Genomic DNA, 56,055 nt, shown 5'->3' with positions numbered 1-56,055 from the left:
TTTTGCGGTCAGGTATTCCTGAGTGCCGCGCGGGAAGCGGTGTTGGTAGAAGTCGATGATCATCTCGTTTTCCTCTTCGGTGAACACCTGATCGGAGCTAAGCGCCTCCATGATTTCGCTGCTGCGGGATTAGGACATCTTGGCGTAGTGCTTTTCCGCTGGTCTTGCCCTCGTTTCGCCGGACACTCAGGCCGTTGCGGTTTGAGCTTGGATGAACTCGCGAGGCGAGCGAAATCGGTCCGAAGCGGCCCACCCTTCCTGTTTTTCTGCCCGTAAAGACAACCCGCCTGATCCACCGCCGCGCCCCGGAAGGATCGACAACCGGGTGAAGCTCGTTGCCGTCGCCATGACGCCCGGACCCGAGATTCTCGACCAGCTTCTTCGTGAGTTTGCCTGACAGAGCCATGCGGCATCGCACCACGATCCATACCACACAGCGAGCGTAAATTGGCGCGATTGAGAATAACTGAAATCAGGGCTCCGCCACGATTTATTCAGCCAAATCAATTCAATACGGCAACCACGATCGATGGGTGGAGCTGAATGAGATCGCGAGGTGGCGGAGGAGGTGGGATTCGAACCCACGGTGCGCTTTCACGCACGCCGGTTTTCAAGACCGGAGCATTCGACCGCTCTGCCACTCCCCCGCGGCCGGAGTCCGATAGCCGGGTCCGCCTGATTCTGGAAGGCGGTCCGCATGGCGGATCGCTGCGCCCGCGTGCGGGCGGTCTTTCCTTGGTGGAACGGCCCCGCTAGACTAAGCGCGACGCGCGGAGGCCCCGGACGAAGGCCCCGACGACGGCGAGCAAAACGGACCGGAAACAACCGGACCGGCAACGAGACGCGCGGGGACGACCGCGCCGGCATGGGGGCGAGACGATGGCACGGTATCCGGCACGAGTGACGTTGATCGCCATCGGTGCGCTCGTTGCCCTATCCGCCTGCGGCGGGGCCGATCTGCCGGGCTTTCTCGGCGGCGGTAAGAGCGAGGGGGGCGGATCGGCCGACGAGGTGACGCGCTCGACTCGCCTCGTCGAGCGTGATGTCGAGGCGCCCGACGCGTTCCAGGTGACCGAGCCGGCCCTGTGGGACGGGCGCCCGTCGCTCGGCGGTGTCTGGGTCGCCCATCCTGATGTCACCGATCCCGAACGCGTCATCATCCGCAACGAGACCAACGACCAGTTCGTCATCGGCGCCCTCTTCAAGCGCGAGCGCGAGACGCCGGGACCGCGGCTCCAGCTGTCGTCCGACGCCGCCGAGGCGCTCGGCGTGCTGGCCGGCCAGCCCGTGCAGGTCAACGTGACCGCCCTGCGTCGCGAGGAGAGCGGCGAAGAGACGGCCGAGGCCGCGACTGGCGCGGAGGGGCCGTCGCTGCCGGCGCCCGAGGCTGTCGAAACCGCGGCCCTGGACGCGCCGGAGGCCGCGCAGGCACCTGACCCCGCGCCCGCGGCAGCCGAACCGGCGGCGCCAGCCCCGGAGGCGACCCCGGCGCCGAGCGCCGCCGGGAGCCCGCTCGACCGGCCCTACATCCAGATCGGCATCTTCAGCGTCGAGCAGAATGCCGACAACACGGCCACATCGCTGCGCCGGACCGGGATCGTGCCTACGATCAAGAAGCAGACGAGCCAGGGCCGGACATTCTGGCGCGTCACCGTGGGTCCGACCGCGAGCGAAAGCGAACGGGCCGACATTCTCGACAAAGTGAAAGAGCTGGGCTTTTCAGATGCGTACTACGTGTCAAGCTGACCGCCCAGACCGAATACCGGAGACGCAATGACCCACCGCATCACGGCCGCCCTCGCCGCCATCGCGATGGCCGCGCTCACCGCGCTGCCGGCCCAGGCCTTCGAGACGACGGCGCGCGCCGCGTATGTCTACGACATGACGACGGGCACCGAGCTTCTGGCCAAGAACGCGAACGAACCCCTGCCTCCGGCCTCGATGTCGAAGCTGATGACGCTGAACATGCTGTTCGAAGCACTGCATGACGGCCGCGTGACGATGGACACCCGGTTCGGCGTCTCCAGCCACGCGGCCTCGATGGGCGGGTCGACCATGTATCTCGACGAGCGGGACCGCCCCACGGTCGAGCAGTTGATCCAGGGCATCATCGTGCAGTCCGGCAACGACGCTTGCGTGGTGGTGGCCGAGGGCCTTGCCGGAACCGAGGACGCCTTCGCCGACCTGATGAACGAACGGGCCGAGGATATCGGGCTCGACGATTCCCACTTCGCCAACGCGAGCGGCTGGCCCGACCCCGAGCATCGGATGAGCATGGAGGATCTCGCGACGGTCGCCGCCCGACTGGTCACCGAATTCCCCGAGCTCTATGGCTACTTCGCGCAGAAGGAGTTCGGCTTCGATGGCCGGGCGCCGCAGAACCGGTTCAACCGCAATCCGCTGCTGGGCCTCGGCATCGGCGCCGACGGGCTCAAGACCGGGCACACGCAGGAGGCCGGCTACGGCCTCGTCGGATCGGCCGCGCAGGGGGACCGCCGCGTGGTGTTCGTGCTCTCCGGGCTCGACAGCGCCGGCGCGCGGGCGCAGGAATCCGAGCGCATCGTCAACTGGGCCTTCCGCCAGTTCGTCGAAAAGACCGTTGCCGAGGAAGGGCAGCGTGTCGCGACCGCCGATGTCTGGCTCGGCAACACCAACGAGGTCGAACTGGTCGTCTCCGAGAATGTCTCGATGCTGGTCCCCGCGACGAAGCAGGACGACATCACCGCGCGCGCCGTGTTCGACAGCCCGATCGAGGCGCCGCTCGCCGCGGGGCAGAAGATCGGCGAACTTGTGATCACGCTCGAAGGGCTCCCCGAGACACGCGTGCCGCTGACCACGGCCGAGGCGGTCCCACGCGGCGGCTTCGTGCCGCGACTCAAGACGGCGGCGGGTGTCCTGATGCGGCGGTGGGGCGTCGAGGCGCAGCCGCTGCAGTGACGGCGCGCGGCCTCTTCGTCAGTTTCGAGGGGATCGACGGCTCGGGCAAGTCCACCCAAGCGCGGCGGCTGGCAGAAACGCTTCGGGCCGAGGGGCGCAACGTGGTGCTGACGCGCGAGCCGGGCGGAAGCCCGGGCGCCGAGGAGATCCGGGCGCTGCTGCTGCAGGGCGACCCGGACCGCTGGTCGCCCGAGACCGAGATCCTGCTTTTCACCGCAGCGCGCCGCGACCATCTCGAGCGTGTGATCCGCCCTGCGCTGGCCGAGGGCAAGATCGTTATCTGCGACCGCTTCGCCGACAGCACGCGTCTCTACCAGGGTCTGCGCGGCAGCGACCTACGCGCCAAGGTCGATGCCCTGCACGACCTGATGATCGGCGTCGAGCCCGACCTGACCCTGCTGATCGACATGGAGCCGGCGGAAGGGCTGAAGCGGGCGCTGGCCCGTCACGGCCCCGAAGCGCGGTTCGAGGGATTCGGCGAGGCGTTGCAGACCCAGATGCGCCAGGGCTTCCTGGACCTCGCCGCGGCGGCGCCCCAACGGTTCCGCCTGATCGACGGCGCCCGGAGCGAGGACGCCGTGGCAAGCGACTGCGCCACGGCGCTGGCCGAGGTGATGGCATGAGCGAGGACGACGACCGCCCGGAACCCGACCGCGCCCCGGACGCCCCGCATCCCCGAGAAACACGCGACCTTATCGGGCAGGAACCGGCCGAGAGGGCGTTCCTCGACGCGTTCGGCGCGGACCGCCTGCATCACGCCTGGCTGATCACCGGCCCGCGCGGGGTGGGCAAGGCGACGCTTGCCTGGAAGATCGCCCGGTTCCTCCTGTCGCAGCCGGCCCCCGGTGCCGGGTCCGGTCTTTTCGGGGCGCCCGAGACACCCGACACCCTGGACCTGCCCGACGATCACCCCGCGGCCCGGCAGACCCGTGCCCTGTCAGCGCCGGGCCTGTTCCTGTTGCGCCGCGCCTGGGACGACAAGGCCAAGCGGCTGCGAACTCAGATCACCGTGGACGAGGCGCGGCGGCTCAAGGGGTTCCTGTCGATGTCGTCGGCCGAGGGCGGGCGGCGCGTCGTCATCGTCGATGCCGCCGACGAAATGAACGTCAGCGCCGCGAACGCGATCCTCAAGCTGCTCGAGGAACCGCCCGCGCGGACGACGCTGCTTCTGGTGGCCCACGCGCCCGCGCGGCTTCTGCCGACGATCCGCTCGCGCTGTCGCGAACTGCGCTGCACGCCGCTCACGCCGCCGGACATGGCGCGGGCGCTGGAGCAGGCCGGCGAGACGCCCGAGGACCCGGCCGCGCTGGCCGAGCTCAGCGGCGGATCGGTGGGCGAGGCGCTGCGGCTTCTGCACCTGGGCGGGCCCGACATCTACGCCGGTCTCGTGGGGCTGTTGCAGGATGCGCCGCGGATGGACCGCGCGGCGGCGATCCGGCTGGCCGACAGCATGGCAGGCCGGGGCAAGGAAGAGCGGTTCAACGTCTATCTCCGCCTCGCCGACCGCCTGCTGGCGCGGCTGGCGCGGGCGGGCGCCGGCCTGCCCCCCACGGCCGAGGCCGTTCCGGGCGAGGCGGCGCTGCTGGCGCGGCTGTCTCCGGACCATGTCAGCGCCCGGCACTGGGCCGACCTGCAGCAATCGCTCAGCGCGCGAGCGCAGCACGGGCGGGCGGTCAACCTTGACCCTTCGGCGCTGGTCTTAGATATGGTGCTCAAGATGAACGACACGGCGGGCAGGCTCGCCGCGCACGCTTAGGCAGGCTCCATGACGCACCCGCAGATCACCGACAGCCATTGCCACCTCGATTTTCCGGACTTCGATGACGAGCGTCAGGCCGTCATCGACCGCGCGCGCGAGGCGGGCGTCGCCCGGATGGTCACCATCTGCACCAAGCTGCGCAACGCGCCGCAGGTGCAGGCCCTGGCCGAGGCGCACGCGCCGGTATTCTGGGCCGCCGGCACCCACCCGATGAGCGCCGCGGACGAGCCGATGGCGACCGTCGACGAACTGGTCGCCCTCGCCCGGCACCCGAAATTCGTCGGCATCGGCGAAAGCGGGCTGGACTATCACTACACCGCCGAAAGCGCCGAGGTGCAGCGCGAAAGCCTCCGCCTGCACATCGAGGCCGCGCGCCGGACCGGGCTGCCGCTGATCATCCATGCCCGCGACGCCGACGAGGACATGGCCCGCATCCTCAGCGAGGAATACCGCGCCGGCGCCTATTCCTGCGTGATGCACTGCTTTTCGTCGGGGGCCGCGCTGGCGGAAACCGCGCTGGACCTCGGCTTCTACCTGTCGATGTCGGGCATCTCGGCCTTCCCCAAGTCGAAGGACCTGCGCGCGATCTTCGCCGCCGCGCCGCTCGAACGCATCCTCGTGGAGACGGACAGCCCCTATCTCGCGCCGCCGCCGCACCGGGGCAAGCGGAACGAGCCGGCCTATACCGCCCATACCGCGCGGGTCGGGGCCGAGGTCTTCGGGCTGGACTATGCCGATTTCGCCAAGGCGACCGAGGCCAATTTCGAGCGTCTCTTCTGGAAGGCCGCCGCCTGGGCCAAGGCGGCCTGATGGCAGAATTGCGATTCACGATCCTGGGCTGCGGCTCGTCCGGCGGCGTGCCCAGGCTTGGCAACAACTGGGGCGACTGCGACCCCGACGATCCGCGCAACTCCCGCCGGCGCTGCTCGATGCTGGTCGAGCGCGAGGGCGACGAGGGCACGACGCGGGTGCTGATCGACACCTCGCCCGACCTGCGCAGCCAGCTGCTGGATGTCGGGGTCGGCACGCTCGACGCGGTTGTCTACACCCATTCGCACGCCGACCATGTCCACGGGCTCGACGATCTGCGGATGATCGTCTTCAACACCAAGGAGCGCCTGCACGTCTGGGCCGACGGGGATACGCAGAACGACCTCTATTCGCGCTTCGGCTACGCCTTCATGCAGCCCGAGGGCTCCCCCTATCCGCCCATCCTCGAGATGCACACGATCGAGGGCGACGTCACGATCAGCGGCGCCGGTGGGTCGATCACGCTGGAGCCGTTCAAGGTGAACCACGGCGCCATCGATGCGCTCGGCTTCCGGATCGGCGATCTTGCCTACCTGCCCGACGTGGCCGAAATCCCCGAGCATGTCTGGCCGCAGCTGCAGGACCTCGACTGCTGGGTGCTGGACGCGCTGCGGCGGACGCCCCACCCGACCCACGCACATCTCGACCAGGCGCTCGAATGGATCGAGCGCGCCGCCCCGCGCCGCGCCGTCCTGACTAACATGCACATCGACCTCGACTACGCGACGGTGGCGGACGAGACGCCCGAATACGTGACCCCCGCCCACGACGGCATGGTCATCACCTATAGTGAGTAACCCGATGCCGCGCGCCGTCCCATGCAGGCCCTGATCGAAGTCATCCTGCCGGTCTTCCTGGTGATCGGCTTCGGCTACGTGGCGGTCTGGCGCGGCCTGTTCACGGATGCGCATACCGACGGGCTGATGAAGTTCACCCAGAACTTCGCCATCCCCTGCCTGTTGTTCCGCGCCATCGCCGAGATCGACCTGGGCCAGGAATTCGACCTGTCGCTCCTTGCTGCCTTCTATGTCGGCGCGACCTCCGGCTTCCTCTTCGGGCTGTTGGGTGGGCGCTATGTCTTCGGACGCGCATGGAAGGATGCCGTCGCCTTCGGCTTCTGCGGGCTGTTCTCGAACTCGGTCCTGCTGGGCCTGCCGATCGCGGAGCGCGCCTTCGGCACCGAGGCGCTGCGCTTCAACTATGCCATCGTCGCGATCCATGCGCCGTTCTGCTACGGGCTGGGGATGACGGTGATGGAGGTCGTCCGCAATCGCGGCGGCCGTCCGCGGGACACGGCGCTGCGCGTGCTGAACGCGATGTTCCACAACGCGCTGGTCATCGGCATTGCCCTGGGCTTTGTCGTGAACCTCTCGGGCATCGCGATCCCCGGCGTGATCAACTCGGCGCTCGACCTGATGATCCGGGCCGCCCTGCCCGCCGCGCTGTTCGGGCTGGGCGGGGTTCTCGTGCGCTACCGTCCCGAGGGCGACCTGCGCGCAATCGCCTGGGTCTGCGCCGCCTCGCTGCTGCTGCATCCCGGCGTCACCTACCTTCTGGGGCTCAGCTTCGGGCTCGGCACCGATGCGCTGCGCGCGGCGGTCATCACCGCGGCCATGGCGCCGGGGGTGAACACGTACATCTTCGCCAACATGTACGGCGCCGCCCGGCGGGTGGCGGCCTCCGGCGTGCTCGTGGGGACAGGCGCATCGATCCTCACCGTCTGGCTCTGGCTGTCGATCCTGCCCTGATCAGGAAAAAGGGGCGCCGCCCGACGGCAGCGCCCCAAGTTTTCCGGTCGGCAAGGCCAGTGGTCAGCCGGGCGACATGCCGCGCAACTTCTCGGACCGGCGCCGCAGCAGCTCGACCGTGGTCAGAAGCAGGATCGAGATCGTCACGAGGATCGTCGCGACTGCCAGGATCGTCGGCGAAATCTGCTCGCGCAGGCCGGTGAACATCTGCCACGGCAGCGTCTGCTGCCCCGCCGAGCCGACGAACAGGACGACGACCACCTCGTCGAAGGACGTGATGAAGGCGAAGAGACCGCCCGAGATAACGCCGGGCAGGATCAGCGGCATCTGGATCTTGAAGAAGGTCCGCACCGGCCCCGCCCCCAGGTTGGCCGACGCCCGGACAAGGGACTGATCGAAACCCACCAGCGTCGCCGTCACCGTGATGATGACGAACGGGATCCCCAAGGCCGCGTGTGCCAGGACGACTCCGACATACGTCCCCTGCAGACCGATCCGGCTGTAGAAGAAGTACATCCCCGCGGCCGAGATGATCAGCGGCACGATCATCGGCGAGATCAGGATCGCCATGATCGCGCGCCGCGCCGGCACATGCGGCTGGCTCAGCCCGACGGCCGCCAGCGTGCCCAGCCCCACCGCCAGCAGCGTCGCCACCGGCGCGATCTGGAGCGAGTTCCGAAGCGCCTGCTGCCAGTCGTCCGAGGTGAAGAAGTCGCGGTAGTGCTTGAGCGAGTAGGCCTCGGGATCGAGCGCGATCATCCCCGGCGTGAACGTGAAGAAGTTCTCGGCGTTGAAGCTCAGCGGGATGATCGTGATGATCGGCGCGATCAGGAAGAAGAAGATCAGACCGCAGATCACCAGATAGGCATAGTGCCAGATCTTCTGACCGGTGGAGGCATAGGGCGGAAGTTCGATGGCCATGTCGATGTCTCCTTAACCGAGGCTCACGTTGTCGATCCCGACGATCCGGTCATAGAGCCAGTATAGCACCACGACGACGACCAGCAGGATCGACCCCAGGGCGGCCGCGAGGCCCCAGTTGAGCGAGGTCGAGATGTGATAGGCGATCCGGTTCGAGATGAACGTGCCCGTCGTGCCGCCCACCAGTTCCGGCGTGATGTAGTAGCCGATGGACAGGATGAAGACGAGGATGCAGCCCGCCCCGATGCCGGGGATGCTCTGCGGGAAGTAGACCCGGCGGAACGCGGTGAAGTTCGTCGCCCCGAGGGATTTCGCGGCCCGCATGTAGCTTGGCGGGATCGTCTTCATCACCGAGTAGAGCGGCAGGATCATGAATGGCAGCAGGATGTGGGTCATCGCCACGATGGTGCCGAACTGGTTGTTGATCATCTGAAGGCGCGCATCGTCGCCGACGATGCCGATCCACACGAGGACGTCGTTGATTACGCCCTGTTGCTGCAGCAGCACCTTCCAGGCGCTCGTCCGCACCAGCAGCGACGTCCAGAACGGCAGCAGCACCAGGATCAGCAGCAGGTTCGACGTGCGCATCGGCAGGTTCGACAGCAGGTAGGCGATCGGATAGCCGAGCGCGATGCACGAGAACATGATGACCATCGACATGAACAGCGTCCGCTTGAACAGCAGGCCGTAGATGCGCTGGTCCTCGGGTTGGCGCTCGACGCCGTCGGGCGTCAGTTGCAGGTCTGCCGCCGCCAGGAAGTAGCCCGAGGTATAGGGCGAAGAGAATGCCTCGATCGTGCCCCAGGTCTCGGCGCTGCCCCAGTCTTCGTCGATGTCGAGGAAGGTCTGGCGCATGTCGGTCGTCTCGAACCCATCGACCGCCTGCGCGGCCTGCTCGATCAACTCGGCGCTCTGGCCCGAGAACCGGTCGGCGGCGTCGGTATAGGTGGACAGGTCCTCGTAAAGCGTGAGGTACGTTATGTTCCAGGGTTCCTCGCCCGTGGGCGCTTCGCCATTCTGTTCGCGCATAACGCGGGCGAACTGCTGGAACATCTCCGAGGTCTGCGGCAGCACGTCCGACACGCCATCGCGAAGCTCGAAGCTCGGCGGCATCTCGTCGAAGAACATGCCGCCCTCGTCGGCCCGCGCCTGCCACTCGCGCGCCTCCGAGAGATAATCCTCCGAACCCATCAGCGTGGCCCAGGTCATCGGCTCTTCCCAGGCCTCGTCCAGCTCGATGAACTGGTCGGCATAGAGCTCGCCCACGTCGTCAACGTCGCGCCCGGTCTGGCGGAAGAGCGAGGAAATACCCGTGGTCTCGTAATTCAGGCGGCTGCCGAGGCGAGTGTGGGTCTTTTCCTCGACGGCGACGATCATGTCGCGGGCGAGCGCATCGAAGACGCGCTCGTCCGGCACCTCCTGCCCGTCCCAGTCGTCCAGCGCGGCCACGGTCCGCGGCAGCGTCTCGGTGACGATCTGGTTCTCGACCGACCGGAACAGCATGTCCGCGATCGGCGCGATGAACGTCACCAGCACGAAGATCAGAAGCGGCGCGATCAGGCCCAGGGCGCGCAGCTTTTCGCGGCGCAGGGCGCGGTGCAGCGAGGCCTTGAGCGGCTTGCCGTCGGCGGCCAGGACCGGCCCGTCTTCGGCCCGGTCGGCATTGCGGATCGCGTTGTCGGGCGTCGCGCCCGTGACTTGGTCCGGCCCGGTGGTTGAATCGGTCATGATCTGGCCTCCTCTGCGCGTGCATTGGCCACGATCCGGGCCGCGGTCGTTGTCATGTGTCGGTCGGGGCGGCGGGCGGCACGGCTCATTCGGCGCCCTCCACGAGGATGATGTCGCTTTCCGATGTGCGCCGCCGGATCTCGGCGACTTCCTGGTACTCTGGCGAGTGGAAAGCGGCCCGCGCAGCCTCGAAGCTCGGGAACTCGATGACGACGTGGCGGTCCTTCACCGGACCTTCCGGGGCTTCGCTGGCCCCGCCGCGGACGATGAAGCGCCCGCCGTAGCTTTCGAGGATCGGCGTGTCGCGCCGCACGTACTCGGCATAGGCGTCGGGATCGGTCACCGAGATATGTCCGATGATGTAGCCTTTTGGCATCTCGCCCGCGCCCCCTTCTGCGAACTGGTCGAATGGCCGGGCGGCCGGTGCCGCCCGGCGGTGCGGCGCGCCCAGACGGGGCGCGCCGGTCATAGGCTTACTGCGACAGCCAGGCCTGGAACTTCGCGTCGAGATCGTCGCGATAGTCGGCCCACCACTCGTAGTTGTAGACGAACACGTTCTCGGCGTTGTCCGGCGCGGTCGGCATGTGCGGCGCCATGTCGACGCCCAGCTCGGCATGCTCGCCGACCAGCGGGGCCGAGCTTTCGCGCGCGGGGCCGTAGCTGATGTAGGCGGCCTGGTCGGCCAGACGCTGCGTGTCGGTCGCGAAGTAGAGGAAATCCAGCACCCGGGCCAGACGCTCGTCCGGGAGACCCTCGGGGATGATCCAGCCGTCGATGTCGAACACCTGGGCGTCCCACAGCATGCCGATCGGCTGGTCCTGCTCGACGATCGCCGAGAACCAGCGGCCGTTGTAGGACGAGCCGATCACGGCCTCACCGTCGGCCAGAAGCTGCGGCGGCTCGGCGGCGGCGCTCCACCAGATCGTCTGGTCCTTGATCGCGTCGAGCTTGGCGAAGGCGCGGTCCTGACCTTCCTCGGTCTCGAGGACCTCGTAGATCTCGTCCTTCGGCACGCCGTCGCAGAGCAGCGCCCATTCCATGTTGTTGATCGGGCGACGCTCGAGCGTGCGGGTGCCCGGGAACGTCTCGGTGTCGAACAGCGCGCAGATATCCGACGGCGTCTCGCCGCCCCATTCCTCGACGTCGGTGCGGTAGGCCGCCGTGGTCGAGTAGACGATCTGCGGGATGAAGCAGTCGCTGACGATCAGGTCGCCGAAGTCCTCGGACGCCGACATGCCGTTCTCGCCCTCGGCGAGGATCTCGTCATGGTCGACCTCCATCGCGAGGCCTTCGTCGCACAGGCGGATGGCGTCCGACGCGACGACGTCGACGAGATCCCAAGTGATGTTCCCGGCCTCGTTCATCGCGCGCAGCTTGGCCACCGCCTCGGGCGAGCTCTCGTCCCAGACGATCTCGACGTCGGAGTTGGCCTCCATGTAGGGCTCGGCATAAGCGTTCTGCTGGCTGCTCTGGTAGGCGCCGCCCCAGCTGACGAGCGTCATGTCGTCGGCCATCTCCATGTCCTGCGCGATGGCACCGCAGGCCATGGCCGACACGGCGCCCGTGCTCAGAAGAAGTGTCTTAAGTTTCATTTCGAATCTCTCTCCTTGTGGTTCGCCCGTTCTTGGTGGTCGTCCCCTGCCCCCGGGCAGGCACAGGGGGTGGCGCGTCGGGACGTCCTCAGACGTCGAGCGCGCGGCAATCGTCCGGCAGCCATCCGATCTCGATGGTCTCGCCTGGCTTCAGACGCGGCTGGTCGGGGGCGTTGCGCGTCTTGACGATGAAGTCGTCGCGCCCGGCCACCCGAAGCCGCGTGCGGTAGATGTCGCCCATGTAGATGAACTCGAGCACCTCGGCCTTGAGCGTATGGGCTCCCTCGCCCAGGCGGGCGAGATTGGTCTCGACCCGCTCGGGACGGATAGAGACGACCGTCTTCTGGCCGGGGCGGTCGACGTTGACGGGCACCGCGTCGATCGTCTCGCCGTTCGCCAGCTTCACGGTGCAGCGCGAGCCGCTCATCTCCTCGACGGTGCCCTGCAGCGTGTTGTTCTCGCCGATGAACTGCGCGACGAAGCTGTTCTCCGGCTGCTCGTACAGCACGTCCGGCGAGGCCAGCTGCTGAATCCGGCCGTCGTCGAACACCGCCACGCGATCCGACATCGTCAGGGCCTCGGTCTGGTCGTGGGTGACGTAGACGACGGTGATGCCCAGGTCGTGCGCGAGGCGGCTGATCTCGAACTGGAGCGTCTCGCGCAGCTGCTTGTCGAGCGCGCCCAAGGGCTCGTCCATCAGCACCAGCTCGGGCTCGAACACCAGCGCCCGCGCCAGGGCGATCCGCTGTTGCTGGCCCCCGGACAGCTGGGTGGGCCGGCGTCCGCCGAAATCGCCCATCTGCACCATGTCGAGCGCGCGCTTGATCTTCTCCTCGCGCTCGGACTTGCCGATCTTGCGCACCTCGAGCGGGAAGGCGAGGTTTTCCTGCACCGTCATGTGCGGAAACAGCGCGTAGTTCTGAAAGACCATCCCGATGCCGCGCTTATGCGGGGGGATGTTGTTGATCTCGCCCCCGTCGAGGCGGATTTCGCCGTGCGTCGCCGTCTCGAAGCCTGCGAGCATCATCAGGCAGGTGGTCTTGCCCGACCCCGAGGGCCCCAACATCGTCAGGAATTCGCCCTTGCCGATCGAGAGGTTGAGATCCTTCACGACCAACGTCTCGCCATCATAGCTCTTCTGGACGCGATCGAACTCGACGAATGCGTCTGCGGTGTCCGTGGCTGGCACCCCGATCTCCCTGTTGTTCTCGGCAGTTTTCTGCCGTTCTGTATTTGAATCAACTAAACCCAATGCTTCGCCGCATTGCAACATTGCCGTCGGGAAATTCGCGGAACCGGCCGGAGTCCGGGACAATCGCCGGGTAGAGACGCCTTTTCGGTCGATTCGACCGCGATTTGCGCCGATACCCCCATGGGAAACGAGACCACTGGACACGCCCTCCTGCCCCTCTAGCGTGCGACAAACCGACCCGACCGAAGGAGCCCCGAGACATGCCGCAGACAGGTGACCCAGAGGCAACCGGGGTGATCTTCGATCTCGACGGGACGCTGATCGACAGCGCGCCCGACATCCACGCCGCGGGGAACGCCGTGCTCGCGGACGAGGGCCTTCCCGGCGTGACGCTGGCCCAGGCGACGGCGATGATCGGTGCCGGCACGCCCACCTTCGTCGCGCGGCTGGCCAACGCGGCAGGCGTCGGAAACGATACCGAACGGCGCGACCGGATGTACCGGAACTTCATGGAGCGCTATCTTGGCGCGCATGAATTGACGCGCCTCTATCCCGGCGTCGCGGCGGCCCTCTCCGCGCTTCGCGAGGCGGGGCACCGGCTGGCGATCTGCACAAACAAGCCCGAAGCCCCCGCCCGGACGGTGGTGGAGGCCCTGGGGCTGTCCGAGCATGTCGGTGCGCTGATCGGCGGGGACAGCCTGTCGGTCAAGAAGCCCGACCCGGCCCCCCTGCACGCCGCGGCCCGTGCGATCGGGGTGCAGCGGGCTATCTTCGTCGGCGACAGCGAGATCGATGCGGAAACGGCCCAGGCCGCCGGCGTCACCTTCGCGCTGTTCACCCGAGGCTATCGCAAGACACCAGTCGATCGGATCGCACACGACGTCGCCTTCGACGATCACGGCGATCTGGCGGGGCTGCTCGCCCGCATCGGCTGACGCTGACTGGGAAGAAATTTGGTGCGGTCGAGAAGACTCGAACTTCCACGGGTTTTACCCCACAGCGACCTCAACGCTGCGCGTCTACCAATTCCGCCACGACCGCACTTGTCTTGGCCCGCGCTTCCTAGCGAAGTCGCGGGCGCTTGTGAAGGGCGATTTTTGCACCTTTCGCCACGTCGGCTCACGGACGCGCCGGGGCGCGTCCGTGCCGGTGCTATTGCGCCGCGCTGAAGGTCGGCAGGGCGGCGTTCTGCGGCGTCATCTCGGGCAACGCCGCCTCGTCCGGGGCGCCCAGTTGCCGGGTCGCGGCACGGATCAGCTCGACACGGTCCGGTTGACCGGGGGCGAAGACGGCGGTGCCGCCGTCGGCCGCGCTCAGCCCGTCCTCGTACCAGTCCATCGCCAGGTCCATGCGCCGGCTCGAGCCGAATCCCTGGCTCAGGTGATGGCCGACGAGTTCGCCGTATCCCTTCTCGCCCAGCGTCACGAGAATCAGCGCGGCGCCGAGCGCCACGTCCATGTCGTCGGTCCGATAGCCTTCGGACAGGCACACCTTGGCGGTGGCGGCGAGGTCGTTCGTCGGCACGCCGGTGGACAGGACGAAGGCCGACACGCCACGCACGACATCGTCACGCTCCTGCACCGACAGGGCGGCCACGTGCGGCGCCATCTCGTTGCCGTAGGCGGTGCAATGCTCGGAGATCTGCGCCGGTGCCGCCTGCAGGCCCTTCGCCATCTCTTCGCCGGTAGCGATGGCATAGGTGCGGGCAAGGCAGAACTGCTCGTTCAGCGCCACGTTGGGATCGGTCAGGGTCGAGACGGTCGTGAACCCGCCGTTCGTGTTGGTCAGAAGGCTGACGGTGTTGCAGTGCGACGCGAGCGAGGCCTGCATGGTCGCGCCGCCGAACAGGTTCGGCAGGCCGGCCGGCGCCTCGGCCTCTTCGATTTCGGCCTCGGGCGTGGCGGCCTCGCCCGCGCCGGCAATCATGGTGGTGGTCGTCGTCGTCACCGCGCCGGTGGCGGCGGTCATCGGGGCGGCCGGGATTGCCGGGGCGACGACCGCGGTGGTCATCTGCTGCTGAGGCGCCAGGGGGACGCCGGCCATCTCGGCGCGGTAGGCCTTGAGCAGGCCACGGGTGCCGTCAGCCGTTATCGCGATCCGCTGCGCGGTGGCCGGTCCGCCGGCCTGCGCGCGGTTGTACGAATCGACCAGGAGCGATTGCTCGAACGGCGTCAGCTGCCCGGTCGCCGGATAGCCCATATACGCCTGGTAGCGCGAGATCGCGGCACGGGACTGCTTGCCGAGCTGGCCGTCGACGCTTCCAGCATTGAAGCCGAAATAGTTCAGCGACGTCTGAAGCTGGCGACCTTCCTGCGTCGCGGGCAGACGCGGGCGGTAGGTCTTGGTCGAACTGCGCGTCCGGGTCGGCGCCGCGCGATAGGTGCGCTGCGGCTGCTGTTTCGCAGCGTGGTTCACGATCGCCCCCACGATCGCGCCGGCAACGAAATCGCCCGCATCGGCATCGGCGCGCGGTGCGGGCCCGAGGACGAGCGCGGCGGCGACGCCGCAGAACAGAAGTGACTTGGCTTTCATATCGGTCTCCGGGAAATAGCTGGCAGCGGTAATAATGCCGTGAGCCTAGCACACTCGGGACCGCCGCGCGCCTTCTTTATTGACGCTGGGTCAAACAACGGCGGCGGATTGCAATCCTCCGTGCCACCGGGGCACAAGAGCGCCACGGCAGGAAAGGCGGATGATGGTCGATTGGGTGGTGACGGACGAGCTTGTCCCCTATGCGGACGCGGTCGAGCGGATGGAGACGCTGGCCGCCGGCATTCGCGCGGGCACCGAGCCCGAGACGATCTGGCTGCTGGAACACCCGCCGCTCTATACCGCCGGCACCTCGGCCCGGCGCGAGGACCTCGTCGATCCCGACCGGTTCCCGGTGCATGCCGTGCGCCGCGGGGGGCAGTACACCTATCACGGTCCCGGACAGCGGGTCGCCTACGTCATGCTGGACGTGGGCGCACGCGGGCGCGACGTCCGGCAGTTCGTGCACAGGATGGAATCCTGGGTGATCGCCGCGCTGGCGGAATTCAACGTCACGGGCGAGATCCGCGACGGCCGGGTCGGCGTCTGGGTGCCGCGCCCCGAGAAGCCGCCGCTCCCCGACGGCACCCCGCGCGAGGACAAGATCGCCGCCATCGGCGTGCGGCTGAAGAAGTGGGTCAGCTTCCACGGGCTGTCGATCAACGTTGAACCGGACCTGTCGCATTTCGACGGTATCGTGCCCTGCGGCATCCGCGATCACGGCGTGACGAGCCTGGTCGATCTCGGCCTGCCGGTCACGATGAACGACCTCGACGCCGCCCTCAGACGCACCTTCGACGAGGTCTTCGGCGGCTGAACTCGCGGTGCGTCGCGGAGATTGCGGCATTTTTTCCGTCGATGCGGCAAACCGGAACATTGCCCACCGGGTCCGGTCGGCTTAGAACGCCCCAAGCCGAGGGCGGACTCCGAGTCTCGCCTTCCAGCGATATTCGGAACCAGGAGGCACCGCATGGCTGACGCAGCCGTTCACGGGCATGACCATGAAGATCAGCGAGGGTTCTTCACCCGCTGGTTCATGTCCACCAACCACAAGGACATCGGCATCCTCTATCTGCTGACGGCGGGCCTGGCCGGCTTCATCTCGGTCGCGTTCACCGTCTACATGCGGATGGAACTGATGGAGCCCGGCGTCCAGTACATGTGCATGGAGGGCGCGCGCCTTCTTCCGGCCGCGGTCGAGGACTGCACGCCCAACGGCCACCTCTGGAACGTGATGATCACCGCGCACGGCATCCTGATGATGTTCTTCGTGGTCATTCCCGCCCTGTTCGGCGGCTTCGGCAACTACTTCATGCCGCTGCAGATCGGCGCGCCGGACATGGCGTTCCCGCGGATGAACAACCTCAGCTACTGGCTGTTCGTGGCCGGCACGACGATGGCCGTCGTCTCGGTCTTCGTGCCGGGCGGCAACGGCCAGCCGGGCTCGGGCCTGGGCTGGGTGCTCTATCCGCCGCTCTCGACGCGCGAGGCGGGCTTCTCCACCGACCTGGCGCTCTTCGCGGTGCACCTCTCCGGCGCCTCCTCGATCCTCGGCGCGATCAACATCATCACCACGTTCCTGAACATGCGCGCACCGGGCATGAGCCTGTTCAAGGTGCCGCTGTTCTCCTGGTCGATCTTCGTCACCGCCTGGCTGATCCTCCTGGCGCTGCCGGTTCTCGCGGGCGCGATCACCATGCTGATCACCGACCGCAACTTCGGCACGACGTTCTTCGACCCTGCCGGGGGCGGCGATCCGGTGCTGTACCAGCACATCCTGTGGTTCTTTGGGCACCCCGAGGTCTACATCGTGATCCTGCCGGCCTTCGGCATCATCAGCCACGTCGTCTCGGCCTTCTCGCGCAAGCCGATCTTCGGCTACCTTCCGATGGTCTGGGCGCTGATCGCGATCGGCGTGCTGGGCTTCGTCGTCTGGGCGCACCACATGTACACCGTGGGCATGTCGCTGACCCAGCAGAGCTACTTCATGCTGGCGACGATGGTCATCGCGGTGCCGACCGGCATCAAGATCTTCTCGTGGATCGCGACGATGTGGGGCGGCTCGATCGAGTTCCGGACCCCGATGCTGTGGGCCATGGGCTTCATCTTCCTGTTCACCGTGGGCGGCGTGACCGGCATCGTGCTGAGCCAGGCGGCGGTCGACCGGGCCTACCACGACACCTACTACGTCGTGGCGCACTTCCACTACGTGATGAGCCTCGGCGCCGTGTTCGGCATCTTCGCGGGGATCTACTTCTACTTCCCGAAGATGACCGGCAGGATGTACCCGGAATGGGCCGGCAAGGTTCACTTCTGGACCATGTTCATCGGCTCGAACATCACGTTCTTCCCGCAGCACTTCCTGGGCCGCCAGGGCATGCCGCGCCGTTACATCGACTATCCCGAAGCGTTTTCGCTGTGGCACCACGTCTCGTCGTGGGGCGCCTTCATCAGCTTCGCGAGCTTCGTGTTCTTCATCGGCGTGATCGCCTACTCGCTCTTCAAGGGCCGGCCGCAGACCGAGAACAATCCCTGGGGCGAATACGCGGATACGCTGGAATGGACCCTGCCCTCGCCGCCGCCGGAGCACACCTTCGAGACGCTCCCCAAGCGCGAGGACTGGGACAAGTCGCACGCGCACTGATCAGGGTCCGATGCCCCTGCTCTGGGATCACATGATCGAAGGGGCCCCGGTCACTCAGACCGGGGCCTTTTCACATGAGGGCGGCGCTCCTCTGGCACATGCGCATCTCTGGCCCCACCGCTCGCTTCCCAAGGAAGGCTTCGTGTGGTTCATCGCGATCACCTTCGCGTTGCTGATGGTACCGCTGATCCCCGTCCTCGGGACCGTCGTGCTCTGGGGGCTGCTGCCGTTCCTGCTGGGGGCACTGTGGGCGCTCTACTACTTTCTCCAGCGCTCGTACCGGGACGGCGAGATCCACGAGGAACTGACGCTCTGGTCTGACCGGATCGAGCTGAAACGCACCAATCCGCGCGGCGAGGCGCAGGAATGGCACGCCAATCCCTACTGGGTCCGCGTCGAGTTGCACGAGACGGGAGGGCCGGTGGCCAACTATGTCACCCTCTCGGGCGCAGGGCGCGAAGTCGAGATCGGGGCGTTCCTGAGCGAGGACGAGCGCACCGGGCTCTACGAGCAACTCAAGCGGCTGCTCGGGGGGCTGGCGCCATAGCGACGGAGTGCGGGGGCGCCGCCCCCGTCGCCTGCGGCGACTCCCCCGGGATATTTCCGGACAGAAGAAGCGCGGGTCAGGCGGAGAGGCGTTTCTTGACCCTGGGGCCGACGGCGCCGAAATCCATCTGGCCGGCATGGCGGTCCTTGAGGACGCCCATGACGCGGCCCATGTCGCGGATCGAGCCGGCGTTGGTCTCGGCGATGGCGGTGTCTATCGCGGCGTCGACCTCACCCTCGGACATCTGCCGGGGTAGGAACTCCTGGATGATCTCGATCTCGGTCAGTTCGCGCTCGGCCAGTTCGAGGCGGCCGCCCTCTTCATAGGCGCGCGCGCTTTCCTGGCGCTGTCGGACCATCTTGCCCAGGATGCCGATCACCTCGGCGTCGGTCACGCCGCCATCCTCGCCCTCGCCGCGCAGCGCGATGTCGCGGTCCTTGATCGCGGCGTTGATGAGCCGGAGCGTGCTGAGGCGCGCGGCGTCCTTCTGCTTCATCGCGTCTTTCAATGCCGACGCGACGCGGCTGCGCATGTCCATCTGACTCATCCTTCCGATGCCCGGATCCGGGCGGTTCCACAGCGCTCCGACACTATCGCAATGCCCCGGCGACCACAACGCGGGCCACGATCGCTCAAGGCGGTGATTTCGCGCCGAAACACATCGCCGTGCCTGCCTTGACCGCCGCCCCGCGCGGACATAGGTTCGCGCAGATTTGACCCCACCCAGGAGCCGCCCCATGCCCGCCAGCCCGGCGTCGTCCCGCCCGACCGCCTGCCTCGCCCTCGCCGACGGCACGCTGTTCTACGGCACAGGCTTCGGCGCCACCGGCCAGACCGAGGCGGAGCTGTGCTTCAACACCGCGATGACCGGCTACCAGGAGATCATGACCGATCCCTCCTATGCCGGGCAGATCGTCACCTTCACGTTCCCCCACGTGGGCAATACGGGCGTCAATCCCGAGGATGACGAAACCGCGGAACCCGTTGCCGCAGGGATGGTCGTGAAGTGGGATCCGACCGACCCGTCGAACTGGCGGGCAACCGACCGGCTGGAGGAATGGCTGCGCCGCCGGGGCCGGATCGGGATCGGGGGGCTGGACACACGTCGGCTGACACGCGCGATCCGGCAACAGGGCGCGCCGCATGTCGCGCTGGCCCACGACCCCGAGGGCAATTTCGACATCGAGGCGCTGGTCGCCGCGGCCCGCGCCTTTCCGGGGCTCGTCGGGCTGGACCTGGCGCGGGACGTGACCTGTGCACAGACCTATCGCTGGGACGAGATGCGGTGGGCCTGGCCCGAGGGATATACCCGGCGGGACACGCCGGGGAGGCGGGTCGTGGCGATCGACTACGGCGCCAAGCGGAACATCCTGCGCTGCCTGGCCAGCGCCGGCTGCGACGTCACCGTGCTGCCCGCGACGGCGAGTGCCGACGACGTCCTCGCCCACGATCCCGAGGGGTTGTTCCTGTCGAACGGGCCCGGGGACCCGGCGGCGACCGGCGAATACTCGGTGCCGATGCTGCAGGAGGTGATGGCAAAGCGTGACATGCCGGTCTTCGGCGTCTGCCTGGGCCACCAGATCCTGGCGCTGGCGCTTGGGGCGCGGACGGTGAAGATGAACCACGGCCACCACGGCGCGAACCACCCGGTCAAGGACCTGTCCACCGGCAAGGTCGAGATCACGTCGATGAACCACGGCTTCACCGTGGACAGCCAGACCCTGCCCGACAAGGTGCAGGAGACGCATGTCTCGCTGTTCGACGGCTCGAACTGCGGCATCCGGATGGCCGACCGGCCAGTGTTTTCGGTCCAGTACCATCCCGAGGCCAGTCCCGGCCCGCAGGACAGCTATTACCTGTTCGAGCGTTTCACCAATGCGATGGGCTGAGGCCGCTTAACGCGGCCTTAACCGGCCGGCGGCGAGGCTCTGGGCACCGATGCCCGAGCCAGAAGGCCGCCCATGTTCCGACCCGGTCCGACCCGCCCGCTTCCCGTGTGGGAACGTGCAGACCGCCCGCTTCTGGGCGAGGTCCTGCGGGACGGCGGGCTTCCCGCCGACACGATCGAGAGCGCGCTCGCCCGGCAGGAGCGTGAGGCCGCGCGGCTTGGAGAGATCCTGCTGGCCGAAGGGGCTGTGCGGGCCGAGACCCTGGCGCAGGCCCTGGCCCGGCAGTTCGAGATCGAGACCTGCCACGGGGACATGCGCCCCGACCGGGGCCTCGTCCGCCGGCTCGGGCCCGAATGGTGCCTCGCGAACGGCCTCGTGCCCCTGCGGCGGTGGCGGGGGCCGGTGCCACTGGCGACGGCCCGACCGGAACTGCTGCGGACCCATGCGCAACGGCTGCGGGCAGCGGTGGGCACGATGCGTCCCATGGTCGCCACGCAGGAACAGGTGGCCGCGCTGGTCGCCGAGGCGGCGGGGCCGGAACTGGCGCGACGGGCCGAGACGCGCACGTCGACGGACGAAAGCTGCCGCAGCCTGGTGGGCTGGGCGTTCCGGGCCAAGCTGCTGGTCCTGACGCTGGCGACGCTCGCGCTGGTCGTGGCGGCGCCGCAGACGAGCTTTTCCGTGGCGCTCGGGCTGGCGATCCTGACGCTCGTGGCGAACACAGCCCTGCTGGCCGGGATCGTTGCGCGGGCACCCGAGCACGGGCCGCAGATCCCCCGACAGCCGGCCCGCAACGTCGTTCCCATGCGCCTGCCGCGCGTCTCGCTCTTGATCCCGCTGCACCGGGAACGGGCCATCGCCGGGACGCTGGTGGCACGGTTGTCGCGCCTGACCTATCCCCGCGCGCTGATCGAGGCATGGCTGGTGGTCGAAGAGGACGACGCGACCACCCGCGCCGCCTTGGCCGAGGCCGACCTGCCCCCGTGGATGACGCCCGTGACGGTGCCGCGCGGCGCGCTCAAGACCAAGCCGCGGGCGATGAACTATGCGCTCGACCTCTGCCGGGGCGAGATCGTCGGAATCTACGACGCCGAGGACATGCCCGCACCCGATCAGCTGGACAAGGTGGTCGCCGGGTTCCGCGCCGCGCCCCCCGAGGTCGCGTGCCTGCAAGGCCGGCTGGGCTTCTACAATCCGCGCGCCAACTGGCTGTCGCGGTGCTTTGCCGTCGAATACTCGGTGTGGTTCGGCGTGGTGCTGCCGGGGCTCGCGCGGATGGGGCTGGTGCTGCCGCTGGGGGGCACGACCCTGTTTTTCCGGCGCGACGCGCTCGAGGCGCTCGGCGCATGGGACGCCCACAACGTGACCGAGGATGCCGAGCTGGGACTGCGGCTCGCCCGGCATGGCTATCGCACCGAGCTCGTCGACACCGACACTCTGGAAGAGGCGAATTGCCGGGTCTGGACGTGGATCCGGCAACGCTCGCGCTGGCTCAAGGGCTACGCGATGACCTGGGCGGTACATATGCGCAATCCGCTTCGGCTGCTGCGGCAACTGGGGGCGTGGCGGTTCCTGGGGGTGCAGATGCTGTTCCTCGGGACGTTGGCGGGGTTCCTCGGGGCGCCGCTCCTGTGGACCCTCGTGCTGCTCGCCCTGGGGCTGCCGCATCCGTGGCAGGGGTTGGGGCCGCTCCCGTCGCTTCTGATCAGCCTGACGGTGGGGCTGTCGGGCGTCATGACGCTGACCTCCCAGGTCCTTGCGCTGCGGATGGGCGGGCAGAGCTGGCTGATCCCCTGGCTGCCGACGCTGCCCTTCTATTTCATGCTGGCCACGGCCGCCGCGTGGCGGGGCCTGATCCAGTGCATCACCCGGCCGTTCTTCTGGGACAAGACGGCGCATGGCGTGTCGCCGCCCGACGCTACTCCGCCGCCTCGCGCGCGGCATCCAGCCTGAGCCGCGTCTCGAATGCCTTGGAAATATGGGCCTTCACCGCCTCGCTCGCCGCGTCTCCGTCTCCGGCCTCGATCGCGGCGACGATATGGTCGTGCTCGTCCAGGGCGTGCTCTCCGCGCCCGTCCACGGCGAGCGACGTGGTCGCCATCAGCGCCATGAAGCGATGCACCAGGTCGAGCTGCTGCACGAGGTAGCGATTGTGCGAGGCCAGGTGGATCTGCTTGTGAAACCGCCGGTTCGCCCGCGCAAGCGCCGCCGGCTCGTTCAGCAGCGCCCGGTCCTCGTGCGCCATCTGCCGCAGCACTCGGATCTCCTCGGGCGCGGCGTGGCGCGCCGCCAGTCGTGCGGCGAGACCTTCGAGCTCGGTGCGGACGACATAGAGCTCGGCCAGCTGGTTGTGGTCGAGCGACGCCACGATCAACGACCGCCCGTCGCGCGTCAGCATCGACTGAGTCTCGAGCCGCTGCAGCGCCTCGCGGATCGGCGTGCGGGAGACGCCGAAACGGTCGGCGAGCTCGGATTCCACCAGCCGGTCTCCGGGCTTGTAGATCCCGATGTCGATCGCTTCGAGGATCAGTTGGTAGGCGTCCCTCTGGCCCGCCTTCGTCTCGGCCATCGCCGTGCCTCCTAGAACCTGTCGCAGCCTAGCGCCGCGGCCACGGGCCGTGCAAGGCGCCGGCCCGATTGCGCATGGCACGCGGGCCACATACGGTGCGCCCATGACCGACGATTTCGCCCATGTGCGCACCTGGGTCTTCGACCTCGACAACACGCTCTACCCGCCCGAGGCGCGGCTCTTCGACCAGATCGAGCGGCGGATGACGGCGTGGATGAACCGCACCCTGGGGATGGAAAAGGACCACGCCGATCGCCTGCGCCAGGACTACTGGCAGCGCTACGGCACCACGCTTGCCGGGCTGATGGCCGAGCACGGGGTCGATCCGGTCGGCTATCTTGAGGACGTGCACCGGATCGATCTCGCGGATCTGGCCCCGGACCCGACACTCGCCGAGGCGATCGGCGCGCTGCCCGGGCGCAAGATCATCTACACCAACGGCTCGGCACCCTACGCCGCGCGGGTGGCCGGGGCCCGCGGCCTTGGCGATGCGTTCGATGCAATCTACGGCGTCGAGCACGCCGGCTACCGCCCGAAACCCGAACGCGCCGCGTTCGAGAGGGTGTTCGCGCGGGACGGCGTGGAAACCGCCGCCGCGGCGATGTTCGAGGATGATCCCCGCAACCTCGAAGTGCCACATGCTCTGGGGCTGCGCACCGTTCACGTGGCGCCCGAAGCGACCGAGGCGCCGCATATCCACCATCACACGGACGATCTGGGCGGTTTCCTGCTGCGACTGCGCGACGCGGCGCATTTCCCCGCCCCGCCGGCGGCCTAGGTTCGATGGCATGACACACGCCACAGTCGATATTCTCGTCTCGGGCGCCGGTATCGCCGGCATGGTGACCGCCGCCGGGCTGGCGCGAGCCGGGTTCTCGGTCTGCATCGTCGATCCCTCCGTTCCGGCCGACAGCGCCGATGCGGCCGGCTCGGACCTGCGCTCGACCGCCTACCTGCGGCCCGCCCGCGCCCTGTTCGACCGGCTGGGCTTGTGGGAAACGCTGGCCCCCCATGCCACGCCGCTCGAGGTGCTGCGGGTCATCGACACGACCGGCTGGCCGCCGGCGGAACGCGAGCGGCGGTCCTTCGAGGCGCGCGACCTGGGCCATGACAGTTTCGGCTGGAACATCCCGAACTGGCGCACCCGGCGCGAACTGGCCGCGATCCTGTCGGAGATGCCGCGGGTCGACCTGCGGCTCGGCACCGGGTTCTCGGAAATGCTGGTCCGCGACCGCGAAGCGCGGGTGCGGCTGGACGACGGCACGCATCTGACCGCCCGCCTGGTGCTGGGCGCCGACGGCCGCGCCTCGCCCGTCCGGCAGGCCACCGGGATCGGCGTCGACACGACGCGCTACGGGCAGACCGCGCTGGCCTTTGCCGTCACCCATCCCGTGCCGCACGGCAACATCTCGACCGAAATCTACAATTCGGGCGGCGCCTTCACCACGGTCCCCCTGCCCGACCACGACGGACAGCCCGCCTCGGCGATCGTCTGGATGGACGACGGCCCGCGCAGCGCCGAACTGCGCGCCGGCCCGGCAGAGACCTTTGCCGAGACACTGCGCCTGCGCTCCTGCGACATCCTCGGGCGGATGACACCCGTGACGCCGATCCGGGCATGGCCGGTCATCACGCAGACCGCCCACCGCATGACCGCCCGCCGCACCGCCATTCTGGCCGAAGCGGCCCACGTGCTGCCTCCCATCGGGGCGCAGGGGCTGAACACCTCGCTCGTGGACGTGGCGCTTCTGCTCAACCTGGCCGAGCGTCACCGCGAAACGCTGGGCGGTGACGAGATGCTGGCGGCGTTCGAGAAGGGGCGCACGCGCGACGTCCATGCCCGCGCCGCGGTGATCGACCTGTTCAACCGCGTCTGCAAGTCGGACAGGCCGTTGGCCCAGGCGGCACGCACCGCCGGGCTGAGCGCGGTTCATGGCCTGGCCCCGCTGCGGCGGAAGATCATGCGCGCGGGGCTTGGCGACACTGAGGTCAGATCGGACCGGGGCGGACTTCCTCGCTGAGAAGGACGTTCGCCTCGACCTCGCCCACCCCCGGCAGGGTCATGATACGCCGGCGCAGCACGCGCTCGAAATCGGGCAGGTCCCGCGCGACGACCCGAAGGCGGTAATCGTACAGCCCGAGCACATGCTGGACGCTCTGCACCTCGGGGATGGCGGTGATGGCACGCTCGAAATCCTGCAGGCTGACCCGGCCCTTGGTGGCCAGCTTGATGCCCAAGAACACGGTGACGCCCAGCCCCAGCCTCTCCAGGTCGAGGTCCAGCCACCGCCCGGCCAGCACGCCCGCCGCCTCGAGCCGCCGCAGGCGCCGGTAGGTAGCCGGCTGGCTCAGGTTCACCTTCCGCGCAAGCGCCCCGGCGGATTGGCCGGCATCCAGCGAAAGTTCGCGCAGCAGCGTGCGGTCGATGGCGTCGATCTCGGTCATATCGGCAGGCTCGACTCGGTCTTCAGCGTCGCGACGTGCATCAGCGCCTCGATGTCCGCGATATGCGGCAGGGCGAGGATGCGGTCGCGGTAGATCTCCTGGTAGTGGCTCATCGACCGCGCGATTACGCCAAGGCGCACGTCGACACGGCCAAGGAATGTCTGGATCTCGATCACCTCGCGCACCTGTCGGGCCGCGGCGATGAATTGGTCGAAGGCGCCGCTTTCGGTCTTGTCCAGCGTGACGCGCAGGCTGACCTCGACCTCGAAGCCGAGCGCCCGCCAGTCGATCCGCGCGTGCCGGCCCCGGATCACACCGTCGGCGCGCAGCCGCTCCAGCCGGCGGGCGGCCACCGCGCCGGTCGTGTCCGCGCGCCGCGCCAGCGCGGTCGCCGTCAGCGCCGGGTCGGCGTGAAGATGGCGCAGCAGCCGTCTGTCCAGATCGTCACGCATGATTATCCCGCCTTATCAGATATTAACGCATGATCTTTTCTAAATGACCTGGATTATTGTCAATCCCGAGGCTCGCGGTTGGCAGCGTCGACCCATATGGTGCGCCCAACGTCAACGCCCGGAAGGAGGCCAAAGATGCGCGTCTATTACGACCGCGATTGCGACATCAATCTGATCAAGGACAAGAAGGTGGCGATCCTCGGCTATGGCAGCCAGGGCCACGCCCACGCGCTGAACCTTCGCGACTCCGGCGCCAAGAACGTCGTCATCGCGCTGCGCGAAGGCTCGCCCAGCCGCGCCAAGGCCGAATCCGAGGGCCTGCAGGTCATGGGGATCTCCGAGGCCGCCGCGTGGTGCGACCTGATCATGTTCACCATGCCCGACGAACTGCAGGCCGAGACCTACAAGAAGTACGTCCACGACCACCTGAAGGAAGGCTCCGCGATCGCCTTCGCCCATGGCCTGAACGTGCATTTCGGCCTGATCGAGCCGAAGCCGGGCGTCGACGTCCTGATGATGGCGCCCAAGGGCCCCGGCCACACCGTGCGCGGTGAATACGTCAAGGGCGGCGGCGTCCCGTGCCTCGTCGCGGTCGAGAAGGACGCGAGCGGCAAGGCGATGGAGCTGGGCCTGAGCTATTGCGCGGCCATCGGCGGCGGCCGTTCGGGCGTGATCGAGACGACGTTCCGCCAGGAATGCGAAACCGACCTCTTCGGCGAGCAGGCCGTTCTGTGCGGCGGTCTCGTGGAACTGATCCGACTGGGCTTCGAGACGCTGGTCGAGGCCGGCTACGAGCCCGAGATGGCGTATTTCGAGTGCCTCCACGAGGTGAAGCTGATCGTCGACCTAATCTACGAGGGCGGCATCGCGAACATGAACTACTCGATCTCGAACACCGCAGAGTACGGCGAGTATGTCTCGGGTCCGCGCATCCTGCCCTACGACGAGACGAAGGCGCGGATGAAGGAGGTCCTGACGGACATCCAGACCGGCAAGTTCGTCCGCGACTTCATGACCGAGAACACGGTCGGCCAGCCCATGTTCAAGGCGACCCGTCGCCTGAACGACGAGCACCAGATCGAGAAGGTGGGCGAGAAGCTGCGCGAGATGATGCCGTGGATCTCGGCCGGCCGCATGGTCGACAAGTCGAAGAACTGATCGCGGCAAGACTGCTGCAATCTGGGGGCGTCCGGTATCGCGGGCGCCCTCGTCCTGTCAGGAAAGGACGAAAATGGTCGCGGCCCCGACCACCGCAAACTGGCTGTCCATCGCCGCGCTCGGCGTGATCTGGGGCGGCACGTTCATGGTGGTGAGCGTGGCGCTGCAGGGCTATGGTCCGGTGACCGTGGCCTGCGCGCGCACGACGCTGGGGGCCGTGGCGATGCTGGCGCTTATGCGAGTGATGCGGCGGCCGATGCCACACGGCGACGGCCGGTTCTGGGCGCATGTCGTGGCGATCGGGGCGCTGTCGACGGCGCTTCCGTTCTTCCTGCTGTCATGGGGCCAGCAGCACGTGCCCTCGGCCTTCGCCGGGCTGAGCATGGCCGCGCTGCCGCTCTTTGTTCTGCCGCTCGCGCATTTCTTTTCGGACGAGCCGCTGAATCTGCGCCGCGCGGCAGGCGTGACGCTGGGCTTTATCGGCGCGGCGGTACTCCTTGGCGGAGACGCGACATCTCCGGCCGGCGGCGCGGCTGAATTGTGGGGCCGCCTCGCGTGCCTTTGCGCCGCCGTCAGCTATGCCTGCGCGTCGATCGTCACCCGTAGATGCCCGCCTGTGGACCCCATCGCGCTGACCGCCCTGATGCTGTCGGTGGGGGCGGCGATCCTCGTGCCCGCGATGCTGCTGACCGAAGGCGTCCCCCGGTGGCAGGGCGAGACGCCGAGCTTTGCCATCGTCTTTCTCGGGCTCGTTCCCACTGCGCTTGCCACGATGCTCCGGGTCAGCGTGATCCGGACGGCGGGGTCGGTCTTCATGACCCTCGTGAACTACCAGGTGCCGCTGTGGTCCATGGCGTTCGGCGCGCTGGTGCTGGGCGAGGTGCTGCCGCCGCGCTTCTTCGCGGCGCTCGCCCTGATCCTGACGGGTGTGGCCGTGAGCCAGTGGTACAGCATGCGGCGTCTCTTTCGGCGAAGCTAGGTCCGGCCTGCCGCCTCGACCTCGGCCACGATGTCGCCCACGACGCGGGCCAGCAGGCTCTCGTCCTCGCACTCGGCCATGACGCGGATCAGCGGTTCGGTCCCCGACTTGCGGATCAACAGGCGACCCTGCCCGTCAAGCTGCGCCTCTGCCGTGGCGATCGCCTCCTTGACCGTGTCGGCCTCGAGCGGTGTCCGCCCGGCCGAGAAGCGAACATTCTGCAACAGCTGCGGCACCCGGTCGAACTGCTGGCGGAGGCTGCTGGCCGGCTGGCCGGTGCGGGCCATCTCGGACAGGAACTGCAGGCCCGCGACCAGCCCGTCGCCGGTGGTCGCGTAATCGGTCATCACGATATGCCCCGACTGCTCGCCGCCCAGGTTGAAGCCCTCACGGCGCATCGCCTCGACGACGTAGCGGTCGCCGACCTTGGTGCGGTGCAGCGCGATACCGTGCCCGCCGAGATACCGCTCGAGCCCGAGGTTGCTCATCACCGTGGCGACAAGGGTATTGCCGCGCAGGCGCTGGTCCGACGCCCAACGAGCCGCCAGCAGCGCCATGACCTGATCGCCGTCGGCCACCTCGCCGTTCTCATCCAGAATCATCACCCGGTCGGCGTCACCGTCGAGGCAGATCCCCACGTCGGCCCCGTGCGCCACCACGGCCTCGGCCGCCGCGCGAGTATCGGTCGAGCCGCAGCCCTGGTTGATGTTGAAGCCATTGGGCGAAGTGCCCAGCGGGATCGGGTCGGCGCCGAGCTCCCACAGGATCTCGGGCGCGGCCCGCCACGCGGCACCATTGGCACAGTCGATCACCACCTTCATGCCGTCCAGCCGCTGCCCCATCGGCAGCGTCGCCTTCACCCGCTCGGCATAGCGGAAGCGGCCGTCGTCGATCCGTTGTGCGCGGCCGATATTGCCCGGCTGCGCGGGTTCGGTCCCGGCCTCGAGCAGCGCTTCGATCTCCATCTCGGCCTCGTCCGACAGCTTGTAGCCGTCGGGGCCGAAAAACTTGATGCCGTTGTCCTCATGCGGGTTGTGGCTGGCCGAGATCATCACCCCGACATCCGCGCGAAGCGAGGTCGTCAGCATCCCCACCGCTGGCGTCGGCACGGGCCCCAGCAGAAAGACGTTCATCCCCGTAGAGGTGAAGCCGGCGGTCATCGCCGTCTCGAACATGTATCCCGAACGGCGGGTGTCCTTGCCGATCACGACGCGATGCTCGCGGATGTCGTCCCGGCGGAAATACCGCCCTGCCGCCGCGCCGAGCCTGAGCGCGAGGTCCGCCGTCATCGGGTGGGTGTTCGCGGTGCCCCGGACGCCGTCCGTCCCGAAATACTTGCGGCTCATGCGCTTTCTCCTGTCGTTGCCGCGCGCCACAGCGTCACGGCCTGCCTCGTCTCTACAATATCGTGCACGCGGACGATCTGCACCCCCTGAGCGATCCCGGCAAGGGCCACCGCGACCGATCCCGGCATGCGCTCGGTCGCCATCTCGGCCCCGCCCAGCGTGCCGATGAACCGCTTGCGCGAGGCGCCCAGAAGGAGCGGACAGCCCAGACCGTGAAACAGCGAAAGGCCCGAGAGAAGCGCAAGGTTGTGCTGCACCGTCTTGCCGAAGCCGATACCGGGATCGACGACGATGCGCTCGCGCGGGATACCCGCCGCCTCGGCCGCCCGGACGCGCGCCTCCAGCCAGTCGTAGACGTCCAGCAGCACGTCGTCGTAGTGCGGCGCGTCCTGCATCGTCTCGGGGTCGCCCTGCGCATGCATCAGGCAGACCGGCGCGCCGCTTTCGGCGCAGAGGCCGGCCATGGCGGGGTCGTAGGTCAGGGCCGCCACGTCGTTGATCACGTCCGCCCCGGCGTCCAGCGCCGCCTGCGCCACCGCGGCCTTTCGCGTGTCGATCGAGATCGGCCCCGGCCACTCGGACCGGATGGCCGAGATTACCGGCGCCGTGCGGGCGATCTCCTCGGCCTCGGGCACCGTCACGGCGCCGGGGCGGGTGCTTTCCCCGCCGATGTCGAGGATGTCGGCCGCCGCCATCGCCCGCGCCTGCACAATCGCGGCGCCGGGGTCGAGATAGCGCCCGCCGTCCGAGAAGCTGTCGGGCGTGACGTTGAGGATGCCCATCAGGCGGGGGATGTCCATCGACAGGCCGGCCACGTCCGGGCGCGGCGCGGTCAGGCGGTGGGCGATGGCGTCGGAGAGGTCCCGCGCAGGCACCATGGTCGGAGGCCGACCGCGCTCCAGCACCTCGACATGGCTGAACCAGCTCCAGCCACCGGCAAGGGGAAGCGCATCGGCGGGCCGAGCACGGCCCATCTGGACGAGCGGACGCACATAAAGGTTCATTGTGCCGGTCTCGACCATCCGGGGCGGCGAGGCAAGAGTCAGACCAGCGTGGCGGCGTCCAATGGCGCGGTCTCGACCGGAACCGAGGCGCCGGTCGGGGCCGGCGCGCCGACGCACAGCAATTCCCGCGCGTGCATCTGCCCAGCGAACCACCCCGCCAGTGCGACGGCATCGCGCGGCTGGGCCGAGGGCGGCTCGACCGCGTCGAGCACGAGCTTGGACGGCGCCCAGACCGTGATCCGCCCGTGCCGCATCGCCCAGTCGAACTCGGTCCGCGTCTCGACCACGACGCAACGCCTGTCGCGGCCGGCAAGCACCCAGGCGTTCTGCTCGATCGCCAGAAGGTCGATGCGCCGCTGCGCCGCCGCCGCGCCGGATTGCGGTGCGGGCACATCCGCGGGCCCGACCGCGAAGATCACCGGCCGGCCGTCGGACTCGAGCGCGTCGAGCCAGGCCGACAGCCTGTCCGAGGCAATGGCGTCGTTCGACAGGAACACGACCAGAGGATGCGGCGCATCGTCCGCGCCGATCTCTTCCGCGAGGCGGGGCATCCCTTCCGACGAGCGCGCGATTTCAACCCCGAGCGCACCGGGCCCGCGGTCGAGCTTTTCGATCCGCACGAAGCAGCGGAGGGCGAGCGGGGCCAGCAGGATACGCTCGGCCACGCGCTCGGCCAGCGTCTCCAGAAGGTTCAGCCGCTCGGCCGACAGCTCGGCCTCGATGGCGTCGGTGATCGTGTCGTAGCTGAGGATCTTGTCGACGTCGTCGTCGCGCGCCGCGTCATGCGGGCGCACGTCGACGACGACGTTGAACCGCACGCGCTGAGTCTTGCCGCGCTCGGGCTGGAAGGCGCCGATCTCGACCTCGACCACATGGTCGCGCAGGGAGATCCGGTCATGCGGATCTCCGGGCTGGGTCGCGCGGGCGCGCTCTTCGGGGTGCGCGAAGGCAAGGCGCAGTTCGCTGGTCATCGCCGGCTCCATCAGGGGCGGTTTGCGCCGGTCTAGCGGTTTCCTCGCCCGTGCGACAGCCCCGCCTCAGGCCTGGCGATAGAAGAGGTGCGCGCCGATCGCCGTCGTCCGGTCGAAGCTGTTGGACCAGCCCGGCGACACGGCCCGCGTGTGATAGTAGGTCGCCCCATCGGTAAGCCGGCGCGGCGCGCCGTCCAGCATCAGCGTGGCGATCTTGCCGACCTTCCGCCAGGCCCGCATCTCGTGGACGACCTCGGGGGCGCCGTCGCAGGTATAGCTGAACTGGCAGGCATGGATCTTGCCGGTGCCCTGCTTGACCACGCCGCAGACGGAATCGGGGAACCGGCCGCTGTCGACACGGTTCAGGATCACCTCGGCCACGGCGAAGATGCCTTTGACGTCCTCGCCCCGCGCCTCGAAATAGAGCGCCTCGGTCAGGCAGCGCCACTGCGCCCCGCCCTCCTTGGCCGGCTGGTCGGCCAGGTAGGCCGCGGTGTACGCGCCTTCGGGCAACGGCGTGCCGTCGATGCTTTTCCGGCGCTTCGACAGGAAGCGGCTCATGCCGCGGTCGCGCGCGGCGCGCACCTCGGGCCGGGCCTCCCCCAGAAGGCCGTCGAGACGCGATTCCATGTCCGACGCCTCGGGCGCCGGATCAATGTCGATTCCCGGATTGTTCGACGTGCTCATGACCACGTCGGCGTGAACCGGTGCAGCGACCATCAGGCCGCACAGAACAAGCGCCCCAAAAAGGCGTTGATACATGACCGAACCTCCGAAACAAAAAGGTGTCGCGCGCACATGCGACACTCCGGCAGCAGCATCACGGCGCCCGTCCCACGGGGCGCCGGCGGAGCGTGTAACCCATCCGGGTGCCGTTAGGATAGCCCCCTAGGCAGGTTCCTGCCGAAGCGCGAAATTTTTCATGGAACCGAAAGGCTTAGCGCGGGAAGCCGAGATCCCGCAATGCAATCTGCGCGGCAGCCAACCGCGCCAGAGGCACCCTGAAAGGCGAGCACGAGACATAGTCGAATCCCGCCGCGCGGCAGAAGGCGATCGACTCGGGGTCGCCGCCGTGCTCTCCGCAGACCGAAAGGGTGATGCCGGGATGGCCCGCGCGGCCGCGTTCGGCGCCCAGTGTCAGCAGCTCGCCCACGCCATCGACGTCGAGCCGCAGGAACGGATCCTCGATGAAGACCCCTTCCGCGACATACGCCCCCATGAACCGCCCAGCGTCGTCGCGACTGAGACCGTAGGTCATCTGCGTCAGGTCGTTGGTGCCGAAGGACAGAAAGGCGACGTTCGCCGCGATCTCTTCGGCGCGGAGGGCGGCGCGGGGCGTTTCGACCATGACGCCGAGGCGATAATCGAAGTTCGCCCCCGTCTCGGCCTTCACGGCCGCCGCCACGGCATCGACCCGGCCCTTCACCAGTTCGACCTCGCGCCGGGCCGAGACGAGCGGCACCATGATCTCGGGCACGACGCCGCCGCCCGCCTCGACCGTGGCCTCGAAGATGGCGCGGCTCTGCATCTCGTAGATCTCGGGAATCGCGATCCCCAGCCGCACGCCGCGCATCCCCAGCATCGGGTTGAACTCGCGCAGCGCCTCGACCCGCGCCGTCACGCTGCGCAGCGACAGGTTCAGCGATTCCGCCATGTCGTGCAGCGCGTCCGGGCCGGCGGGCAGGAATTCGTGCAGCGGCGGATCGAGCAGGCGGATGCAGACCGGCTGCCCCTCCATTATTCTGAAAAGACGCACGAAATCGGACCGTTGCACCGGCAGGAGACGGCGCAGCGCGGCCTCCCTGTCCTCGGCGTTGTCGGTGAAGATCATCTCGCGCATGACCGTCAGCCGGTCGCCTTCGAAGAACATGTGCTCGGTCCGGCACAGCCCGATGCCCTCGGCCTCGAACGTCCGGGCGACCTGCGCCTCGGCGGGCGTGTCGGCGTTGGCCCGGACCCCGATGTCGCGCGCATCGTCGGCCCAGGACAGCAGCGTGCGGAACGCGTCGTCGAGCGCGGGCTCCAGCAGCGGCACGGCCCCGGCGAGGGCGACGCCGCCCGTGCCGTCGAGGGTGATCCAGTCCCCCTCGCGGAAGGTGCGGCCCTTGTCGCCGGTGAGCGTCGCCGAGCGCTGGTCGATCGCGATCCCACCGGCCCCCACGACGCAGGGCAGCCCGAGGCCCCGCGCGATCACCGCGGCGTGGCTTGTCGCGCCGCCCTTCTCGGTGAGGACGCCGACGCTGGCATGCATGCCGCGCACGTCGTCCGGCGTCGTCTCGCGGCGGACGAGGATGCAGGGCTCCTCGCGGGCCTGGGCGGCCTGGGCGGCGCGGGCGGAAAAGACCAGCCGCCCGGTCGCGGCGCCGGGAGAGGCGGCGATGCCGCTGGCGAACACGTCCGGCGGGTGGGCCGGATCGACCTGCGGGTGGAGCAGTTCCGACAGGGCGCGCGGCTCGACGCGGGCCACGGCCTCGGCCTGGGGGATGACGCCGTCGGAGGCGAGCGCGACGGCCACGCGCACCCCCGCGCGGGACGATCGGGGCACGCGGACGGCGTCGAGGATGGCCAGATGCCCGCCGTCGATGGTGAACTCGATCTGCATCTCCTCGCGCAGACGGCGGCGGCAGAGGGTGCCGTGGGCGGTGAGCGTGTCGAGGATTTCCGGCGCGATATCCTCGAGCGAGGGACCGCGCGGGTCCTGCGTCAGGTAGATCGCCCCCTCTTCCGCCAGCAGCGCCTCGCGCCCCTGGCTCTGCGACAGGTAGCGGCCGGTGATCTGCGGCAGGCCGGTCGCGCTGTCGATGAACTGGATGACGCCCGAGCCCGATTCGCCCTCGTGCCGGCGACCCACGCCCAGGGCCATCTGCTGCACCACCAGCCCCAGCCCGGCCTCGGCCGGGGCGCCGCGTGCCTGGCGCAGAAGGCGGGCAGTGGGGCCGTCCCAGCTGCGCGCCATGGACCGCAGGGCATCGGCCAGCTGATCGGCTGGGTCCTGCGGGAAGGTCGCCCCGCGCTCGGTCTCGTAGGCGTCGAGCAGCGACGCGATGGTCGTGGCGTCCGGCCGGGCCGGCAGATCGAACGCCTCGGGGTCCAGACGGGCGACATGGACGGCAAAGGCCTGGATGAACCGGGCGTATATTGCGTCGGCCGCCCTTTCGCCGAGGTTAACGGCGAGATCCGCGTGGGTTCTGTCGCACATTCCGATGTTCAGGATGGCAGCGGGACCGCCCCAATCGGCGCTTTCCGAGCTGGGACGCACTGAAACCAAAGGAGATTCCAGCTCGTGTAGCATTTGTTCGGTGTAGGGGCGGCGGCCTGCGGCAATCGACCGCACCTGATCGACGCTCAGCGCCAGCGTGCGCGGCACCGGAAGGTCCAGCCGGATCAGCCGTTGCAGGCATTTCGCCCGCCCGCCATGCGCCGCCGCCGAGATCGCAGCCGTCGGCGTGATGGGAGTAAAGTCAGCGATTTCAACATGTTTCTGCACTGCGGCACCCATCCTTCACGTCGAAGGATAGCGGCGATGCCGAGTCGCACAAGTGGCCGATCGGACAGGAGCGTCCGCCTGCCGCCACAGCACCCGCCGTGGCGAGGGACCGCCAGGTCGCGCCATTGGTCCGGAGTCACGGGGCGTGCACCGGACGTGCACAGAGCGTGCACCACCCGTATGCACGGTTTGCGGCCCCTAGCCTTCGAGGCGCGACAGGTCAGCCACCTGCCCGGTCACCGCGCGGATCTGCCCTAGGAGGTTCAGGCGGTTGCGACGGATGATGTCGCTGTCGGTGTTGACCTGCACGGTCTCGAAGAACGCGTCGATCGGGCTGCGCAGCGCGGCCATCGCCTGCATCGCGCCGCCGAAATCCTCGGCCTGCATGCGGGGGGCGATGGTCTTTTCCGCGCCGCTCAGGGCGTCGAAGAGGGTGCGCTCGGCGTCGGTCTCGAAAAACTTGGGCTCGGCCCCGAAGGAATACTCGACCACGCCGTCCTCGGCCTGGCGGAGGATGTTGTTGGCCCGCTTGAAGCCCTGGATCAGGTTCTCGCCGTCCTCGGTCTGCCGGATGCCGGCCAGCGCCTCGGCCCGCTTGACCAGCAGGGCGAGGTCGTCGCTGCCCTCCATCGCGAGGCAGGCGTCGATGACATCGTGCCGGATACCCCGGTCGCGGAGGTAGACCTTGAGCCGGTCGTGGAAGAAGGCGAGCAGGTCGGCGACCTTGGGCCCGACCCGTTCGGCGATGTTGATGGCATCGGTCGCCGCCTCGGCGCCGTCGCCGCGGGCGGCGAGCTGTTCCATCTCGTGCGCGCCCAGCACGTTGTTGAAGCTGTCGGTCAGCGACAGGCGCACGCCGTTCTCCAGCAGAAGGCGGATCACCCCCAGCGCGGCGCGGCGCAGCGCGAACGGGTCCTTCGAGCCGGTGGGCTTTTCGTCGATCGCCCAGAAGCCCGCGAGCGTGTCCAGCTTGTCGGCCAGCGCCACGGCGACCGAGACCGGCGCCGTGGGCACCGCGTCCGAGGGGCCGAGGGGGCGGTAGTGATCCTCGCAGGCGGCGGCGACGTCGTCGGGGAAACCCGCGGTTGTCGCGTAGTAGCGGCCCATCAGGCCCTGCAGCTCGGGGAACTCGCCGACCATTTCCGACGACAGATCGGCCTTGGCGATGCGGGCGGCCTGTTCGGCGGCATCCGCGTCGGCGCCCACGGTCGGGGCCAGCTCGCGCGCCAGCGCGGCGATGCGGCCCACGCGGTCGGCCTGGCTGCCGAGGCGGGCGTGAAAGGTCACGTCGGAGAGCGAGTCGATCCAGGGCTGCATCCTGGCGCCGGCGGCGATGCGCTGGTCGTTTTCCCAGAAGAACTTGGCGTCCGACAGCCGCGCGGCCAGGACCTTCTGGTTGCCGGCGAGGATCGTGGCGCCGTCATCGTCGGTCTCGCGGTTGGCGACGGTGATGAAGCGCACGATCTGCCCCGAGCGACGCGCATCGCGGACCGAGAAGAACTTCTGGTGCTCTTTCATCGAGGTCTGAAGCACCTCGGGCGGCAGGTCGAGGAACTCTTCCCCGATCTCGCCCATCAGCACGACGGGCCATTCGACCAGGCCTGCGACCTCGGCCAGAAGGCCCGCATCCTCGACCACCTCGAGCCCCGAGGCGAATGCGAGGGTCTGCGCCTCGTTCCGGATCGCGTCCTGCCGTTCCTCGGCGCTGAGCATCACCCTGGCGCGCTTGAGGCGCGCGGCGTAGTCGTCGAAGCCGGTGACCGCGAACGGCTCGGGCGCCATGAAACGGTGGCCGCGCGTGGTGTCGCCGGCGCGGATGCCGTCGATCTCGACCGGGACGACCTGCGTCTCGGCCTCGTCGGTGAGAATGCAGAGGATCGCGTGCAGCGGCCGGACCCAGCGCAGGCTGCCGTCGCCCCAGCGCATCGACTTGGGCCAGGGGAAGTTGCGCACCGTCTCTTCGAGCACCTCGGCCACGATGTCGGCGGCGGGGCGGCCCTCTTTCTCGATCACGGCGAACCAGACCTGCCCCTTCTTGTCGTCCCGCGCCTCGAGCTGATCCTTCGTCAGACCGGTGGAGCGCAGGAACCCCTCGAGCGCCTTCTCGGGCGCGTCGACGCGGGGGCCCTTCCGCTCTTCGCGGGTGGCGGGCGACGCGGCCAGCACACCCTCGAGTGCGAGCGTCAGGCGACGCGGCCCGGCAAAGGCGCCGGCATGGGCATAGGTCAGGCCCGCCTCGACCAGCCCGTCGGTCACGCGGCGGCGCAGGTCGTCGGCGGCCTTCGCCTGCATCCGCGCCGGGATTTCCTCGGAGAACAGTTCGATCAGAAGGTCGGGCATGGTTTCGCCTTGTCTATTGGCGGGGTCCGCTTAGCCGGTTCGAGGGCGGATCACAACGCGGGGCTAGTCAGGGCGCGGCGGACATTCCTCGGTCACGGGGGTGCCGGTATAGTCCGTCTCGCCGCAATTGTTGAGCTGGTGCCAGGCATAGGCGCGGCCGTCGGGGAAGACGGCGACGACGCGGTCGACGCCGTACTCGATGTTGCGTTCGGCGAGATAGGCGCGCGCCTCGTCCCGTTCCAGCGCCTCGCCCACGGCCTCGGCGTCGAAGCAGTCGAACCAGCTGGGCGCCGTCAGCGGGATCGGCGCGGGATACACCTCGTAGGTGTCGCGCAGCCCGTCGGGATCGGGAAGGGTGAAGCACGCGCGATAGCGCAGCGGCGACGAGTTTGCGTCGATGCCCTGGAACTCGGCCACGTCGACCGGCCGGGGGTCGTCCGCCTCTTGCGGGACGAGCGTGATCGCGGCGTCCTCGGGACCGAGCGTCTCGTAGTAGTAATAGACCTGAAGCCAGTACATCAGGCCGCCCGCGGCCAGCGCGACGGCCACGATCAGGAGCGTGACGATCTTTCCGGTCATGCGGCGCTGTCCGTCCAGCCGCCCTGTTCGGTCTGCAGGTAGGCGTCGGCGCAGGCCTTGGCGAGCGTGCGCACCCGGCCGATATAGGCCTGCCGCTCGGTGACCGAGATCACCCCGCGGGCGTCAAGCAGGTTGAACAGGTGGCTGGCCTTGATGCACTGATCATAGGCTGGGTGGGCCATGACGATGCGCTGGCCGGTCTTGGGGTCCTCGGCCTGGGCTTCGAGGATGCGGGCACACTCCGCCTCGGCGTCGCGGAAATGCTGGAGCAGCACGTCGGTGTCGGCCACGTCGAAGTTCCAGCGGGAATATTCCCGCTCGGTCTGGCGGAACACGTCGCCGTAGGACAACGGCGCCGGCGCATCGGGCGCGTTGAACGGCATGTCCATGACGTGATCGATGCCGAGCACATACATCGCCAGCCGTTCCAGCCCGTAGGTCAGCTCGCCCGAGACGGGCTTGCAATCGTGGCCGCCGACCTGCTGGAAGTAGGTAAACTGGCTGACTTCCATGCCGTCGCACCAGACCTCCCAGCCGAGCCCCCAGGCGCCCAGCGTCGGGCTTTCCCAATCGTCCTCGACGAAGCGGATGTCGTGGTGGGCCATGTCGATGCCGATGGCCTCGAGGCTGCCGAGATAGAGCTGCTGGAAGTCCGGCGGCGACGGCTTCATCAGCACCTGGAACTGGTAGTAGTGCTGCAGCCGGTTGGGGTTGTCGCCGTAGCGGCCGTCCGTGGGGCGGCGCGAGGGCTGAACGTAGGCTGCGGCCCAGGGTCGCGGGCCGAGCGCCCGCAGCGTGGTGGCCGGGTGGAACGTGCCGGCCCCGACCTCCATGTCGTAGGGCTGCATCAGCGCGCAGCCCTGGCGGGCCCAATAGCCCTGTAGCCGCAGGATGATCTCCTGGAACGAGGTCGGCGTGTCGGCCATTTCGGGCTCCTTGCGGGATGGGCGGCGCGGATCGGGGGCCTTGTTAGGCAGATGAGCAACAAGGGTCAATCGGCGCCCCGACTGCCGCTCCGGTATTCTTGACATGGAACCGTCGCCCCCTCTGATACGATGTCGAAGGGCCGCACGCGTGCCGGCCGAGACCTGAGCCTTGGGAACCGCCATATGTTATCGATTTTCCGTGCCTCCACCACGGCCTTCTTCTGCCTGACCTCCGCGGCGTATGCCCAGGAGACATGGCTGCAGGTCGAGGCACGGCCGAACCTGTCCGCCGCGCAGGAAAGCGCCAGCGACTATGCCCAGCAGATCGAGGACGTGAGCGGGTTCGAGCTGGGCAGCAGTGGCTGGTACGCCATCGCCATCGGCCCGTTCTCGCCCGACGAGGCCGCGCGGGAGCGCGTGTTCCTCCAGCGCGAGGGGCTGATCCCCGGCGACGCGTTCACCACCGACGGCGGGTCGTTCGGCGACCGGTTCTGGCCGATCGGCGCGGCGCGGGTGCAGCAACCCGAGCCCGGCAGCGATGCTGCGGGCGACCAGCAAGCGCAACAGGTGCAGGACGACACCGCTCAGAATCAGCGACAGCAACCGGGCGAGACGCGGGAAGAGGCGCTTCTGGGCGAACGGCGGCTGGACGAGTCCGCGCGACGCAAGCTGCAGCTCGCCCTGCGGCGCACGGGCTTCTACGATGGTCCCATTGACGCCGAATTCGGCCGCTCGACCCGCTCGGCCATGGCCGCGTGGCAGGGCGAGAACGGCGCCGAGGCGACCGGTGTGCTGACCAGCGCCCAGCGCGAGCAGTTGCGCGCCCAGTACAACGAGATCCTCGCCGAGGCCGGCCCGGAGGAAGTTCTCGAGACGCCCGCCGAGGCGCGGCGCAGCGAGTCCACGCTCAGCCGGCAGGAGCGCGCCGCCCTGCAGGAAGCGCTGGAATGGGAGGGCTACTACGACGGCCCCATCGATGCCGCCTTCGGTCCGGGCACCCGCAGCGCCATGGGCGACTGGCAGGAGGCAAACGGCTTTAGCGCGACGGGCGTGCTGACGACCCGCCAGCGTCGCTCGCTGATGGAGGAATACAACTCGGTGCTCGACGGGCTGGGCATGGAGGTTGTCCGCGACGACACCGCCGGCGTCGAGATCATAATGCCCACCGGCGAAGTCTCGTTCGATCGCTATGAGCCACCCTTCGCCCATTATTCCGATGGCACCGACGCGATGGCGCCGCGGGTGCTGCTGATCAGCCAGCGCGGCGATCAGGACACGCTGTTCGGCCTCTACGACATCATGCAGACGCTCGAGATGGTCCCTCAGGAGGGCGAGCGGTCGCGCAACGCACGCAGCTTCACGCTCGTCGGCGAAGGCGACGACTTCGTGTCGCATACCGAGGCCCGGCTTACGAGCGAAGGCCACGTCAAGGGCTTCAGCCTGATCTGGCCCGCCGGCGACGAGAAGCGGCGCGGGCGCGTGCTGGACGAGATGCAGCAGAGCTTCCGCCCCCTCACCGGCATCGTGATGGACGACAGCATCGGCGCACCGGACGAGTCGCAGAGCGTCGACCTTGTCTCGGGGCTCAAGGTTCGCAAGCCCGAGCGGTCGCGCACCGGCTTCTACATCGACGAGGCGGGCGCGGTACTGACCACCTCGGACGTCCTGGACCAGTGCGACCGCATCACCCTGAACGAGGATATCGAAGCCCAGGTCGCGGCCACTGACGAGACGCTGGGCCTGACCCTGCTGACGCCGGCGCAGGACCTGTCGCCGATCGCCTATGCCCGGTTCCAGACCGGCGTGCCGCGGCTGCAATCCTCGGTCGCGGTGGCCGGATACTCGTTCGAGGGTGTTCTTGGCGCCCCCTCGCTGAGCTTCGGCAAGGTGGCCGACCTGCGCGACCTGTCCGGCGACACGACGGTCCAGCGGCTCGACGTGTCGGCCCGCCCCGGTGACGCGGGCGGCCCGGTACTGAACCAGTCGGGCGCCGTGCTCGGCATGCTCCTGCCCGGAAGCGCGCGCCTGGCCGAGGGCACGCGGCTGCCCGAAGGCGTGGCCTTTGCCGCCGATGTCGAGGCGATCTCGGAGTTCCTCTCGGGCACCGGCCCCGCCCCGGCCGCCGCAGAGGAGACCGGCCGCGGCGACATCGGCCCCGAACAGCTGACCCGCATGGCCGCCGACATGACGGTGCTGGTGAGCTGCTGGAAGTGACGGGCGTGCCCGGCCCGGGCGCGCCCCTTCCGACCAATAGAGACCGTGGATCGGGGCCGCACGCATAAGTGGCCCCGATTCCACGGTTGATCATCCCTAAGTAGAACCCACCCCGCTTCCGTTCGTGGCTGGATGCTGCGAACGGACTATTCGTTCGGACAGGCGATCCGGGGATACTGCCCCTGCCGTCGATCCGACCCTTCCCGTTCAGAGCGTGCGATCCTGCCCCGCAGGTCGCCGGGCGCTGCCGGCTGGCCGGACGACGCAGATCGAAGGGCACAGGGGAGGACGTGCAGGATGGATTTCGCACAGAACATTCCGGCATCGAGCCGGAGCAGCATGGAAACCGGCGGGCGCGGTCTGGCCGCACCGGGGCTCGGGCTGATCTTCATGGACAGGCTCCGGGGCACCAATGACGGCGAGGTCCTGTCGGGGGACGACCCCGTCATCGCGGCACCGGGCATGGACGCCGTGGCGATCGGCGGCGTGGACAGGATCGCGGCGCGCGGCGGTGACGACATCGTCCGCGGAGACGCCGACGTGTCCGCGGGCGCGTTCCGGATGAGCACCCTGTTCGGCGCCGACGACGCGATCTTCGCGGGTCAAGGGGACGATCTGATCTTCGGCGACGGCACGGTGTCGGTCGGGTCCAACGGGACGGCCAAGCTGGTCGGCGGGAACGACCTGGTGACGGGCGGTCCCGGCGACGACGTGATGTATGGCGACGGCACGATCTCGAGCGCATTCGCGCCGGGCGAGCTGACCGGCGGCGACGACATCCTCAAGGGCGGGTCGGGCGACGATTACATGTCCGGCGACGGCACGACGTCCATCGGCCGGACATCGAGCCTGCTGATCGGGGGCAATGACGGGCTCTCGGGGGGCAGCGGCAACGATACGATCCTTGGCGACGGCCGTTCGGAGCGGATCGACGGCGGCCGCGACCTGCTGCTCGGCGGGTCCGGCGACGACCTTATGCTGGGCGACGGAGAGGCCTTCGCCACCCTCGACGGCGGCGCCGACACCCTGTTGGGTGGCAGCGGCGCGGACACGATGTACGGCGACGGCACCGCGACGGTCCTGCTGATCGGCCCTGCCGATCTCGAGGGCGGCGACGACCTCGTGCGGGGCGGCAGCGGCGGCGACCTGATTTTCGGCGACGGGACGGTCCAGGGCGCGGGGTTCGGCGGCACGCTGACCGGTGGCGACGACATGCTGCTGGGTCACGCCGGCAACGACACGATCTATGGTGACGGCACGGTCGTCTCCGCCGACACCGCGACCCTCACCGGCGGCGACGACACGCTGCGCGGCGGCGCCGGGAACGACATGCTGTGGGGCGACGGCACCGTTCAGGCCACCGGACCGGGAGCCGAGGTGCTGGAGGGGGGCGCGGACGTGTTCCGGTTCGGCACGAACGACGGGCTCGACACGCTCATGGACTTCCGCGTGGCCGACGCGGATCGGGTCGACCTGCGCTTTACCGGTCTCGACTGGAGCGATCTGGACAGTGACGGTTCGGGCACGCTGGGCGGCGCGGACGATTTCGTCGCGATCCTGGGCACCGACACGCGGCTCGACCTCGGCGCCGCGGCCGCGGGCCCCGCGGGCACCGATACCGTCACCTTTGCCGGGGTGCTGGGCCTGGAAGAGGACAGTTTCGTCTTCGGCTGACCGCTGGCCGGATGTCAGGGCCGCCGCGCGCGCCCTGGCGCCCCGCTCAGGCCCGCCAGAAGCGGGGGACGAACAGCACGAACACGGCCATAAGCTCGAGCCGGCCCAGGATCATGCCGAAGATCAGGAGCCACTTCGCGGTGTCGTTCAGCGGCCCGAAATAGCCCGCCGGCCCGATCACCGGCCCGAGGCCGGGGCCGATATTGCCGATCGCCGTGGCCGCGCCCGACAGCGCGGTCACGAAATCGAGCCCCGTCATCGCCAGCAGGACCGACAGCCCCCCGAGCGACACGATGAACAGCACGAAGAAGGCCATCACCGAGGACAGCACGTCTGGCCCCACGCGCCGCCCCTCGAACCGGGGGGTCGCCAGGGAGTGCGGCGAGTGGATCCGCTGCACCTGCGCCCGGATCGACGACAGCAGGATCTGGTAGCGGAACACCTTGATCGAGCAGCAGGTCGACCCGGCGCAGCCGCCGACCAGCCCCAGGAAGAAGAACACGACCATCGCGAACGCGCCCCAGAGCTGGTAGTCGACGCTGGCATACCCCGTGCCCGAGATGATCGAGGTGACGTTGAACAGCGCCTCGCGCAGGCTTTCCTCGACTCCGCGCCCGTCCACAACGATCTGGAAGACGGCCAGCATCGCCGCGGCCGCACCGATCACCGTCAGGTAGGCCCGCACCTGCGCGTCGCGGCAGATCGGCTTCACGCTGCCGGTGATGACCTGGATGTAGCGCACGAACGGCAGGCTCGCGAGGATCATGAACACCGCGGCGAGGTATTCGGGCGGCCCCTGGAAGGCCCCGAACGACTGGTCCGTCGTCGAGAACCCTCCCGTCGACATCGTCGTGAGCGCGTGGTTCACCGCATCGAAGCTCGACAGGCCCAGCACGGTGTAGCCGAGAAAGCAGAGGAAGGTCAGGATGACGTAGATCCAGCTGATCTGCGCGGCGATCTCGGCGGCGCGGGGCAGGATCTTTCCCATCGTGTCGAAGGCTTCCGAGCGGAAGATCTGCATGCCGCCGATGCGCAGCTCTGGCAGGAACACCATCGCCACGACGACGATCCCGATGCCGCCGAACCATTGCAGCATCGACCGCCACAGCAGCAACCCGCGCGGCAGATCCTGAAGCCCGGTAAAGACGGTCGAGCCGGTGGTGGTCAGTCCCGATACCGCCTCGAAGAAGGCGTCGACGCCCTTCGCGTCGGTCGCGCCGAACACGAACGGCAACGCCCCGAAGACGGGCAGCGCCACCCAGACGGCGGTGGTCAGCAGGAACAGCTGCTGCACCGTCATCCGCTCGCCCGTGCCCGTGGCGCAGGCGAGCGCCGTGAGCCCGCCGGTCAGCGTGGTCAGGATCGCGCTTTCGAGAAACGCCGGCCAATGGCCGTTGCCGGCGGCGAGGTCCACCATCATCGGTACGGTCATCGTCGCCCCGAAGGCGGTGACAAGAAGGCCGATGACATAGCCGACGGGACGCGGATCGATCATGACGCGCAGGCTTGTCCGCCCCTGTCGGACAAGTCAAGCGCGGCTGCGCGTCCGGCTCAGCCCACGTGGAACAGAGTCGCGAACGCCTTGGGGTCCAGGCTTTCCTGATCGAAGGTGTCGCCCTCGGTCAGCACGCTGACGGCGTCATGGCTGTGCAGGCTTTCCTGGTGGCTGGCGATCACGCGGAAGTCGCCGATCCGCGGCTCTGCCTGCAGTCGTTCGGCGAACAGCCGCGCCGCGTCCTCGACGAAGATCGGGTTGGCCGCGTTCAGCTCGGCAAAGGCCTGTTCGTCCTCGCGCTTGACCATGACCTGCGTCTCGGTCGGCACCGCCGCACGGCAGAGCTCGACGAGATCCTCGAACCACAGGCACTCCGCTTCCGGGTTGAGTGCGACCGAGATGCGGGCGACCGAGCGCTGCGAATGGGGCGTGGCCAGCTGCCCGCGCTCACGCCGCGCATGCTCGCTCAATTCCAGCGAGCACGGGCAGGTCGAGGAATAGACATAGTCGAGATGCACGATCTTTCGACGCACGCCCTCCCGCTCGACCAGTTCGAGCGCGATGTCGTAATACTGAAAGCCGGCGAGCCCAGACCGCAGGCTCTCCACCCGCATGGGGAAGGAAAAGCGCATCTGGATCCGGGCATCGAAGCTTTCGAGATCGGACTTGTAGGAGTCCAGCGCGGCTTCGATCACCTCGAAGCTGAAGGTCTCTTCGGCGTAGGTGTAGAAGGTCCGCATGATGCGGCTCATGTTGATGCCCTTCTTCTCGGCCTCGAGGCTGACCGTGCCGGTCACCGAGGTCTCGAGCGTCAGGTCACCGTTGTCGCGCGTGCGGAAGTGGATCGGCAGGCGGAAGTTCGAGATGCCGACATGCTGGATCGGTCGCCGCGCCCCGCGGATCAGCGATTGCGGCCCGTTCTGGAGGTCGGGCAGCGTCGCCTTGTAGTCGGAGTCGGCGGTGAAGCCCTCGGGGTATTGCCGCGACAGGTCGGGATAGGTGCCGGTCGGCCGGTCCGTGAGAAGGCGCGCGATCGAGGGATCGAGGGTCTCGATCTCGGCATCCGACGCGGTCGCGGCCCAGGCGCGCAGGGTGCGCAGCGCGGCCGCCGCGTCCTCGCGTTCCGGTTGCCGTTCGATCTCTGGCGTATGGATGTTCATGGCCTCGCCCTCCGGTGCTACGGCTCGCCTCAGACGTATGTGCGATGTGCCGTTTTTCCACTGATTCGATCCGAATTACGCGGCGCGGCACGGCAAGGATCACTGCCGGGACGCGATGTCGCAGGACACGGTGCTGGGCGTGATTTCTCCCGCATCGCCTGCGCGCGCGGTCCGAGGTGCCGGACGCTGCGATGTCACAGCACATCGCCCGGTCGGTTCCCTCAGACGGCGTCGAGCGCCCCGCGCAGATCGGCGATCAGGTCGTCCACCGCCTCGAGCCCTACGCTGAGCCGCACCAGCCCCGGCGCGATGCCCAGAGCATCCTTTTGCGCGTCCGACAGGCGCGAATGGGTGGTGGTGGCGGGATGCGTCACGATGGATTTCGCGTCGCCCAGGTTGTTCGAGATCACCACGATCTCCAGCGCGTTGAGGAACCGGAACGCCGCCTCCTGCCCACCCTTCAGCTCGAACGACAGGACGGTGCCCCCCTTTTCCATCTGGCGGGTCGCGACGGCGTGCTGCGCGTGGTCGGGCAGGTGCGGGAAGATCACGCGCGACAGGCGGTCGTCGTCCTGCAGCGCCTGCGCGATCGTCAGCGCCGCATCTGACTGGGCGCGCACGCGCAGGTCCAGCGTCTCCATCCCCTTGAGCAGCACCCAGGCGTTGAACGGGCTCATCGCCCCGCCGGTATGCTTGAGATAGGGCTCGACCGTCTTGCGGATGAACTCTTGCGTGCCGAGGATGACGCCCCCCAGGCACCGCCCCTGCCCGTCGATATGCTTGGTGGCCGAATAGACCACCACGTCGGCCCCCTGCTCGAGCGCCCGCGAGAAGATCGGCGTGGCAAAGACGTTGTCGACGATCACGGTCGCGCCGACGGAATGGCCGATCCGCGCGACCTCGGTGATGTCGATCACTTCCAGCGTCGGGTTCGAGACGGACTCGAGGAACACCGCCCGCGTCTCCGGCCGCACCGCGGCCCGCCAGGCGCCGAGATCGGTGCCGTCGACGAAGGTCACCTCGACGCCATAGCGCGTCAGCACCTCCTCGAGGATGTAGAGACAGGATCCGAACAGCGCCCGCGAGCTGACCACGTGGTCGCCGGCCCGCAGCATCGACATCAGCGCCCCGTTGACCGCCGCCATGCCGCTGGCCGTGGCAAAGCCGTCCTCGGCGCCCTCCACCTGCGCGACGCGCTCCTCGAACATCCGGACGGTGGGATTGCCGTAGCGGGCATAGATGAACTCGTCCTCCCCGGCCTGCTCGAAGCGCTGCTGCGCCTGCTCGGCCGTGTCGTAGACGAAGCCCTGCGTGAGGTAGATCGCCTCGCTCACCTCGCCGTACTGGCTGCGCCGCACGCCGCCGTGCACCAGTTTGGTCCGCGTGTTCCAGTCGTCCATCCGTGCCTCCTGCGCACAAAAAAGCCCCCACCGCGATAAGAGCGCCGGGGGCCATCGTCCCAGACCTCTTTAGCGGCTTGTTTAACGTGGCCCGCAATCCGGTGAACAAATCGCCACGTGCCGCGACATACGCCCCGGGCGACGCACGGTCAAGCCGCGGGGTGTTGCCGCCGGGCACCGTCACGGAGCCGTAATGCCGGTTTCACCGCAACGTCGTAGCACGGCGATACGAGGCAGCCACGACATCTGGGGCAGAGGGGGCCATGCCGCTTCTTTCGGTCACCGCGGCCGGTACGGAACCGGACATCGACGAGACCCGGCTGAACGCCGCGCTCGACGCGTTGCCGGCCGAGGCGCCGGTCATCGTCATGGTGCACGGATACAAGTTCCGCCCCGGCGACAGGCGCCATTGCCCGCACCGCCACATCATGTCGCTCGACCCCGACCCGAAGGCGTCCAGGGCGCTCTCCTGGCCCAGGCAGCTGGGCGTGGGCGCGGCGGAGGAGCCCCTGTGCATCGGGTTCGGCTGGCCCGCCCGCGGCTCGATCTGGCGCGCCTGGGCCGAGGCCGAACGCGCCGGGGCGGCCCTGGCAAGGCTCATGGCGCGCGTGGCGGCGCGGCGCGGGGCGCCGGCGCGGGTCATTGCCCATTCCCTCGGCGCCCGTGTCGCGCTGACGGGCCTGTCGCGGGCGCCCGAGGGTGCGGTCGGACGCGTGATCCTGATCTCCGGCGCCGCCCTTCGGTCCGATGCGGCGGCGGCGCTGGCCGGCCCGGCCGCGCGAACCGCCGAAGTCGTCAACGTGACGAGCCGCGAGAACGACCTCTTCGACGCGCTCCTGGAGCTGCTTCTGGCAGCCCGCGACCGCGCCATCGGCGCCGGGATCGGAGCCCCGGCCCGCGGCTGGCTCGACCTCGCCATCGACGATGCCCGGACGCGGGCGGCGCTGGAAGCGCTCGGTCATCGCATCGCCGCCCCCGACCGGCGCATCTGCCACTGGTCCGGCTATCTCCGCCCCGGCCTCTTCCCGCTCTACCGGCGCCTCCTGGCCGACCCCGAGGCGCTGCCCCTTGCGCTTCTGCGCCGCCTCCTGCCGGAAGAGCCGGAACCACGCTGGTCCCGCCTCCTGGCACCGCCCGCCTCGAACCTGCGCCCCACTCTTGGCGCGGCGCCTGCGGAACGGACCTGATCGGGGGCCCTGCCCCCGTCCCCGCCGAGGCGGGGACTCCCCCGGGATATTTGCCGGACCAAAGAGAACTTAACCCATCCTTTACCTTGAACCGAGAGGCTCGAGTGGCGGTACAGGCGGGGACGCCGATGACCGCGGACCGAAGAGGCGGCCCGTCCCGGCGGGGGCGGGTCGTCCCCTCTTTGGTTCAGGAAATATCCTGGGGGTGAATGGCCCCGCAGGGGCCAGAGGGGGCAAGCCCCCTTTCGCGCCCGCCTAGCCGTCCTTCTCGCCCGTGCCGTGGTCGCGGAACAGCCGGCCTTGCGTGATGAAGAAAACGAAGATCGCCGCCGTCAGCCCGAAGGTCTTGAAGTTCACCCAGGCCGCCGTGGACATGGTGCGCCAGATAAACTCGTTCAGCAGCGCGAGACCGAAGAACAAGAGCGTGAACCGGCGGGTCAGCTTCATCCAGCCCTCTTCGTCGAGCGGCACCATCTCGTCCATCACGAGGCGCAGGTAGGACTGTCCCCGCAGGAGGCCGATGCCGAGGATGCCGCCGAAGATCAGGTAGATCAGCGTCGGCTTCATCTTGAAGAAGCGCTCGTCGTTGAACCAGACGGTGAGGCCACCGAAGACGATGACCAGCACCAGCGTGACGATCTGCATCTTGGACAGGGCGCCGGTCAGCCGCCAGAGCAGGTAGGTCGACAGGGCGATCAGCGGCACGAACGCCGCGGTGATGAGGATGAACCCGGAATACTCGGTTCCGGCGACCTCGAACGTCTCGCCGCGGAGCAGCATGTAGCCGGCGAAGAACGCCGCCACGGGTCCGAGTTCCAGGGCGGTCTTGAGACCCTGCGAGGGCTGTCGGTCAGACATTTCGTGCCTCCGTGCCGCGCGGACCGGAACGCCGGGGCCCGGCCGCTCGTTGCGCGTGTGACAATTGCATGAAGGGCGCGTCATGCTCGAGCGCATCGTCGACGAACTCAACGGCTCCTTCGCGGCCGTGCCGCTGATGGTCGCGGCGATACGCCTCGTGGCCGCGATGGTGCTCGGCGGTCTCGTCGGGCTGGAGCGCGAACGCCGCGAGAAACCGGCGGGTTTGCGGACGCACATGCTGGTGGCGGTGGCGGCCTGTCTCTTCAGCCTGATCGCGCTCGAGCTGTCGCATCTCGATTTCGGCATGGACCGTGGCGATCGGATGCGGATCGATCCGCTGCGCCTGATCGAGGCGGTGACGGCCGGCGTCGCCTTCCTTGCGGCGGGCGTGATCATCACCTCGGGCGGCAAGGTCCGCCACCTGACGACCGGCGCCTCGATGTGGCTCGCCGGTGCGATCGGCCTGTCCTGCGGCGCGGGGCAAATCCCGCTGGCCCTGCTGGCGACCTTTCTGGTGGTCCTCGTCCTCGTGGTGCTGCGCCGCATCGAGTCGTGGATCGGCACCCATGACTGACAGCCTCATCCGTCGAGCCCCGTGAGCGCGCGGGCGAACTCCTCGGGGTCGAACGGCGCGAGGTCGTCGATCTGCTCGCCCACCCCGATCGCATGGATCGGCAGCCCGAACTTGTCCGCCAGCGCCACCAGCACCCCGCCCTTCGCGGTGCCGTCGAGCTTGGTCATCACCAGCCCCGACACGTCCGCGAGCTTCTGGAAGGTCTCGACCTGGCTGAGGGCGTTCTGGCCCGTGGTCGCATCGAGGACCAGAAGCGTGTTGTGCGGCGCCTCGGGGTCCTTCTTGCGGATCACGCGGACGATCTTCTCGAGCTCGGCCATCAGGTCCTGACGGTTCTGAAGGCGCCCGGCGGTGTCGATCAGCAAGAGGTCCGCGCCGTCCTGCTCGGCCTTCGTCATCGCGTCGAAGGCGAGGCTCGCGGGGTCGCTGCCCTCGGGCGCGGTCAGCACCGGCACGCCGGCCCGGTCGCCCCAAATCTGCAGCTGTTCCACCGCCGCGGCGCGGAACGTGTCGCCCGCCGCGACGACGACCTCCTTGCCCGCCGCCTTGAACTGGCTGGCGAGCTTGCCGATCGTCGTTGTCTTGCCCGAGCCGTTGACGCCGACGACCAGCACCACCTGCGGGCGCTTGGGATAGAGCGGCATCGGCCGGGCCACCGGCTCCATGATCCGGGAGACCTCCTGTGCGAGCAACGCCTTGATCTCGTCGGTCGAGACCCGGCGGCCATAGCGGCCCTCCGCGATGTTTGCGGCCACGCGCAGCGCCGTGTCGACGCCCAGATCGGCCGAGATCAGCAGGTCCTCGAGCTGCTCGACCATGTCGTCGTCGAGCACGCGGCGCATCACCGGGGCGGTGCCGGTGTCCCGTCCGAGGATGCGGCCGAAGAACCCGCCGCCCTTGCGATCCGTCGCGGGGGGCGTCTCGGGCGGAGCCCCGGGAATGGGCGCTTCGGTCGGCGTGTCATGCGGCAGCTCGGCCGGGCTGGGTCGGGCCGGCGTCTCCTGCGGCGTCGGCGCGGGGGCGGGATCCTCGGGCTGCGGGAACGGGTCGGGGGCCGGCGGCTTTGGTTGCGACGGCTCGGGTGCCGGGGGCTTGGGGGCCGGGGGCAGCGTGTCCGGAGACGCAGGCCTTGCGGGCTCCGGCGCTGGGTCCGGGTCCGCCTCGGTGCTGCCACCTTCCTCGACGATCGAATCGAGCCCCTCCTCCAGCTTGGAGGAGGATTTGGTCAGCCGGTCCTTGAGCTTTCTGAAAAACGACATCGCCGATCCCTTTGCCTGCCCCGACCTAAGCCCTGACGGCCCGGGATGGAAGAGAGCGCGCGCGTCAGACCTCGTCGGGGAAGTGTTTCAGCGTCAGCCGGATCGGATTCGGCGCGGCCTGACCGAGGCCGCAGATCGACGCGTCGGTCATCACCTGGCAGAGATCCTCCAGCAGATCGGCATCCCAGCGGTCGGCTTCCATCAGCTTGACCGCCTTCTCGCAGCCGACGCGGCAGGGCGTGCACTGGCCGCAGCTCTCGTCCTCAAAGAAGCGCAGCATGTTCAGCGCCGCCTCGCGCACGCTGTCCTTGTCCGACAGCACGACCACGGCGGCGGAGCCGACGAAGCTGCCGTGGGGCTGCAGCGTGTCGAAATCGAGCGGAACGTCGTCCAGATGCGCCGGCAGGAGGCCGGCGGACGGTCCGCCGGGTTGGTAGGCCTTGAGCGTATGGCCCTCGGCCATGCCGCCGGCCGCGGCGATGATGTCCCGGATCGTCGAGCCGGCATAAAGCAGGTAGACCCCCGGCCGCGCCACACGGCCCGACACGGAATAGCTTCTCAGGCCCTTCCGGTCGTTATGGGCGTGATCGGCCAGGACGCCGGGCCCCTCGCGGCAGACGCGGGCGACCCAGTGCAGGGTCTCGACATTGTGCACCAGCGTCGGGCGGCCGAAGACGCCGACCTGCGCGACATAGGGCGGCCGGTGGCGCGGGATCCCGCGCTTGCCCTCGATCGATTCGATCATCGCCGATTCCTCGCCGCAGATATACGCGCCCGCGCCGCGGCGCAGGTCGATATAGCCGGGCGCGGCCAGACCGGCGGCCTCGAGCGCGGCGATCTCGCGGCGCAGGATTTCCAGCACGGCGGGATACTCGTCGCGCATGTAGAGGAAGATCCGGTCGGCCTCGACCGCCCAGGCCGCGATCAGCATCCCCTCGAGGAAGAGATGCGGCGTCCGCTCGAGGTAGTAGCGGTCCTTGAACGTGCCCGGCTCGCCCTCGTCGCCGTTCACGGCCAGGTAGCGCGGGCCCGGCTCGGCCCGCACGAAGCCCCACTTGCGGCCCGCGGGAAACCCCGCACCGCCCAGGCCTCGCACGCCGGCATCGAGGAGGTCGGCCTGAACCGCCTGCCAATCGCCGTCGGCGCGTAGCGAGAGCAGCGTGTCGTAGCCGCCCGCCGCCCGGTAGGCGTCGAGGGGTTCGTATTCCGGGATGTGCGGGTGCACGTCGCCGGTGCGGATCGCGTCGTGGACCATCTGCGGCGTCGCATGGTCGAGATGGTTGTGCCCCAGCTCGACCGCGGGCGCCGTGTCGCAGCGGCCCATGCAGGGCGCGCGCACCACGCGGACCTCGGCCGGGTCGAGCCCCTCGTCCAGCGCCGCCCTGAGCCGCGCCGCGCCGGCCAGTTCGCACGACAGCGAATCGCAGACCCGGACGGTCAGCGCCGGCGGAGGCGTCTCGTCCTCGCGCACGCAGTCGAAATGAGCGTAGAAGGTCGCGACCTCCCAGACCTCGGCCTGGCTCAGACGCATCTCTTCGGCCAGCGCGCGGAGATGCGCGGCAGACAGGTGCCCGTAGGCGTCCTGGATGAGGTGCAGATGCTCGATCAGCAGGTCGCGCCGCCGCGGACGGTCCTGCAGCAGGGCGCGAACCTCGTCCCACGCGGTGTCATCCAGCTGCCGTCCCTTGGGCGTCGCGCGCGCCCTGCGTTGCCTGCGCTCGTCGAGTGCCATGCGTCCTCCCGTCTTCGGCCACATCCTAGACCGTCCGCGTGCCGGCGAACCATGCCAAATGCGACCCGTGACGATCAGCAGAGACCCCGGCGGCCCGGCGCCGATGCGACAGTCCGGCGGGTGGTGCCACCGCGCGCGCTGTGCCACGCTTTGCCCATGATCGGTCGTGCCCTGTTCCTCGTCTTCGCCCTCGCCCTGCCAGCCTCTGCGCAATCGCCGATGAGCGCGGCCGAGTTCGAGGATTACGTCTCGGGCAAGACGCTGACCTTCGCCACCGGCGGTGTCACCTACGGGATGGAGGAATACCTCTCGGACCGCCGGGTGCGGTGGTCGTTCCTGGACGGCGAGTGCAAGGAGGGCGTCTGGTACCAGCGGGGCGAGCAGATCTGTTTCGAGTACGAGGACGGCACCGGGCCGCAATGTTGGACCTTCTACCGCGATGCGGGCAGCGGCCTGCGGGCGCGGTTCGCGGGCGACCCTGCCGGCACGGAACTGTACGAGACCGAGGCGACGGACGCGCCAATGCAGTGCCCGGGGCCGCGGATCGGGGTCTGAGGCGGGGAATGGGGGCTTTGCCCCCTCTGGCCCCTGCGGGGCCATTCACCCCCAGGATATTTCGCGGACCAAAGACGCCGGACCGCTCACAGCAGCGAGCCCTGTTCGGGCGGTGTGTCCTTCGGCTTTTTCGACGGGCGGGCAGCGCCGATCGTCAGGTGGCCGTCGCGGAACTGGATGTCCATCCCGGTCGCCTTCTGCGCGGCAGCCTTGTCGGTGAGGACGCGGTTGTTGTCGTCCCGGACCACTGCGTAGCCCCGCTGCAGGGTCGCCTCGTAGCCCAGCGTCAGCCGCAGACGCTCGACCGCGGCGAGGCGCTCGGTCCGCTGGCGGAGGGTGGCGCGGGTCGCGGTCCCGCCCCGTGCCGCTGTATCGGCGAGGCGGCGGGCCTGGTCACGGATGGTGCGCTGCACCGGACGCGGCGTCAGGCGCGCGGCGGTCGTCTGGAACCGCGACTCGGCCTGGCGCCGGTTGCGCGCGAGCGCGGGATCGAGACGCGCCGCCAGCCGGTCGAGCCGCTCGCGGTCGGCGGCGACGCGGGTGCGCAGGGTGGCCGGGCGCAGCACCGCCGCGGCCTGGGTGAGCTGCGCCCGCTTGGCCGCCGCAGCGGCGCGGAGGGCCGAGGGCAGCCGGGTGTCGAGCCAGTCGAGGCGCTGGCGCGCCGCGAAGGTCAGCGTTTCGGGCCGGGGCAGCGCGCGGGAGACGTCGCCCAGGCGCTGTCGCCGCGCGCTGACCGCCTGCCCCGCCGCCCGGACCAGCCGGGCGCCCTGCTGGTCGGTCCAGGTCAGGAGGTCCAGCCTTACCGGCACCGCCCGCTCGGCCGCCGCGGTGGGGGTGGGGGCGCGGTAGTCGGAGACGTAGTCGATCAGCGTGGTGTCCGTCTCGTGCCCGACGGCCGAGATGAGGGGGATCTCCGATGCCGCGGCGGCGCGGGCCACGGCCTCTTCGTTGAAGCCCCAGAGATCCTCGATGGAACCGCCGCCGCGCGCGACGATCAGGAGATCGGGCCGCGGCACGGGACCGCCCGGATCGAGCGCGTTGAAGCCCTCGATCGCGCGGGCCACCTGGGGGGCGCAGTCCTTGCCCTGGACCGCCACGGGCCAGACGAGAACCCTTCGCGGGAAGCGGTCGCGCAGGCGGTGCAGGATGTCGCGGATCACGGCGCCCGAGGGCGATGTGACCACGCCGATCACCTCGGGCAGGAAGGGCAGCGCGCGCTTGCGTTCGGTCGCGAACAGCCCCTCGGCCTCGAGCGCCTTCTTGCGCTTCTCGAGCATCGCCATCAGGGCGCCGACCCCGGCGGGGCGCAGCTCTTCGACGTTGAGCTGGTACTTGGACTGGCTGCCGAAGGTGGTCAGCCGCCCCGTGGCGATGACCTCCATCCCCTCTTCGGGGAGCTGGGCGAGCTGGGACAGCTGGCCGCGCCAGGTGACCGAGGCGAGGACCGCCCGGTCGTCCTTGATGTCGAAGTAGAGATGCCCCGAGCGCGCCTTGAACACGCGGCCGACCTCGCCCCGGACGCGGACCCGGCCGAAGGTGTTCTCGAGCGTGCGTTTCACCGCACCCGAGATTTCGGACACGGTGAATTCGGGCGTGTTGCCGCCGGGCTGCGCGTCTTCGATGAGGTCGTCCATGCCGGTCCGTCTTGTGCCGCGTGCCCGATCACCCTAGACCGCGCCCGATCCGAGGGAAAGGCGCGCGACATGAACATCCTGATCCTTGGCGGCGGCGGCCGCGAGCATGCCCTGGCCTGGGCCGCGATGCAGAACCCGAAATGCGACAAGCTGATCGTGGCGCCGGGCAATGCCGGGATCGCCGCCATCGCCGATTGCGCCACGCTCGACATCCTCGACGGCGGCGCGGTGGCCGAATTCGCCGCGAAGGAGGCGATCGACCTCGTCGTCATCGGGCCCGAGGCGCCGCTGGCCGCCGGGGTGGCCGACGTGCTGCGAGCGGCGGACCTGTCAGTGGTGGGGCCCGACCGCGCGGCGGCCGAGTTGGAGGCGTCGAAGACCTTCACCAAGGAAATCTGCGACGCCGCCGGGGTGCCCACGGCTGCCTGGGCGCGGTTCGACGACGCCGCCGCGGCGCGGGCCCATGTCGCGGCGGCGGGCGCGCCGATCGTGGTCAAGGCCGACGGGCTGGCCGCGGGCAAGGGCGTCGTCGTCGCGATGGACGAAGACGAGGCGCTGGCGGCGATCGACGACATGTTCGGCGGCTCCCTGGGGGCCGCCGGGGCGAGCGTCGTGCTGGAGGAGTTCATGACCGGCGAGGAAGCCTCGCTCTTCGTGCTGTGCGACGGCGAGACCGCCCTGCCGATCGGCACCGCGCAGGATCACAAGCGGCTGGGCGACGGCGACACCGGGCCGAACACCGGCGGCATGGGCGCCTATTCCCCCGCACCGGTGCTGGACGCTGCCGTCGAAGCGCGGGCGATGGACGAGATTGTGCGCCCGACCCTGGCCGAGATGGCCCGGCGCGGAACGCCCTATCGCGGTGTGCTCTATGCCGGGCTGATGATAAAGGACGGCGCGCCGCGGCTGGTGGAATACAATGTCCGGTTCGGCGACCCGGAGTGCCAGGCGCTGATGATGCGGCTCGGGGCGCAGGCGCTCGACGCGCTGCATGCCTGCGCCGAGGGACGACTGGCCGAGGCGCGGATCGACTGGGCGGAGGACCACGCGATGACGGTCGTGATCGCGGCGGACGGCTATCCCGGCAGCTATGCCAAGGGCGAGACCATTGCCGGGCTCGGCGGGATCGCGGAGGATTCGTTCCACATGGTGTTCCACGCGGGCACCGCGGAAAGCGAAGGGCGGCTCGTATCGAACGGCGGGCGGGTGCTGAACGTGACCGCGCGGGGCGCGAGCCTGGCCGAGGCGCGGGAGCGGGCCTACGGGATGTGCGGGAAGGTGGACTGGCCGGGGGGGGTCTTCCGGCGGGATATCGGCTGGCGGGCGCTCTGAGGACGTGGAGTGGGGGCGCTGCCCCCGTCGCCTGGCGGCGACTCCCCCGGGATATTTCTTGGACAGAAGAAGGGTGGGTCAGCAGGCCTGGTCGGGGGCGAGGCTGTCGGGACCGGTATAGGGGCCGGTGTCCCGAGGGGAGAGGTGGCCCCGGCGAAGGGTCGTGACGATCACGCGGCGCCAGGCGGCATCGGCGGTGACGATGGCGGGGCCGTCGGCGCAACGGGCGATCCCGCCCTGGATCACCGCCTGGCCGAGACGGTGGTTCGTCAGGCCGGGGGACGCTGCGACCTCGTGCAGGGCGCCGTCGCGGTAGCGCCAAACCCGCAGGATCGCGGCGAGATGGGGGCGATCGACATAGGCGATCTCGACCGTGCCGTCGCCGTCGAGATCGGCCGCGCCGACGGGGGCGAGCCACCTGTGACGGCG

48 protein-coding genes, 2 tRNA genes, 1 pseudogene and 1 riboswitch (1 of these 52 running past the window's edge) are annotated in these 56,055 nt (G+C 68.9%); of the genes and pseudogenes, 23 read left to right on the top strand and 28 right to left on the bottom strand.

The genetic code is table 11. The annotated features are described in order from the left end of the window. Positions 1 to 557: 557 nt before the first annotated feature. A tRNA-Ser gene (locus BMZ25_RS16335) sits at positions 558 to 647 on the bottom strand. Positions 648 to 879: 232 nt separating this feature from the next. On the opposite strand from BMZ25_RS16335, the gene BMZ25_RS16330 reads away from it, so the two are divergent. Genes BMZ25_RS16330 through BMZ25_RS16300 form a run of 7 tightly spaced genes read left to right on the top strand, consistent with a single transcriptional unit; the run spans position 880 to position 7,254 of the window. Then, positions 880 to 1,746, top strand: coding sequence for an SPOR domain-containing protein (locus BMZ25_RS16330; protein ID WP_092695539.1), 867 nt, complete (start codon positions 880 to 882; stop codon positions 1,744 to 1,746). A 27-nt stretch (positions 1,747 to 1,773) separates the two neighbouring features. Next, positions 1,774 to 2,937 carry a D-alanyl-D-alanine carboxypeptidase family protein gene (locus BMZ25_RS16325; protein WP_092695537.1) on the top strand — a complete coding sequence of 388 codons (1,164 nt, stop codon included), beginning with the start codon at positions 1,774 to 1,776 and terminating at the stop codon, positions 2,935 to 2,937. Then, positions 2,934 to 3,560: a dTMP kinase gene (gene tmk / locus BMZ25_RS16320; RefSeq protein WP_092695535.1), complete on the top strand. Its 627-nt coding sequence runs from the start codon at positions 2,934 to 2,936 to the stop codon at positions 3,558 to 3,560. The genes BMZ25_RS16325 and tmk overlap by 4 nt, the downstream gene beginning before the upstream one ends. Further along, on the top strand, positions 3,557 to 4,693 hold the full coding sequence (locus BMZ25_RS16315; RefSeq protein ID WP_092695533.1) for a DNA polymerase III subunit delta': 1,137 nt from the start codon (positions 3,557 to 3,559) through the stop codon (positions 4,691 to 4,693). The genes tmk and BMZ25_RS16315 overlap by 4 nt, the downstream gene beginning before the upstream one ends. Before the next feature lie 9 nt (positions 4,694 to 4,702). Then, positions 4,703 to 5,506: a TatD family hydrolase gene (locus BMZ25_RS16310; RefSeq protein WP_092695531.1), complete on the top strand. Its 804-nt coding sequence runs from the start codon at positions 4,703 to 4,705 to the stop codon at positions 5,504 to 5,506. Beyond that, positions 5,506 to 6,303 (top strand): MBL fold metallo-hydrolase, encoded by a 798-nt coding sequence (locus BMZ25_RS16305; protein ID WP_092695529.1) that lies wholly within the window; start codon positions 5,506 to 5,508, stop codon positions 6,301 to 6,303. Before BMZ25_RS16310 ends, BMZ25_RS16305 begins: the two co-directional genes overlap by 1 nt. A 21-nt stretch (positions 6,304 to 6,324) precedes the next feature. Beyond that, complete coding sequence (locus BMZ25_RS16300) at positions 6,325 to 7,254, top strand: AEC family transporter (RefSeq protein ID WP_092695527.1); 930 nt, start codon at positions 6,325 to 6,327, stop codon at positions 7,252 to 7,254. A 63-nt stretch (positions 7,255 to 7,317) separates the two neighbouring features. Here BMZ25_RS16300 and BMZ25_RS16295 read toward each other — a convergent pair. The 5 genes and pseudogenes from BMZ25_RS16295 to BMZ25_RS16275 form a co-directional block, all read right to left on the bottom strand. Beyond that, positions 7,318 to 8,169 (bottom strand): annotated as a pseudogene (locus BMZ25_RS16295) (ABC transporter permease); the annotation flags it as partial. An 18-nt stretch (positions 8,170 to 8,187) separates the two neighbouring features. Next, positions 8,188 to 9,903, bottom strand: coding sequence for an ABC transporter permease (locus tag BMZ25_RS16290; protein WP_092695523.1), 1,716 nt, complete (start codon positions 9,901 to 9,903; stop codon positions 8,188 to 8,190). 85 nt (positions 9,904 to 9,988) lie between these two features. Beyond that, positions 9,989 to 10,279, bottom strand: coding sequence for a DUF1330 domain-containing protein (locus BMZ25_RS16285; protein WP_092695559.1), 291 nt, complete (start codon positions 10,277 to 10,279; stop codon positions 9,989 to 9,991). 97 nt (positions 10,280 to 10,376) lie between these two features. Beyond that, the gene (locus BMZ25_RS16280) at positions 10,377 to 11,495 is read right to left on the bottom strand and encodes an extracellular solute-binding protein (RefSeq protein WP_092695521.1); all 1,119 of its coding nucleotides are present in this window, start codon (positions 11,493 to 11,495) and stop codon (positions 10,377 to 10,379) included. An 88-nt stretch (positions 11,496 to 11,583) separates the two neighbouring features. Then, positions 11,584 to 12,684: an ABC transporter ATP-binding protein gene (locus tag BMZ25_RS16275; protein WP_235859906.1), complete on the bottom strand. Its 1,101-nt coding sequence runs from the start codon at positions 12,682 to 12,684 to the stop codon at positions 11,584 to 11,586. A gap of 263 nt (positions 12,685 to 12,947) precedes the next feature. On the opposite strand from BMZ25_RS16275, the gene gph reads away from it, so the two are divergent. Continuing rightward, complete coding sequence (gene gph, locus BMZ25_RS16270; RefSeq protein WP_092695517.1) at positions 12,948 to 13,622, top strand: phosphoglycolate phosphatase; 675 nt, start codon at positions 12,948 to 12,950, stop codon at positions 13,620 to 13,622. A 19-nt stretch (positions 13,623 to 13,641) separates the two neighbouring features. On the opposite strand, the gene BMZ25_RS16265 is transcribed toward gph, so the two are convergent. Further along, positions 13,642 to 13,728 (bottom strand) — tRNA-Leu (locus tag BMZ25_RS16265). A gap of 111 nt (positions 13,729 to 13,839) precedes the next feature. Further along, complete coding sequence (locus BMZ25_RS16260; protein WP_092695515.1) at positions 13,840 to 15,219, bottom strand: peptidoglycan-binding domain-containing protein; 1,380 nt, start codon at positions 15,217 to 15,219, stop codon at positions 13,840 to 13,842. Positions 15,220 to 15,298: 79 nt separating this feature from the next. On the opposite strand from BMZ25_RS16260, the gene lipB reads away from it, so the two are divergent. The 3 genes from lipB to BMZ25_RS16245 all read left to right on the top strand — a co-directional run bounded on the left by lipB (position 15,299) and on the right by BMZ25_RS16245 (position 18,407). After that, positions 15,299 to 16,033: a lipoyl(octanoyl) transferase LipB gene (lipB, locus tag BMZ25_RS16255; RefSeq protein WP_268874226.1), complete on the top strand. Its 735-nt coding sequence runs from the start codon at positions 15,299 to 15,301 to the stop codon at positions 16,031 to 16,033. Positions 16,034 to 16,186: 153 nt separating this feature from the next. Further along, on the top strand, positions 16,187 to 17,860 hold the full coding sequence (ctaD, locus tag BMZ25_RS16250) for a cytochrome c oxidase subunit I (protein WP_092695511.1): 1,674 nt from the start codon (positions 16,187 to 16,189) through the stop codon (positions 17,858 to 17,860). Between the two features lie 10 nt (positions 17,861 to 17,870). Beyond that, a complete protein-coding gene (locus BMZ25_RS16245) occupies positions 17,871 to 18,407 on the top strand; it encodes a DUF2244 domain-containing protein (protein ID WP_092695509.1) in 537 nt (178 codons plus the stop codon). Between the two features lie 76 nt (positions 18,408 to 18,483). Here the strand turns inward: BMZ25_RS16245 and BMZ25_RS16240 are convergent, their stop codons facing one another. Beyond that, entirely contained in the window at positions 18,484 to 18,945 is a 462-nt protein-coding gene (locus tag BMZ25_RS16240; RefSeq protein WP_092695507.1) for a GatB/YqeY domain-containing protein, read from the bottom strand. A gap of 199 nt (positions 18,946 to 19,144) precedes the next feature. On the opposite strand from BMZ25_RS16240, the gene carA reads away from it, so the two are divergent. Both carA and BMZ25_RS16230 read left to right on the top strand, forming a co-directional pair. Further along, a complete protein-coding gene (carA, locus tag BMZ25_RS16235) occupies positions 19,145 to 20,296 on the top strand; it encodes a glutamine-hydrolyzing carbamoyl-phosphate synthase small subunit (RefSeq protein ID WP_092695505.1) in 1,152 nt (383 codons plus the stop codon). 72 nt (positions 20,297 to 20,368) lie between these two features. Beyond that, a complete protein-coding gene (locus BMZ25_RS16230) occupies positions 20,369 to 22,249 on the top strand; it encodes a glycosyltransferase family 2 protein (protein ID WP_235859905.1) in 1,881 nt (626 codons plus the stop codon). Here BMZ25_RS16230 and BMZ25_RS16225 read toward each other — a convergent pair. After that, positions 22,215 to 22,865, bottom strand: coding sequence for a GntR family transcriptional regulator (locus tag BMZ25_RS16225; protein ID WP_092695503.1), 651 nt, complete (start codon positions 22,863 to 22,865; stop codon positions 22,215 to 22,217). The genes BMZ25_RS16230 and BMZ25_RS16225 overlap by 35 nt on opposite strands. Before the next feature lie 103 nt (positions 22,866 to 22,968). On the opposite strand from BMZ25_RS16225, the gene BMZ25_RS16220 reads away from it, so the two are divergent. Together BMZ25_RS16220 and BMZ25_RS16215 are read left to right on the top strand one after the other, a co-directional pair. Continuing rightward, positions 22,969 to 23,643, top strand: a complete 675-nt coding sequence (locus BMZ25_RS16220; RefSeq protein ID WP_092695501.1) for a pyrimidine 5'-nucleotidase — start codon at positions 22,969 to 22,971, stop codon at positions 23,641 to 23,643. Between the two features lie 10 nt (positions 23,644 to 23,653). Next, the gene (locus tag BMZ25_RS16215; RefSeq protein ID WP_092695499.1) at positions 23,654 to 24,886 is read left to right on the top strand and encodes an FAD-dependent monooxygenase; all 1,233 of its coding nucleotides are present in this window, start codon (positions 23,654 to 23,656) and stop codon (positions 24,884 to 24,886) included. Here BMZ25_RS16215 and BMZ25_RS16210 read toward each other — a convergent pair. Both BMZ25_RS16210 and BMZ25_RS16205 read right to left on the bottom strand, forming a co-directional pair. Beyond that, positions 24,855 to 25,310 carry an Lrp/AsnC family transcriptional regulator gene (locus BMZ25_RS16210; RefSeq protein WP_092695497.1) on the bottom strand — a complete coding sequence of 152 codons (456 nt, stop codon included), beginning with the start codon at positions 25,308 to 25,310 and terminating at the stop codon, positions 24,855 to 24,857. The genes BMZ25_RS16215 and BMZ25_RS16210 overlap by 32 nt on opposite strands. Further along, positions 25,307 to 25,762: an Lrp/AsnC family transcriptional regulator gene (locus BMZ25_RS16205; protein ID WP_092695495.1), complete on the bottom strand. Its 456-nt coding sequence runs from the start codon at positions 25,760 to 25,762 to the stop codon at positions 25,307 to 25,309. Before BMZ25_RS16205 ends, BMZ25_RS16210 begins: the two co-directional genes overlap by 4 nt. Positions 25,763 to 25,897: 135 nt before the next feature. Between BMZ25_RS16205 and ilvC the strand changes: the two genes are divergently transcribed. Continuing rightward, positions 25,898 to 26,920 carry a ketol-acid reductoisomerase gene (ilvC, locus tag BMZ25_RS16200; protein ID WP_092695493.1) on the top strand — a complete coding sequence of 341 codons (1,023 nt, stop codon included), beginning with the start codon at positions 25,898 to 25,900 and terminating at the stop codon, positions 26,918 to 26,920. A 73-nt stretch (positions 26,921 to 26,993) separates the two neighbouring features. Next, positions 26,994 to 27,899 carry a DMT family transporter gene (locus BMZ25_RS16195; protein ID WP_092695491.1) on the top strand — a complete coding sequence of 302 codons (906 nt, stop codon included), beginning with the start codon at positions 26,994 to 26,996 and terminating at the stop codon, positions 27,897 to 27,899. Here the strand turns inward: BMZ25_RS16195 and glmM are convergent. The 8 genes from glmM to BMZ25_RS16155 form a co-directional block, all read right to left on the bottom strand. After that, on the bottom strand, positions 27,896 to 29,245 hold the full coding sequence (glmM, locus tag BMZ25_RS16190) for a phosphoglucosamine mutase (protein ID WP_092695489.1): 1,350 nt from the start codon (positions 29,243 to 29,245) through the stop codon (positions 27,896 to 27,898). The genes BMZ25_RS16195 and glmM overlap by 4 nt on opposite strands. Further along, positions 29,242 to 30,249 (bottom strand): dihydropteroate synthase, encoded by a 1,008-nt coding sequence (folP, locus tag BMZ25_RS16185; protein ID WP_092695487.1) that lies wholly within the window; start codon positions 30,247 to 30,249, stop codon positions 29,242 to 29,244. Before folP ends, glmM begins: the two co-directional genes overlap by 4 nt. A gap of 38 nt (positions 30,250 to 30,287) precedes the next feature. Continuing rightward, positions 30,288 to 31,220 carry a dihydroneopterin aldolase gene (locus BMZ25_RS16180; RefSeq protein ID WP_092695555.1) on the bottom strand — a complete coding sequence of 311 codons (933 nt, stop codon included), beginning with the start codon at positions 31,218 to 31,220 and terminating at the stop codon, positions 30,288 to 30,290. A gap of 66 nt (positions 31,221 to 31,286) precedes the next feature. After that, a complete protein-coding gene (locus tag BMZ25_RS16175; RefSeq protein ID WP_235859904.1) occupies positions 31,287 to 31,982 on the bottom strand; it encodes a cell wall hydrolase in 696 nt (231 codons plus the stop codon). A 175-nt stretch (positions 31,983 to 32,157) separates the two neighbouring features. Continuing rightward, a complete protein-coding gene (locus tag BMZ25_RS16170; protein ID WP_092695485.1) occupies positions 32,158 to 34,707 on the bottom strand; it encodes a putative PEP-binding protein in 2,550 nt (849 codons plus the stop codon). A 198-nt stretch (positions 34,708 to 34,905) separates the two neighbouring features. Then, positions 34,906 to 37,047 carry a glycine--tRNA ligase subunit beta gene (gene glyS / locus BMZ25_RS16165; RefSeq protein ID WP_092695483.1) on the bottom strand — a complete coding sequence of 714 codons (2,142 nt, stop codon included), beginning with the start codon at positions 37,045 to 37,047 and terminating at the stop codon, positions 34,906 to 34,908. Between the two features lie 63 nt (positions 37,048 to 37,110). Further along, positions 37,111 to 37,626 (bottom strand): DUF6446 family protein, encoded by a 516-nt coding sequence (locus BMZ25_RS16160; protein WP_092695481.1) that lies wholly within the window; start codon positions 37,624 to 37,626, stop codon positions 37,111 to 37,113. Further along, positions 37,623 to 38,552, bottom strand: coding sequence for a glycine--tRNA ligase subunit alpha (locus BMZ25_RS16155; protein ID WP_092695479.1), 930 nt, complete (start codon positions 38,550 to 38,552; stop codon positions 37,623 to 37,625). The genes BMZ25_RS16160 and BMZ25_RS16155 overlap by 4 nt, the downstream gene beginning before the upstream one ends. A 183-nt stretch (positions 38,553 to 38,735) precedes the next feature. On the opposite strand from BMZ25_RS16155, the gene BMZ25_RS16150 reads away from it, so the two are divergent. Next, a complete protein-coding gene (locus BMZ25_RS16150; protein ID WP_177190493.1) occupies positions 38,736 to 40,766 on the top strand; it encodes a serine protease in 2,031 nt (676 codons plus the stop codon). Between the two features lie 297 nt (positions 40,767 to 41,063). After that, positions 41,064 to 42,440 (top strand): calcium-binding protein, encoded by a 1,377-nt coding sequence (locus BMZ25_RS16145; RefSeq protein WP_092695475.1) that lies wholly within the window; start codon positions 41,064 to 41,066, stop codon positions 42,438 to 42,440. Between the two features lie 46 nt (positions 42,441 to 42,486). On the opposite strand, the gene BMZ25_RS16140 is transcribed toward BMZ25_RS16145, so the two are convergent. From BMZ25_RS16140 to metZ, 3 genes are all read right to left on the bottom strand, one after another. Next, positions 42,487 to 43,935, bottom strand: coding sequence for a TrkH family potassium uptake protein (locus BMZ25_RS16140; protein WP_092695473.1), 1,449 nt, complete (start codon positions 43,933 to 43,935; stop codon positions 42,487 to 42,489). 56 nt (positions 43,936 to 43,991) lie between these two features. Next, positions 43,992 to 45,095: a GTP cyclohydrolase FolE2 gene (folE2, locus tag BMZ25_RS16135; RefSeq protein ID WP_092695472.1), complete on the bottom strand. Its 1,104-nt coding sequence runs from the start codon at positions 45,093 to 45,095 to the stop codon at positions 43,992 to 43,994. A gap of 221 nt (positions 45,096 to 45,316) precedes the next feature. Beyond that, positions 45,317 to 46,495 (bottom strand): O-succinylhomoserine sulfhydrylase, encoded by a 1,179-nt coding sequence (metZ, locus tag BMZ25_RS16130; protein WP_092695470.1) that lies wholly within the window; start codon positions 46,493 to 46,495, stop codon positions 45,317 to 45,319. A gap of 48 nt (positions 46,496 to 46,543) precedes the next feature. Next, a riboswitch (SAM riboswitch) is annotated at positions 46,544 to 46,622 on the bottom strand. Positions 46,623 to 46,758: 136 nt separating this feature from the next. Here metZ and BMZ25_RS16125 point away from each other — a divergent pair. Continuing rightward, positions 46,759 to 47,682 carry an alpha/beta hydrolase gene (locus BMZ25_RS16125; RefSeq protein WP_092695468.1) on the top strand — a complete coding sequence of 308 codons (924 nt, stop codon included), beginning with the start codon at positions 46,759 to 46,761 and terminating at the stop codon, positions 47,680 to 47,682. A 255-nt stretch (positions 47,683 to 47,937) separates the two neighbouring features. On the opposite strand, the gene BMZ25_RS16120 is transcribed toward BMZ25_RS16125, so the two are convergent. Then, complete coding sequence (locus BMZ25_RS16120) at positions 47,938 to 48,540, bottom strand: inner membrane-spanning protein YciB (RefSeq protein WP_092695466.1); 603 nt, start codon at positions 48,538 to 48,540, stop codon at positions 47,938 to 47,940. 82 nt (positions 48,541 to 48,622) lie between these two features. On the opposite strand from BMZ25_RS16120, the gene BMZ25_RS16115 reads away from it, so the two are divergent. After that, positions 48,623 to 49,114 (top strand): MgtC/SapB family protein, encoded by a 492-nt coding sequence (locus BMZ25_RS16115; RefSeq protein ID WP_092695464.1) that lies wholly within the window; start codon positions 48,623 to 48,625, stop codon positions 49,112 to 49,114. Between the two features lie 5 nt (positions 49,115 to 49,119). Here the strand turns inward: BMZ25_RS16115 and ftsY are convergent, their stop codons facing one another. Both ftsY and BMZ25_RS16105 read right to left on the bottom strand, forming a co-directional pair. After that, entirely contained in the window at positions 49,120 to 50,373 is a 1,254-nt protein-coding gene (ftsY, locus tag BMZ25_RS16110) for a signal recognition particle-docking protein FtsY (RefSeq protein ID WP_092695462.1), read from the bottom strand. Between the two features lie 64 nt (positions 50,374 to 50,437). Beyond that, complete coding sequence (locus BMZ25_RS16105) at positions 50,438 to 52,105, bottom strand: NAD(P)H-dependent oxidoreductase subunit E (protein WP_092695460.1); 1,668 nt, start codon at positions 52,103 to 52,105, stop codon at positions 50,438 to 50,440. 156 nt (positions 52,106 to 52,261) lie between these two features. Here BMZ25_RS16105 and BMZ25_RS16100 point away from each other — a divergent pair, with 156 nt between their 5' ends. After that, positions 52,262 to 52,660: a hypothetical protein gene (locus BMZ25_RS16100; protein WP_092695458.1), complete on the top strand. Its 399-nt coding sequence runs from the start codon at positions 52,262 to 52,264 to the stop codon at positions 52,658 to 52,660. 86 nt (positions 52,661 to 52,746) lie between these two features. Here the strand turns inward: BMZ25_RS16100 and xseA are convergent, their stop codons facing one another. Then, the gene (xseA, locus tag BMZ25_RS16095; RefSeq protein ID WP_092695456.1) at positions 52,747 to 54,294 is read right to left on the bottom strand and encodes an exodeoxyribonuclease VII large subunit; all 1,548 of its coding nucleotides are present in this window, start codon (positions 54,292 to 54,294) and stop codon (positions 52,747 to 52,749) included. A gap of 69 nt (positions 54,295 to 54,363) precedes the next feature. Between xseA and purD the strand changes: the two genes are divergently transcribed. Continuing rightward, positions 54,364 to 55,626, top strand: a complete 1,263-nt coding sequence (purD, locus tag BMZ25_RS16090) for a phosphoribosylamine--glycine ligase (protein WP_092695454.1) — start codon at positions 54,364 to 54,366, stop codon at positions 55,624 to 55,626. 78 nt (positions 55,627 to 55,704) lie between these two features. Here purD and BMZ25_RS16085 read toward each other — a convergent pair whose 3' ends face one another. Next, positions 55,705 to 56,055, bottom strand: partial view of an FG-GAP repeat domain-containing protein gene (locus BMZ25_RS16085; RefSeq protein ID WP_092695452.1) — the final stretch only. 357 nt of this gene lie beyond the right edge of the window; 351 of the gene's 708 nt are visible here — the last part of the coding sequence; the start codon falls outside the window, past its right edge — the gene reads right to left on this strand; the stop codon is at positions 55,705 to 55,707.

Origin of the sequence: Tranquillimonas rosea (genome assembly GCF_900111315.1) — a bacterium.
Lineage (GTDB): Bacteria > Pseudomonadota > Alphaproteobacteria > Rhodobacterales > Rhodobacteraceae > Tranquillimonas > Tranquillimonas rosea.
Note: the sequence above shows the minus strand (reverse complement) of the source record. Positions and strands in the feature narration are given on the sequence as shown.

Excerpts from the sequence above, each read along its gene's own strand:
- BMZ25_RS16330 (WP_092695539.1), top strand. The coding sequence starts at position 880 with ATGGCACGGTATCCGGCACGAGTGACGTTGATCGCCATCGGTGCGCTC.
- BMZ25_RS16325 (WP_092695537.1), top strand. The coding sequence starts at position 1,774 with ATGACCCACCGCATCACGGCCGCCCTCGCCGCCATCGCGATGGCCGCG.
- BMZ25_RS16315 (WP_092695533.1), top strand. The coding sequence starts at position 3,557 with ATGAGCGAGGACGACGACCGCCCGGAACCCGACCGCGCCCCGGACGCC.
- BMZ25_RS16310 (WP_092695531.1), top strand. The coding sequence starts at position 4,703 with ATGACGCACCCGCAGATCACCGACAGCCATTGCCACCTCGATTTTCCG.
- BMZ25_RS16305 (WP_092695529.1), top strand. The coding sequence starts at position 5,506 with ATGGCAGAATTGCGATTCACGATCCTGGGCTGCGGCTCGTCCGGCGGC.
- BMZ25_RS16300 (WP_092695527.1), top strand. The coding sequence starts at position 6,325 with ATGCAGGCCCTGATCGAAGTCATCCTGCCGGTCTTCCTGGTGATCGGC.
- BMZ25_RS16290 (WP_092695523.1), bottom strand. The coding sequence starts at position 9,903 with ATGACCGATTCAACCACCGGGCCGGACCAAGTCACGGGCGCGACGCCC.
- BMZ25_RS16285 (WP_092695559.1), bottom strand. The coding sequence starts at position 10,279 with ATGCCAAAAGGCTACATCATCGGACATATCTCGGTGACCGATCCCGAC.
- BMZ25_RS16280 (WP_092695521.1), bottom strand. The coding sequence starts at position 11,495 with ATGAAACTTAAGACACTTCTTCTGAGCACGGGCGCCGTGTCGGCCATG.
- gph (WP_092695517.1), top strand. The coding sequence starts at position 12,948 with ATGCCGCAGACAGGTGACCCAGAGGCAACCGGGGTGATCTTCGATCTC.
- BMZ25_RS16260 (WP_092695515.1), bottom strand. The coding sequence starts at position 15,219 with ATGAAAGCCAAGTCACTTCTGTTCTGCGGCGTCGCCGCCGCGCTCGTC.
- ctaD (WP_092695511.1), top strand. The coding sequence starts at position 16,187 with ATGGCTGACGCAGCCGTTCACGGGCATGACCATGAAGATCAGCGAGGG.
- BMZ25_RS16245 (WP_092695509.1), top strand. The coding sequence starts at position 17,871 with ATGCCCCTGCTCTGGGATCACATGATCGAAGGGGCCCCGGTCACTCAG.
- BMZ25_RS16240 (WP_092695507.1), bottom strand. The coding sequence starts at position 18,945 with ATGGACATGCGCAGCCGCGTCGCGTCGGCATTGAAAGACGCGATGAAG.
- carA (WP_092695505.1), top strand. The coding sequence starts at position 19,145 with ATGCCCGCCAGCCCGGCGTCGTCCCGCCCGACCGCCTGCCTCGCCCTC.
- BMZ25_RS16230 (WP_235859905.1), top strand. The coding sequence starts at position 20,369 with ATGTTCCGACCCGGTCCGACCCGCCCGCTTCCCGTGTGGGAACGTGCA.
- BMZ25_RS16225 (WP_092695503.1), bottom strand. The coding sequence starts at position 22,865 with ATGGCCGAGACGAAGGCGGGCCAGAGGGACGCCTACCAACTGATCCTC.
- BMZ25_RS16220 (WP_092695501.1), top strand. The coding sequence starts at position 22,969 with ATGACCGACGATTTCGCCCATGTGCGCACCTGGGTCTTCGACCTCGAC.
- BMZ25_RS16215 (WP_092695499.1), top strand. The coding sequence starts at position 23,654 with ATGACACACGCCACAGTCGATATTCTCGTCTCGGGCGCCGGTATCGCC.
- BMZ25_RS16210 (WP_092695497.1), bottom strand. The coding sequence starts at position 25,310 with ATGACCGAGATCGACGCCATCGACCGCACGCTGCTGCGCGAACTTTCG.
- BMZ25_RS16205 (WP_092695495.1), bottom strand. The coding sequence starts at position 25,762 with ATGCGTGACGATCTGGACAGACGGCTGCTGCGCCATCTTCACGCCGAC.
- ilvC (WP_092695493.1), top strand. The coding sequence starts at position 25,898 with ATGCGCGTCTATTACGACCGCGATTGCGACATCAATCTGATCAAGGAC.
- BMZ25_RS16195 (WP_092695491.1), top strand. The coding sequence starts at position 26,994 with ATGGTCGCGGCCCCGACCACCGCAAACTGGCTGTCCATCGCCGCGCTC.
- glmM (WP_092695489.1), bottom strand. The coding sequence starts at position 29,245 with ATGAGCCGCAAGTATTTCGGGACGGACGGCGTCCGGGGCACCGCGAAC.
- folP (WP_092695487.1), bottom strand. The coding sequence starts at position 30,249 with ATGAACCTTTATGTGCGTCCGCTCGTCCAGATGGGCCGTGCTCGGCCC.
- BMZ25_RS16180 (WP_092695555.1), bottom strand. The coding sequence starts at position 31,220 with ATGACCAGCGAACTGCGCCTTGCCTTCGCGCACCCCGAAGAGCGCGCC.
- BMZ25_RS16175 (WP_235859904.1), bottom strand. The coding sequence starts at position 31,982 with ATGTATCAACGCCTTTTTGGGGCGCTTGTTCTGTGCGGCCTGATGGTC.
- glyS (WP_092695483.1), bottom strand. The coding sequence starts at position 37,047 with ATGCCCGACCTTCTGATCGAACTGTTCTCCGAGGAAATCCCGGCGCGG.
- BMZ25_RS16160 (WP_092695481.1), bottom strand. The coding sequence starts at position 37,626 with ATGACCGGAAAGATCGTCACGCTCCTGATCGTGGCCGTCGCGCTGGCC.
- BMZ25_RS16155 (WP_092695479.1), bottom strand. The coding sequence starts at position 38,552 with ATGGCCGACACGCCGACCTCGTTCCAGGAGATCATCCTGCGGCTACAG.
- BMZ25_RS16150 (WP_177190493.1), top strand. The coding sequence starts at position 38,736 with ATGTTATCGATTTTCCGTGCCTCCACCACGGCCTTCTTCTGCCTGACC.
- BMZ25_RS16145 (WP_092695475.1), top strand. The coding sequence starts at position 41,064 with ATGGATTTCGCACAGAACATTCCGGCATCGAGCCGGAGCAGCATGGAA.
- BMZ25_RS16140 (WP_092695473.1), bottom strand. The coding sequence starts at position 43,935 with ATGATCGATCCGCGTCCCGTCGGCTATGTCATCGGCCTTCTTGTCACC.
- folE2 (WP_092695472.1), bottom strand. The coding sequence starts at position 45,095 with ATGAACATCCATACGCCAGAGATCGAACGGCAACCGGAACGCGAGGAC.
- metZ (WP_092695470.1), bottom strand. The coding sequence starts at position 46,495 with ATGGACGACTGGAACACGCGGACCAAACTGGTGCACGGCGGCGTGCGG.
- BMZ25_RS16125 (WP_092695468.1), top strand. The coding sequence starts at position 46,759 with ATGCCGCTTCTTTCGGTCACCGCGGCCGGTACGGAACCGGACATCGAC.
- BMZ25_RS16120 (WP_092695466.1), bottom strand. The coding sequence starts at position 48,540 with ATGTCTGACCGACAGCCCTCGCAGGGTCTCAAGACCGCCCTGGAACTC.
- BMZ25_RS16115 (WP_092695464.1), top strand. The coding sequence starts at position 48,623 with ATGCTCGAGCGCATCGTCGACGAACTCAACGGCTCCTTCGCGGCCGTG.
- ftsY (WP_092695462.1), bottom strand. The coding sequence starts at position 50,373 with ATGTCGTTTTTCAGAAAGCTCAAGGACCGGCTGACCAAATCCTCCTCC.
- BMZ25_RS16105 (WP_092695460.1), bottom strand. The coding sequence starts at position 52,105 with ATGGCACTCGACGAGCGCAGGCAACGCAGGGCGCGCGCGACGCCCAAG.
- BMZ25_RS16100 (WP_092695458.1), top strand. The coding sequence starts at position 52,262 with ATGATCGGTCGTGCCCTGTTCCTCGTCTTCGCCCTCGCCCTGCCAGCC.
- xseA (WP_092695456.1), bottom strand. The coding sequence starts at position 54,294 with ATGGACGACCTCATCGAAGACGCGCAGCCCGGCGGCAACACGCCCGAA.
- purD (WP_092695454.1), top strand. The coding sequence starts at position 54,364 with ATGAACATCCTGATCCTTGGCGGCGGCGGCCGCGAGCATGCCCTGGCC.